The sequence below is a fragment of the Streptomyces sp. NPDC101219 genome (assembly GCF_044767675.1).
Lineage (GTDB): Bacteria > Actinomycetota > Actinomycetes > Streptomycetales > Streptomycetaceae > Streptomyces.
This window is the reverse complement of record NZ_JBIWOK010000011.1, coordinates 115344-172043: the sequence shown is the minus strand read 5'-3', so window position 1 is coordinate 172043 and position 56700 is coordinate 115344. Positions and strand designations below refer to the sequence as shown.

Genomic DNA, 56700 nt, shown 5'->3' with positions numbered 1-56700 from the left:
ACGGTCGCCACTGCGAACGCCACGCCCCGGTAGCCGCCCCCGAAGGAGCCCTGGGCGATGGCCGCTTGGAGGGCGAGGAGGACCAGCACCAGGAGGGCGAGGGTGTCGCCGACACCGCCCACGAGTTGTGCGCTCCAGAGGCGCTTCAGCTGCGGTCGGCGCAGCAGGGCACGGACGGCGCGCTCGCGGGAGTCCGCGACCAGGGCGTCGTCGGGGGCCGGTTGAGGGGCCGTGGGCTGCTCGGCTCGCGTCATGCGTTCAGCCTATCGGCCCGCACCCACAACCCGGAGGGCCCTCATGACATGCGCACGCCCCGACACCGAAGTGTTGCCGGAGCGTTCGCATTCCGAACCACGCGGAGCGGCGTCCTCCGTGGAGAAGGACGCCGGACGGGCCGCCGAAGGCGAGGGATCTCCCGCGCGGGAGGGTGCCGAGCGGGTCCCACGGACCCCGGGCTCCTGCCGCGCGGGAGGGTGCCAAGCGGGCACGGGGCCCCTGGAGCCGGGATCCTCCCGCGTGGGAGGGCCGCCCCGGCCGGGTCCCTCGCTCAGTCCTCCGTCGTCGTCTTCTCCGCCGCAGTCTTGGCGGCCGTCTTCTTCGCGGTCGTCTTCTTGGCGGCGGCGGTGGTCTTCTTCGCCGCGGTCTTCTTGGCGGCCGTCGCCTTCTTCGCCGGCGCCTTCTTGGCCGCCGTCTTCTTCGTGGTCTTCTTCGCCGCCTTCTTGGCGGGGCCCTTGGCCCGCTTCTCGGCGAGCAGTTCGTACCCGCGCTCGGGGGTGATGTCCTCGACGCTGTCGCCGGAACGGAGGGTCGCGTTGGTCTCCCCGTCGGTGACGTACGGACCGAACCGGCCGTCCTTGACCACGACCGGCTTCTCGCTGACGGGGTCGGTGCCCAGTTCCTTCAGCGGCGGCTTGGCGGCCGCCCGGCCACGCTGCTTGGGCTGGGCGTAGATCGCCAGCGCCTCCTCCAGCGTGATCGTGAACAGCTGCTCCTCGGACTGGAGCGACCGGGAGTCCGTGCCCTTCTTCAGGTAGGGCCCGTAGCGGCCGTTCTGGGCCGTGATCTCCTGGCCCTCGGGGTCCGTGCCGACCACGCGCGGCAGCGACATCAGCTTCAGGGCGTCGTCGAGGGTCACCGTGTCCAGCGACATCGACTTGAAGAGCGACGCCGTACGCGGCTTGACGGCGTTCTTGCCCGTCTTCGGGGTGCCCTCGGGGAGGACCTCCGTGACGTACGGGCCGTAGCGGCCGTCCTTGGCGACGATCGTGTGACCGGTCGCCGGGTCGGTGCCCAGCTCGAAGTCGCCGCTCGGCTTGGCGAGCAGTTCCTCGGCGAACTCGACGGTCAGCTCGTCGGGCGCCAGGTCGGCCGGGATGTCGGCACGCTGGTGCTGCTCGCTGTCCTTCTCCCCGCGCTCGATGTACGGGCCGTAGCGTCCGACCCGGAGCACGATGCCGTTGCCCACCGGGAACGACGACACCTCGCGGGCGTCGATCGCGCCCAGGTCCGTCACCAGTTCCTTGAGGCCGCCGAGGTGGTCGCCGTCACCGTTGCCGGCGTCGGCGGCACCGCCCTCGCCGCTGCCCTCACCGAAGTAGAACCGCTTCAGCCACGGCACGGCCTGCGCCTCACCGCGGGCGATGCGGTCGAGGTCGTCCTCCATGCGAGCGGTGAAGTCGTAGTCGACGAGCCGGCCGAAGTGCTTCTCCAGCAGGTTGACCACCGCGAAGGACAGGAAGGACGGCACGAGCGCCGTGCCCTTCTTGAACACGTAGCCGCGGTCGAGGATCGTGCCGATGATCGACGCGTACGTCGACGGGCGGCCGATCTCCCGCTCCTCCAGCTCCTTGACCAGCGACGCCTCGGTGTAGCGGGCCGGGGGCTTGGTGGCGTGGCCGTCGACCGTGATCTCCTCGGCGGTGAGGGCGTCGCCCTCACCCACCTGGGGCAGACGACGCTCGCGGTCGTCCAGCTCGGCGTTCGGGTCGTCCGCGCCCTCGACGTACGCCTTGAGGAAGCCGTGGAACGTGATCGTCTTGCCGGAGGCGCTGAACTCGGCGTCCCGGCCGTCGGCCGCCGTGCCGCCGATCTTCACGGTGACGGAGTTGCCCGTCGCGTCCTTCATCTGCGAGGCGACGGTCCGCTTCCAGATCAGCTCGTAGAGCCGGAACTGGTCGCCGGTCAGGCCGGTCTCGGCGGGCGTACGGAAACGGTCGCCCGATGGGCGGATCGCCTCGTGCGCCTCCTGCGCGTTCTTGACCTTGCCCGCGTAGGTACGCGGCTGCGGCGGCAGGTAGTCGGCACCGTACAGCTGCGTGACCTGGGCGCGGGCGGCGGCGACCGCCGTCTCGCTCAGCGTCGTCGAGTCCGTACGCATGTAGGTGATGTAGCCGTTCTCGTACAGCTTCTGCGCGATCTGCATGGTGGCCTTCGCGCCGAAGCCCAGCTTGCGGCTCGCCTCCTGCTGCAGCGTCGTCGTACGGAACGGGGCGTACGGCGAGCGGCGGTACGGCTTGGACTCGACGGAGCGCACGGCGAACCGCGTGTTCTCCAGGGCGGCGGCCAGCGCGCGGGCGTCCGCCTCGTCGAGGTGGAGGGTGTTGCCGCTCTTGAGCTGTCCCAGCGAGTCGAAGTCGCGGCCCTGCGCGACGCGCCTGCCGTCGACGCTCTGCAGCCGCGCGACCAGGGAGGACGGGTCGGAGGCGTCTCCCGCGCGGCCCGTCGAGAAGGTGCCCGTCAGGTCCCAGTACTCGGCGGAACGGAACGCGATGCGCTCGCGTTCCCGCTCCACCACGAGCCGGGTGGCGACGGACTGCACACGGCCGGCGGACAGCCGGGGCATGACCTTCTTCCACAGGACCGGCGAGACCTCGTAGCCGTACAGGCGGTCGAGGATGCGGCGGGTCTCCTGCGCGTCGACCAGGCGCTGGTTCAGCTGGCGCGGGTTGGCCACGGCGGCCCGGATCGCGTCCTTGGTGATCTCGTGGAACACCATGCGCTTGACCGGGATCTTCGGCTTGAGCACTTCCTGCAGATGCCAGGCGATGGCCTCGCCCTCGCGGTCCTCATCGGTGGCGAGGAAGAGCTCGTCGGACTCCTTCAGCAGGTCCTTCAGCTTCTTGACCTGCGCACGCTTGTCCGCGTTGACCACATAGATCGGCTGGAAGTCGTGTTCGACGTCCACACCGAGGCGGCGCACCTCACCGGTGTACTTCTCGGGCACCTCGGCAGCGCCGTTGGGAAGGTCGCGGATGTGCCCGACGCTCGCCTCGACGGTGTAGCCAGGGCCGAGATAGCTCTTGATCGTCTTCGCCTTGGCAGGCGACTCGACGATGACGAGTCGGCGGCCGCCGTTCGCGGTCTCGCTGGTCGGGGACAACTTCGCTCTTCTCTCCGGTCGACGCTCAGCCTCCCCAGGCGGTCTCCCGGGGTTTCTGGTCATGGTGACGCTGCGGAGTGTGACGGTACATCCCGCCCCCGTGTCAAACGGGAAAAGCCCGCAACGGCCACTCGAACGGTAACCCGACTACCACCGTTCCTGCCGCCCGGACCGTCGAGAGGCCGCCCGGCCATATGCGGAGCGCAACATACCGGTTACTCCGGGCGGCGGCTGATTCCGGCTCTCAGAGGCGGGTGAGACACCACGTGCCGAGGGCCAGGCAGACCACCGCGACCAGACCGGCGACGGGCACCGACGCGAGCGGACTCGCCCCCTCGGCCACCGGCCGGTGCTGCCGCGCGCGGGTCGCTGTCCACACCAGCAGCGCGGCTCCGAACAGGCAGAACACCAGTCCCGCGAAGATCGCCGGTCCGCTCTCCATGATTCCCCGAGTCCCTCGTCCGCGGCCGCCGATGCCGGCCCCGCGAGGAGGCTGACACGCACGGGCGGCGGGCAGGCGAACCCGGGGTGAACGACGGACCGAGGGGAGGGAACGCCGACGGGCCCGGGGCGGATTTCGATCGGTCGGCCATGAAAAAGGACAACCACTGTGCCGCGCCCCACAGCGGTCCCACGGGCCTCGCCGCCGACAGCGATCCACAGGGATCCCACGGGCCTCACCGCCCACAGCGACCCCACGCACCTCGCCGGCCCCGGGGAGCACAGAGCCCACGGGGCCCAGTCCGACGGGCCGGCCCCCGGGCCTACCCCACCGGCTCCAGGAACCCCTGCTCCACCAGCAGCCGGATCTGGGCCGGTGTGCGGTCCCTCAGGACGACCGGGTCCTCGCCCAGGAGCTGGGCGATGGCGTCCAGGATGCGGCCCGCGCTCATGCTGCCGTCGCAGACGCCGGCGAAGCCCGCGCCGATCGTGTCCACCCGGGTGGCGCGGCGCATCCCGCGGTTCTGGCGCAGCACGACATGCTCCGGGTCCTCGGCGCCGGGCAGGCCCACCTGCTCCTGCACCACCTCGTCGGCCAGCCGGAAGCGGGCCTCGAGCAGCGCCGCGTCGTCGTGCGAGCGCAGGTAACCGAGCCGGTCGAAATGGGCCCGGACCGTGTCGCCGAGCGGTTGTTCCACCGGGTGCGGCCACTCCTCCACAGTGACCGAGGGCACCGCGGAACCCGACCTGCGCAGGGTGATCCAGCCGAAGCCGACGGCCTTCGCCTTGCGCGCCTCGAACTCGTCCAGCCACGCGTCGTACCGCGCCCGGTACTCCGCCGTGTCACCCCGGTGGTCGCCCGCGTCCCGCAGCCACAGCTCCGCGTACTGGGTGACGTCCTGCACCTCGCGCTGCACGATCCAGGCGTCGCACCCGCGGGGCACCCATGACCTGAGCCGGTCCTGCCAGTCCTCCCCCTCGACGTGCTGCCAGTTGGCGAGGAACTGCGCGAACCCGCCCTCGTTCAGCCGTTCCCCCGACTGTTGAACGAGCGTGCGGCACAGATCGTCCCCGCCCATCCCGCCGTCCCGGTAGGTCAGCCGGGCGCCCGGGGAGATCACGAACGGCGGGTTGGAGACGATCAGGTCGAACGTCTCGTCGTCGCGGACCGGTGTGAACAGCGAGCCCTCCCGCAGGTCGGCGGCGGGCGCCCCGGACAGGGCCAGGGTGAGAGCGGTGATGTGCAGCGCGCGCGGATTGACGTCGGTGGCCGTCACGCGCGTGGCGTGCCGGGCCGTGTGCAGGGCCTGGATGCCCGACCCGGTGCCGATGTCCAGCGCGGAGGCGACGGGCGTACGGACGGTGATGCCGGCCAGCGTCGTCGACGCCCCGCCGACGCCGAGGACGACTCCCTCGGCGGTGCTGCCGATGCCGCCGGCGCCGCCGACCGCGCACCCCAGGTCGGACACGATGAACCAGTCCTCGCCGTCCGGTCCGCCGTACGGCCGGACGTCCACGGTGGCGGCGACCTCACCGGCGTCCGTGCGCCGTAGCCAGCCGCTCTCCAGGCACACGTCGACGGGCAGCACCGCTGCCGCGCGTGTGTGCGGCACGGTCTGCTGGAGCAGGAACAGCCGGACGAGCGTCTCCAGCGGCGTGTCCCCGCGGGTCGCCCGCAGCGCGGGCACGGTCTCGCTGCGGGCCAGCGCGGCGTACGCGGGGGCGCCGAGCAGGTCGAGCAGGCCGTCCGCGGTGAAGGAGGCGCCGAGAAGGGCGTCCCGCAGCCGCGCGGCGGCGTCGGGTCGGTCGGACGAGGGCAGGGGCGGCAGGCCGGCGTTACTCACGCCCCCATTGTGGCCGCCGCCCCCGTCATGTCACCGCCGCCCTGCCTCAGCGCGCCACGGCGGGGCGCACGGTGCGGGTCAGCTCCCGCTCGCCGGAGCGGTGGCCGTCTTGCAGCTGGCCTGGCGGGACATGGCCTCGCCGACCTCGCCCTCCTCCAGCGTCCTCAGGGCGTCGTTGCCGCTCTTGCTGAGCTTGTCCAGTTCGGTGGCGATGTCCTTCAGTCCGTCGGCGAACTTCGCCTGGTCGTCGGTGTCGAGACCGTCGACCTGCTTCTTCAGGGCGCTGTAGGACGTGGAGATGCCGTTGAGTTCCTTGACCGCGTCCTGCTGCTTCTTCTCGCCGTTCTCGACGTCGGGCGCCCCGGCCTTGTTCACTGCGGCGCCGATGGCCTTGTAGGCGTCGGACATGTCCTGGAACGCCTTGGAGTCGGTCTTCTGGACCTCTTCCGGCGTGCTGTTGTCCGAGGTCTCCTTCTGGATCGCGGCGTTGGCGGCCTCGATCTTCTTGGCCTGCGGCTGTACGGCGTCGCAGACCTCCTTCGCCCAGGCGTCCAGCTTCTCGTTGCCGTCGTCGCTGCTGCATCCCGTCAGCGCCAGTACCAGTACCGCACCGCCGGACAGTGCGGCCGCGAGCTTCTTGTTCACCGGTTTGGTCCCTTCCATGGCTCTCGGCCCCGGAACATACACGCCATATGGACGGCACCCACCCGGCGAACATCCGATACGACACTTTTGAAGCCGTTTGCACCAAGCGAGAGAAGGCTCACGAACCGGGCGCGCCGCGCACGGCACGGGCGGGCGGCGCGCCAACGCACGCCGCCCGCCCGCACCTTGAGCCGAGACCCGGCCGAGGCCCCTGCGGGACCGCGGCAGGACCGACCGACCCGGGCCCTACGAAACCACCGCGGGATCCGCCGACTTGGGCTCCGGTTCGGAGCCGTCGCCGTCGTCCACGGCGATACCGCGCCGCTTCGACACGTAGACCGCTCCGACGATCACGGCCGCCGCCAGGACCGCGATCAACACCCGTACGCCGACGCTCCGGTCGGCGCCGTAGGAGAACTTGATGACCGCGGGCGCGATGAGCAGCGCGACGAGGTTCATCACCTTCAGCAGGGGGTTGATCGCGGGACCCGCGGTGTCCTTGAAGGGGTCGCCGACGGTGTCGCCGATGACCGTGGCCTCGTGCGCCTCGCTGCCCTTGCCGCCGTGGTGGCCGTCCTCGACGAGTTTCTTCGCGTTGTCCCACGCGCCACCGGAGTTGGCGAGGAACACCGCCATCAGCGTGCCCGTGCCGATGGCGCCGGCGAGGAAGGCTCCGAGCGCCCCCACGCCGAGGGTGAATCCGACGAGGATGGGTGCCATCACGGCGAGCAGCCCGGGCGTGGCCAGTTCCCGCAGGGCGTCCTTGGTGCAGATGTCGACGACCTTGCCGTACTCCGGTTTCTCGCTGTAGTCCATGATCCCGGGCTTCTCGCGGAACTGCCGCCGCACCTCGAAGACCACCGCACCCGCCGACCGCGACACCGCGTTGATCGCCAGTCCGGAGAAGAGGAAGACGACGGCCGCGCCCACGATCAGGCCGACGAGGTTGTTGGGTTGCGAGATGTCCATCATCAGCGTCATCGGCGCGCCCTCACCGCTGAGTCTCTCGCCCACGTCGCGGGCGCCGGTGGTGATGGCGTCCCGGTACGAGCCGAACAGCGCCGCCGCCGCGAGCACGGCCGTGGCGATGGCGATGCCCTTGGTGATGGCCTTGGTGGTGTTGCCGACCGCGTCCAGGTCGGTGAGGACCTGGGCGCCGGCACCCTGGACGTCACCGGACATCTCGGCGATGCCCTGGGCGTTGTCCGAGACCGGACCGAAGGTGTCCATCGCGACGATCACACCGACCGTGGTGAGCAGGCCGGTGCCGGCCAGTGCCACCGCGAACAGCGCCAGCATGATCGACGTGCCGCCCAGCAGGAACGCCCCGTACACGCCGAGACCGATCAGCAGACCGGTGTAGACGGCGGACTCCAGGCCGAGGGAGATGCCGGCGAGCACGACGGTGGCCGGACCGGTGAGGGAGGTCTTGCCGATGTCCCGCACGGGCCGCCGGGTGGTCTCGGTGAAGTACCCGGTGAGCTGCTGGATCAGGGCGGCGAGCACGATGCCGATCGCCACCGCGACCAGGGCGAGCACCCGCGGATCGCCGTCCTTGGCCTGGATCGCGGCGTCGGTGACGCCGTCGAGGTCGGCGTACGAGGACGGGAGGTAGGTGAACACCGCCACCGCGACGAGGACGAGGGAGATCACCGCGGAGATGAAGAACCCGCGGTTGATCGCGCTCATGCCGCTGCGGTCCGAGCGCCGGGGAGCCACCGCGAACACGCCGATCATCGCGGTGAGCACGCCGATCGCCGGCACCATGAGGGGGAAGGCGAGCCCGGCGTCACCGAACGCGGCCGAGCCGAGGATCAGCGCGGCGACGAGGGTGACGGCGTAGGACTCGAAGAGGTCGGCCGCCATGCCCGCGCAGTCGCCGACGTTGTCGCCCACGTTGTCGGCGATGGTCGCGGCATTGCGCGGATCGTCCTCCGGAATGCCCTGTTCGACCTTGCCGACCAGGTCGGCGCCGACGTCGGCGGCCTTGGTGAAGATGCCACCGCCCACCCGCATGAACATGGCGATGAGGGCGGCACCGAGGCCGAATCCCTCGAGCACCTTCGGCGCGTCGGCCGCGTACACCAGCACCACGCAGGACGCGCCCAGCAGGCCGAGTCCGACGGTGAACATGCCGACGACGCCACCCGTACGGAAAGCGATCTTCATCGCTTTGTGGGAGACGGCAGTGAGATCCTTTTCCGGCTCGCCCTCCGCCGGTGTCGCCTCGCGGGCCGCCGCGGCGACCCGCACATTGCTGCGCACGGCGAGCCACATGCCGATGTATCCGGTGGCCGCCGAGAACGCCGCTCCGATCAAGAAGAACACCGATCGTCCGGCACGCTGATTCCAGTCGTCCGCGGGCAGCAGCATGAGCAGGAAGAACACGACGACGGCGAATACGCCGAGCGTGCGCAGTTGCCGGCCCAGATAGGCGTTGGCGCCCTCCTGGACCGCTGCCGCGATCTTCTTCATGCTGTCGGTGCCCTCGCCGGCCGCGAGTACCTGGCGCACCAGGACGCCCGCGACCACGAGGGCCGCCAGGGCCACGAGGCCGATGACGACCACGAGCACGCGGTTGTCGTCGGTCAGTACGGCGGCCGCGAGGGAAGTGGGTTGGCCCGACTGATGTGAGATGGAAAGCCCCGCCATTCGTCCTCCTTGACGCTTGGGCTGAGCTCAAGATGTGGACGGGATTCTAGGTACCGGAACCTGATCAAAACAGAGCGCGTTAAATGTAAATGGCCTGTGCGCACTCTTCACCAAATGATCGCCGGGCGGCCAGGGACCCGAAATCGGTAATGCCTTCGGGGCATTCTCTAGATCGCTTTTGCATTTACCCTGATCAGCCGCCGGTCGTGAAATTATTCACGCGATCAACAGCACAGGGACCACTGTAGGCGCGGCTGCCCGCACCCGCACACGCCGAAGGGCCCCACGAGGGGGCCCTTCAGGAAAACAGTCGCCCGTACGGGTGACGGGGGTCAGCCGAGGTAGGCGGTCGGCGGCGTGGTGGGCCACCTCATGCGGATCGACCCTCCGTGCTCCCCGGCGCTGACCTCGACGTCGTCGACGAGGCCGCTGATGACCGCGAGGCCCATCTGGTCCTCCTCGGCGTCCACGCCCGTATCGCCGTCTCCGGCGCCGGACGCCCGCTCACCCGGAGCGGCATGGGGGATCTCGTCGCCGACCTCGATGGAGAACTGCTTCTCCTCCTCGATCAGCAGCACCTTCACGGGGGCGGTGACGCCCCCGCTCTGGTGCAGTCCGACAGCCCGTGAGCACGCCTCACCGACGGCGAGACGCACCTCGTCGAGGACCGCCTCGTCCACTCCGGCCCTGCGCGCCACCGCCGCCGCCACGAGCCGGGCGGTCCTGACGTGCTCGGGCAGCGCGCTGAAGCGGAGCTCAACGGTGGCCATGCATCCCCCTCGCAACTGGGCGTGCGGTGGAGAGGCCGGGCCGCCGAAGAGCCCGGTCCTCCTCGAACTTCTCTCCTGCCGCCCGGGCACGGAACCCGGGACGACGGTCAGTCGGTCGCCGCCACCGCTTCCTCGACCGAGGTGTGGATGGGGAACACCTTGGTGAGGCCGGTAATGCGGAAGATCTTGAGAATGCGCTCCTGGTTGCAGACCAGGCGCAGCGAGCCCTCATGGGCACGCACACGCTTCAGGCCGCCGACCAGCACGCCGAGTCCGGTGGAGTCGAGGAAGTCCACACCTTCCATGTCGACGACAAGGTGGAAACTGCCGTCGTTCACCAGCTCGACCAGCTGCTCGCGCAGCTTTGGCGCGGTATATACGTCGATTTCGCCACCGACCCTGACGATCGTGCGATCGCCCATGGTCTCGGTCGACAGGGACAGGTCCACGGATCCTCCAGCACCTAGCTATCGAGCGGTCGCCCTTGGGGCATCTCGGCTCAGCCCCCGGGACGGTTCGCCAGCCGCGATGGCATTCAATCACTTACCGGCAGGCGTGCACGACGCCTTGGCCCCATTGTCCGTCACGCCAGTGACACACTCGGTGCCGATGGCCAAGAATCACCGATCCGATCGACCCCTTGCGGACACCGCCTCCCGGCCCGCGCCGGACGCGGTCCTGGACCGGCTCGCGTCCGGTCCGAGCCGGGCTTCGCGCATTACTCATACGGAGCACTTGCCCCCGCGTGAGGGTCGCCATGCCGTCTGGCCGGACCGGATCCGCGCGGAGGTCGTCGCCGCCGTGCAGGCGGCGGGCATCGAGCATCCCTGGTCCCACCAGGCACGGGCCGCCGAGCACGCCCTGGACGGCGAGTCGGTCGTCGTCGCCACCGGCACGGCCTCCGGCAAGTCGCTGGCCTACCTCACGCCCGTCCTGTCGACCCTGCTGGGCGGCTCGGAGGCCCCGAACGGGCGCGGCGCGACCGCCCTCTACCTGGCGCCCACGAAGGCCCTCGCCGCCGACCAGTGCCGGGCCGTGAAGGAACTTTCACATCCTCTGGGCCATTCGGTGCGTGCCGCGGTCCACGACGGCGACACGCCGTTCGAGGAACGCGAGTGGATCCGCCAGTACGCGAACTACGTCCTGACCAACCCGGACATGCTGCATCGCAGCATCCTGCCGTCCCACGCCCGCTGGGCCTCCTTCCTGAAGGCGCTGAAGTACGTCGTCATCGACGAGTGCCACACCTACCGGGGCGTCTTCGGATCACACGTGGCCCAGGTACTGCGCCGGCTGCGCCGCCTGTGCGCGCGCTACGGCGCCGCACCGGTGTTCCTGCTCGCCTCGGCGACCGCCGCCGAGCCCGCGGTCGCGGCAGGCCGCCTCACCGGCCTGCCGGTGGTCGAGGTCGCCGACGACGCTTCACCGCGCGGTGAACTGGTGTTCGCGCTCTGGGAACCCCCGCTGACCGAGCTGCACGGCGAGAAGGGCGCCCCCGTCCGCCGTACGGCCACCGCCGAGGCCGCCGACCTGCTGACCGACCTCACGGTACAGGGCATCCGCTCGGTCACCTTCGTGCGCTCCCGCCGGGGCGCCGAGCTGATCTCCGTGATCGCCCAGGAGCGCCTCGCCGAGGTCGACCGCTCCCTGACCCGGCGGGTGGCCGCCTACCGGGGCGGCTACCTCCCGGAGGAACGCCGCGCCCTGGAGCGCGCCCTGCACTCGGGCGAGCTGCTCGGTCTCGCCGCGACCAACGCCCTGGAACTCGGCGTCGACATCTCCGGCCTGGACGCCGTGGTGATCGCCGGCTATCCCGGCACCCGGGCGTCCCTGTGGCAGCAGGCGGGACGCGCGGGACGGTCCGGACAGGGGGCGCTCGCCGTCCTGGTCGCCCGCGACGACCCCCTGGACACCTTCCTCGTGCACCATCCGGAGGCCCTGTTCGACCAGCCGGTGGAGTCCACCGTCCTCGACCCGGACAACCCCTACGTGCTCGCCCCGCACCTGTGCGCGGCGGCCGAGGAACTGCCCCTGACCGATGAGGACGTCGAGCTGTTCGGTCCGGCCACGGCGGAACTACTGCCGCAGCTGGAGGCCGCGAAACTGCTCCGCCGCCGGACCCGGGCCTGGCACTGGACCCGACGGGAGCGGGCAGCCGACCTGACCGACATCCGGGGAGCGGGCGGCCGGCCGGTCCAGGTCGTCGAGGCGGGCACGGGCCGCCTGCTCGGCACGGTCGACGCGGGCGCCGCACACACCACCGTGCACGAGGGCGCGGTCCACCTGCACCAGGGCCGGACGTATCTGGTGCGTTCCCTGGACCTGGAGGACTCCGTCGCCCTGGTGGAGCAGGCGAGCCCGCCGTACACGACGGTCGCGCGGGACACGACGTCCATCTCCGTCCTGGAGACCGACACCGAGATCCCGTGGGGCGACGGCCGCCTCTGCTTCGGCTCGGTCGAGGTCACCAACCAAGTGGTCTCCTTCCTGCGTCGGCGTGTCATGACCGGGGAGGTGCTGGGCGAGACGAAGCTGGACCTTCCTCCCCGCACGCTGCGCACCCGCGCCGTGTGGTGGACGGTCACCGAGGACCAGCTGGACCGGGCCCGGATCAATCCGGAGATCCTCGGCGGCGCCCTGCACGCCGCCGAGCACGCCTCGATCGGCATGCTGCCGCTGTTCGCGACGTGCGACCGCTGGGACATCGGCGGTGTCTCGGTGCCGCTCCACCCGGACACGCTGCTGCCCACCGTCTTCGTCTACGACGGTCACCCGGGCGGCGCCGGCTTCGCCGAGCGAGCCTTCCACACCGCCCACTCCTGGCTCACGGCCACCCGTCAGGCCATCGCGTCCTGCGAATGCGACGCCGGGTGCCCCTCCTGCATCCAGTCCCCCAAGTGCGGCAACGGCAACGACCCCCTGCACAAGCGCGGTGCGGTACGGCTGCTCACGGTCCTCCTGGCGGAGGCGCCGCAGACGGCGGGGAAAGCACCGCAGACGGCGGAGGAGGCGCCGCAGACGGAGGAGAGGGCGCCGCAGGGATCACCGCAGACCGCGGAGGAGGCGCCGCAGACGGCGGGAGAAGCACCGCAGACGGAGGAGAGGGCGCCGCAGGGATCACCGCAGACCGCGGGGAGGGGGCCGTCGGAGGAAGCGGAGGGGGAGCGGGCCGATGCGCACGGCGTACCGGAGGGGCAGATGCCGCCGGGTCCCGGGGCGGCCCCGCCCGCGCCCTGACCTCCGCCGTGAAGGGACCGCGCTCCGAAGCCACCGAGACGTCGGCGATCTCGCCGTCGAGGACGCAGCGCACCAGCCGGGTGCCCTGGGCGCGCGCCACGTGGTCCGCGCGGGCGCAGGCCCGGGCACGGCCGTCCGTCCAGTGGTCGGCGGCGGCGAGGGCAGCGAGGTCGGCCCCGGCTGCCGCACGGTGCCGCACCGTGACGGCCTGCCCGAGGCCGAGGACGACACCGGCCACCACGCACAGCACGGCGATCCCTCCCATGCTCCACACGGTCGCGGAGCCCCGGTCCGACCACCGGCGCCCGTCCCGCGCGGCTGCCCTTCCGCTCCCTCCCCCACGCTCCGACGGCCGCCCTTCGTCCCGCGCCCACGATCCGCCGGGCTCGTCCCGCCGGCCGAGCCGCCGGGGCTCACCCCGCAGGCGTTCCCGCACGGCTCCTCCCCACCGTTTCCTCCACGGCCGCCACGGCCTCCTCCCTGATGTCGAAGGGCAGCCCGTGGAGCAGCGGCGGCCTGGCCACCACGACCACCCGGACCTGGCCCGTCCCCCGGCTGACCGCGACCTTCGCGCCGGAGGGTGCCGCCGCGCGGGCCACCTCGACGACCTTCCCGGGCGGATCCTCACGTGCGGCCGCCCGGGCACCCGTCCGGGCCGCGTCGACGCACTGGATCTGCGCCGCGACCACCAGCAGCGCCCACACCAGCGCCGTCACGAACAGCACCAGCACCGGCAGCACCACGGCCGCCTCGGCGGTCACGAAGCCCCGGTCCCTTCCCCGCTCACATGCGGCCATCGAGGGCCTGCTTCACGATCTTCGACAACGCCGCGGCGACCGGGCCACTCGTGACCACCTTGTAGAGCACCACGGCGAACGCCACCGCCGCCACGATGCCCATCGCGTATTCGGACGTCACCATTCCGGCGTCCTTGCGCGCCGCGCGGATCCTGCTCATCAGGGCGCGCAGCCGCGCCCTCACCACCTGATACATGTCAACCCCCGTAAGGAATCCGGCTCTTGGCCGTGTCTCGCTTTTCGGATGCCTTGCTCTGCTGATGTCTTGCTCTGCGGATGTCTTGCTCTGCTGATGTCGTGCTCTGCAGACGTCGTGCTCTGCTGATGTCGTGCTGTTCGGATGTCGTGCTGCTGTCGGTATGCGGTGTGCCGCGCCGCTACTCGCCACCTCCTCCCAGCACTCCGCCCGCGAGTCCGATGACCACGGGCAGGACCCCCACGGCCACGAACGCGGGCAGAAAGCACAGGCCGACCGGTGCCGTGACCAGGACGGCTGCCCGGCGCGCACGAGCCGTGCCGGCACGGACCCACTCCGCACGGGTCCCGGCGGCGATGCGGGCGACCGGCGCCGCCATCGGCAGTCCCGAGACGTCGGCGCGTTCCAGGAGCCGGGCCAGCGCTCCGGCGCCGGGCAGTGCGGCCAGCCGGTGCCAGGCCGCACCCGGTTCGCCGCCCAGCCGCAGCTCCGCAGCCCCGCGTGCCAGAGCGATCCCGACCGGCCCGCCCAAGGTCTCCCCGACCGCCTGCGCGGCCGTCACCGGTCCGGCGCCCGCCTCGATGCAGGCCGCCAGCAGGTCGGCGGCAAGGGGGAGTTGCCTGGCGGCGCCCGCTGCTTCACGCTCCTTCACGGGGTCCCGCGCGGCGGCCTGGCGCCGGTGCCACCACCAGAGGGCGCAGCCACCCGCCAGCCCGACGACCGCACCGGCGGGACCGCCCACCAGCACCCAGCCGACGGCCACGGCAGCCACGCAGAGCAGCCAGTCCGGCGCCGGCTCCGGCACCGTGAGCCGCCCGCGCCTCGGCGCCGGTTCCGCGGCCAGAACCCCGGGGAGGCGCCTGCGCACTTGGCGTTCGTTCCGGGCGTGCCCCAGCCACCGCGCCCAGCAGCCGACGACCGCCAGCACCCCCAGCGTCATCCCCAGCCTGTGGACGACGTCGCCGCTCACGCCGCCGCCTCCTCGGCTCCGCGCATGATCCGCAGCACCCACCACAGGCCGGCGCCCTCGAGAACCGCGCCCGCCGCCAGGCAGCCCAGCCCCGACGGGGTGTGCAGCAGGATGTGCAGCGGGTCGGCTCCGAGCGCGGCTCCCAGGCCCAGGCCGAGCACCGGAAGCCCGGCCAGCATCACGGCCGTGGCGCGGGCGCCTGCCAGCTGCGCCCGCAGGTCGGCACGCTGGTCCCGCTCGGTGCGCAAGGCCGCCTCCAGCCGGTCGAGGCCGGCCGCGAGCCCTGCTCCCTGGTCGACGGCCACCCGCCAGCACGCGGCCAGCCCGCCCAGCCCCTCGGCACCGGGACGGCCGGCGGCCACGGCGAGTGCGGCCGGCACGTCACCGCCGAAGCGGGCAGCCGCCAGTACCGCCGCGTGCGCCTCACCGAGCCCGCCCGAGTCCCGCGCCGCCCACAGCAGGGCCTCACCCGGTTGTCGCCCGGCGCGCACCTCCCCGGCGAGCGCCCCGCACAGCGCGATCACCGCGTCCCCCCGCCGTTCGCACTCCCGGCGCTCGGCCGCGGCCAGCCGCGCCCGGCGCAGCAGTGGCACCCCGACCGCCCCCGCAGCCACCGGGAGCACCGACGCACCCAGCACGGCCACCACCGCCCCGGCGGCCAGCGCCCACCACTCCGGCCGCAGTCGCCCGCGGATCCGCCGCCACTCGCGGACGGCGCGGGGCCAGCCCTCCGGGCCGCTGTCCACCGGTACCGCTCCGGCGGGCAGCAACCGCGCCCGCCCGGCCCGGCCCCGGCCCCGGCCCAGCAGCCACACCGCGGCACCCAGGCAGGCCGTGACCGCTCCCGCCGCCACTCCGGTCGTGCCGTACATTCCAGATCCTCCTCTCACCCGCCCGTGCTGCGCACAGGGGTTCTCGTGCACTACGTGGACTTCATGGGTTGCGTGGCCTTCGCGGTCTTCGTGGCCTTCGCCCTCGTGGACTCACCACTCCGCGGCTTCCGCTCCCTCGGGGCGCGACCCGCCCGGTGCCCCCGAACGGTTCGCAGGGGCGGGCGTCCGCCGCCGCACCGGCCTCACAGACCGACGTCGGCGTACGGGTTCCGGAGCAGCGCCCGCAGCCGCTCCCATCCCCGTTCCGGGATGAACGCCTCCGGTCCCCACCGCAGCGCCGGCACGGTCCGGACGAGCCCCGACGGGTCCCGCTCCAGCACGTGCACCTCCGCGATCCGCCGCCGTCCGGAGCGGTCACGCGCCAGGTGGAGCACCACGGACAGCGCGGCGGCGACCTGACTGTGCAGTGCGAGCCGGTCGAGCCCCGCCGCCGTGCCGAGGGCTTCCAGCCGGGCGGGCACGTCTGCCGCCGCGTTGGCGTGCACGGTGCCCGAGCCGTCGTGACCGGTGTTCAGGGCGGCCAGCAGATGGACCACTTCCGAGCCGCGGACCTCGCCCACGACCAGCCGGTCCGGCCGCATCCGCAGCGCCTGCCGCACCAGGTCCTCCAGAGTGACGAGGCCCGCCCCCTCCTGGTTGGCGGGCCGGGTCTCCAGACGGACGACGTGCGGATGGTCGGGCCGCAGTTCGGCCGAGTCCTCGGCCAGGACGAGCCGTTCGTCCGGCCCGGCCAACCCGAGCAGGGCGCTGAGCAGCGTCGTCTTTCCCGACCCCGTGCCGCCGCTGACCAGGAACGACAACCGCGCCTCCAGCAGCGCCCGCAGGATCCGGTCACCGCCGGGAGGGACCGTCCCGGCCGCCACCAGCTCGTCGAGCGTGAACGCACGGGGCCGCACCACCCGCAGGGACAGGCAGGCACAGCCGACCGCGACCGGCGGAAGAACGGCGTGCAGCCGCGTGCCGTCGGGCAGCCGGGCGTCAGTCCAGGGGCGGGCGTCGTCCAGGCGGCGGCCGGCCACGGCGGCGAGCCGTTGCGCCAGACGCCGTACGGCCGACGCGTCGGGGAAGCGGACGCCCGTGAGCTCCAGTCCCGCGCCGCGGTCCACCCAGACCCGGTCCGGTGCCGACACCAGCACGTCGGTCACGGACGGATCGGCGAGCAGCGGCTCCAGCGGGCCGCTTCCGATCAGCTCGGACCGCAACTGCTGTGCGGCCCAGAGCACTTCGGCATCCCCCAGCACCCGCCCCTGGTCCCTCAGTGCCTGTGCGACCCGCGCGGGGGTCGGTTCGGCACCGCTCTCGGCCAGCCGCCGCCGGACCCCGTCGAGCAGCCCGGGAGCCACCACGGTGTCACCGCCCTGCCCCTCGCCCGCCCCGCGTCCCGGCCTCTGCCCGCCATCGGACGGCCCGGAAGGCAGCGACGGCGCCACCGAGAACGGCGCCTTGGACAGCGGCAGAGGCCCGGACACCGGCGGACGCGGACGCGGGGACGAGGACGGGGACGAGGACGGGGACGGGGACGGGGATGGGGACGGGGATGGTGCCCGGGGCTGCGGTGGCCGCCCAGACCCGGACCACGCGGACCATGCGGACCAGAGCACTGCGGGCGCCTCTCCCCGCGTCTCGACGCCGAGTTCGCCGTCCTCCCTGGCCCCGCCGACCGGACCGGCCCCCGCCACGACGCCCCTTGTTCCGGCGTGCCTCGCCCCCACGCCCCTCACGTCGTCGTTCCGCGCCCCGCCGACCGGACCGGCCCCCACCACAGCGCTCCCTCCTCCGGCGCCCTCCTCCTCGACGTTCCGCACCCCGCCGGCCGGCCTCCCCACCGATGCCGCCCCGGCCCCCGGCCGCGCCCCCGCCCGCACCAGCACCCGAGCGCCACGCCCCACCACCACACCCGCCGGCCGTTCCCGGCTCGACACGGACGGCGGCCCGCTCGCAACCCCACCCTGGGCACGCGCTCCCCGCTCACCCACCTTCCGGCGGCCGCCCGCGCAGGCGTCCGGCCGCCCCATCCCGCTGTCCCCGGCCCCGGGCACCCCCTGATCCCCCGCCCTCATGCCGCCCTCGCCTCCACCAGCACGCGCTCCCAGAACTCCTTGCAGAAGCGGGCCAGCGGGCCTCGGGGCGACGCCCCGGGCGGCCGGCCCACGTCGAGACCACGCCGCAGGTCGGGGTCGACGGGCACGTCACCCGCGAGGGGCAGCCCGAGCAGCCGGGCCACTTCGCGGTCGTCGAGGCCGGGCGCGTACGGCCCCCGCACCGCCACGCGCAGGTCGCGCACCACCATGCCCACGGCGGAGGCGACCCGTCCGGCCGCGGCGACGGCGCGCAGCTCGCCGGGGACGACGAGAAGCCCGAGATCGATCTGGGCGAGGGCCTCGGCGACGCCGTCGTCGACACGGCGCGGCAGGTCGACGACCACCGTGCCCCCGCCGCGGCGGGCGGCGGCGAGCACCGCGCGGACGGCCTGCGGCGGTACGGCCACGCAGTCGCCGCGGTCCCAGCTGAGCACCCGCAGGGAGTGCATCTCCGGCAGCGACTCCTCCAGGGCGCCGCCACCGACCCGCCCGCGTGAGGCGGCGAACGCGGGCCAGCGCAGCCCCGCGGCCGACTCGCCGCCCAGGACGACGTCGAGCCCGCCGCCCAGCGGATCCGCGTCCACGAGCAGGGTGCGCAGCCCTTCCCGTGCGGACGTGACGGCGAGGGCGCACGCGAGGGTGGACGCCCCGGCCCCGCCCCGGCCGCCGATGACGCCCACGGTGAGTGCGGGCCGGCCGACGCCCTCGGCGACGTCGGCGATGCGGTCGACCAGCCACTGCTCCCCGTCGGGAAGCATCAGGACGTGGTCGGCGCCGATCTCGACGGCGCGTCGCCAGACGCCGGAGTCATCCTGGTCGCGGCCGACCAGCACCACCCCGCGGCGTCGTGCGGCACCGCGCACCCGTCGGGCGGCGTCGTCCCCGACGATGACCAGCGGAGCCGCTTCCCAGCTCCCCCTGCGTGCCGGCAGGCCGTGGTGGACCTCCGGTGTGGCGCCGGCAGCCGCGCACAGGCGCAGCAGGTCGTCCAGGAGGCCGGCGTCCTCGGTGACGATCAGCGGGCTGCCCTGCCGGTCTCCTCCGGCCTCGGGCGGCGGCGGGTCGTGTGCGACGGTTCCAGCCATGGTCTTCCCCCTTGCTCGACGGATCGCGCGGCGCTTCCGGCTGCGCGAAGTCCCAGTGTGTGAAGTGCCGGAAAGCGCCCTCTCATACGGAGATCCGACGGAAACCGGCCAAACGCGGCTCGACATACACATCCGGCCGTGAACTCGCCCGGGACGGCCGCGTCGGAATCACGATGCAGCGCTCCGGAAAATCGAGTGGATCTTGGTCGGAAACTGTGGACAAATCGGGGGCTGTGAATACAGCCGTCACCCATACCGGTGAGTTGGGCACACCTGCTGTGCGACTTCCGGAGAGCAGTCCGAGAACTACACAGCGTGATGGATCATAGGCATGACAAAGCGCCCCCGTGCCGCACGGCAGGCAGGAGCGCCGAGGTGCGGGGAGGGGGCGGAAAAGTATCCGGACATGCGACGACCCCCGCCGGGGGGGAGAGCGGGGGTCGTCCCCACGGCCGACTCGGGGGGGGGAGGAGTCGGGCCGGGTTAGCACGGTCGCGAACGATCCGTGACTTCCATGGTGTACCCGAGAGCCTTCTCAGGCAAACCCACGCGCCACACCTTACGCCGAATGGGCTGCGCCTATGCTCGGGGCGTGGAAAACCACTCCTTGCCCCGCACAGCGGCCTTCTTTGATCTGGACAAGACGGTCATTGCGAAGTCGAGCACGCTCACGTTCAGCAAGTCCTTCTACCAAGGCGGTCTGATCAACCGCAGGGCGGTCTTGCGTACCGCATATGCCCAGTTCGTCTTCCTGGCCGGCGGCGCCGATCACGACCAGATGGAACGCATGCGCAAGTACCTGTCCGCGCTGTGCCGCGGCTGGAACGTGCAGCAGGTCAAGGAGATCGTCGCGGAGACGCTGCACGATCTCATCGACCCCATCATCTACGACGAGGCCGCCACCCTCATCGAGGAGCACCACTCGGCGGGCCGGGACGTGGTCATCGTCTCCACCTCCGGTGCCGAGGTGGTCGAGCCGATCGGCGAACTGCTCGGCGCGGACCGGGTCGTGGCCACCCGCATGGTGGTGGGCGACGACGGCTGCTTCACCGGGGAGGTGGAGTACTACGCGTACGGCCCGACGAAGGCCGAGGCCGTGCGGGAGCTGGCCGAGTCCGAGGGGTACGACCTCGACCGCTGCTACGCCTACAGCGACTCGGTGACCGACGTGCCGATGCTGGAGGCCGTGGGGCATCCGCACGCGGTGAATCCGGACCGGGCGCTGCGCCGTGAGGCCCTCACGCGTGAGTGGCCGATCCTGGACTTCCACCGTCCGGTGCGCCTCAAGCAGCGCCTGCCCGCCCTGTCCGTGCCGCCGCGCCCCGCGCTCGTGGCCGCCGCCGCCATAGGCGCGGCCGCCGCCACCGCGGGACTGGTCTGGTACGCCAGCCGGCGACGGGCGACCGTGGCCTGAGCGCGCGTCACCGGCGGGAATTGCGCGTGCCGCCCGGCGCTTCGGAGCCCGCGAGCGACCCGGGCGCGAACTCGGAACGCACTGCGGAATTACGCGCCCGATTGACACGCATTTGAACCCAAAAGTAAAGAAGTGCGGCCAGGACTTCCGCTTCCTTCGGACCTGGAGTACAAAGGATTTACGGCCCGCGAGACCAGGGACATCCGAGAGGATCACCCACACCACGCATCAGGCCCCACGGACCGAGCATGGCCACCAGGCACCCACGCGACGTCGACCCGTCGATTACGGGCCAGCCGCACCAGGTGACGGGCAAAGTACCCGACCTGATGGGCACATAACGAGGACGCTTGGTAACCCGGTGGACATGCCAGCGGCGGTACGAGTATTCGTACCGCCGCATCTCTGTGCCACCACCCCCGGACACCCGCGCGTCCGGGCCGCCCGCGCGCGAGGGCCGGCGCGCGGCCGCTCCGGCGTCAGGCCGCTCCGCGCTGCAGGGCCTCGCACACCGCCGTCGACTCGCGCGCCCCCAGTTCGATCGCGCGCCCGCAATGGGCGATCCAGGCGGCCATGCCCTCGGGGGTGCCCGACACGTAGCCCTCCAGGGCCGTCAGATACGCCTCGCGGCCCAGCTCGGCATGGCCCACCTCTGCCGGGCACACCGACTTCGGGTCCAGCCCGCTGCCGACCAGGACGATCCGCTCGGCGGTGCGGGCGACCAGGCCGTTGTGCGAGACGAAGGGACGCAGCGCGAGGAGTTCGCCGTGCACCACGGCGGCCGTCACCAGCGCGGGGGCGGACCCGCCCGCGATGATCAGGTCCGACAGGCCCTCCAGCCGCCCGTGCGCCTCCGCCGCGCCGGGCACGGGCAGCCCGATCCCCGGCTCCTCGACCTGCTCCCCCTCCCTGCGGGGACGGCCGACGAACTCCGCCTTGTCGGCGGCGGCCACCAGGTGGAGCCGGGCCAGCACCCGCAGGGGCGACTGCCGCCAGATGGACAGCAACTGCCCCGCCTCGGCGGTCAGCCGCAGCGCCGCACCCACCGTGCGCGCCTCGTCGTCGCCGCTGAAGTCGGTGCGTCGCCTCACCTCCTCCAGGGCCCAGTCCGCGCCCCCGAGCGCGGCCGAGCCGCGGGCGCCGCGCAGCGCCGCCTCGGACGTGATCTCGTTGCTGCGCCGCCGCATGACCCGGTGCCCGTAGACCCGGTCGACGGCCTTGCGCACGGACTCCACCGAGTCGGCCACACCGGGCAGGGAGCCCAGGGCCGCCAAGGGATCTGCGCCGCCCGCGCTCTGGCGGGAGCCGGACGGAGGACCAGCGGACGCACCTGTCGTACTCATGGGTACGACCCTACGCACCCCGAGCGTCCGGCCCACCTTGGAGTGGTCTTCTTCACGCCGGTTTGCCACATGCAGCTATCACGCCACTACGCTTGGTGAACATGAAAATTGGTTTCGTTGGGAAGGGCGGCAGCGGGAAGACCACGCTGTCGTCCCTGTTCATCCGCCATCTCGTGGCCGAGGGAGCCTCGGTCCTGGCGGTCGACGCGGACATCAACCAGCATCTGGGGGCCGCCCTCGGCCTGACCGAGGAGGAGGCCGCCGCGCTGCCCGCGATGGGTGAGCACCTGCCGCTGATCAAGGAGTACCTGCGGGGCACCAACCCACGCATCGCGTCGGCGGCGACGATGATCAAGACGACGCCGCCCGGTGAGGGTTCCCGGCTGCTGCGGGTGTGCGAGGACAACCCCGTCTACGACGCCTGCGTCCGCCCCGTGGAACTCGACGGCGGTGCCGCCCGTTTGTTGGTCACCGGCCCCTTCACCGACGCCGACCTGGGGGTGGCCTGCTACCACTCCAAGACCGGGGCGGTGGAGCTGTGCCTGAACCACCTGGTGGACGGCCCCGGCGACTACGTCGTGGTGGACATGACGGCGGGTTCGGACTCCTTCGCCTCCGGCATGTTCACCCGCTTCGACCTCACGTTCCTCGTGGCCGAGCCGACCCGGAAGGGCATCTCCGTCTACCGCCAGTACAAGGAGTACGCCCGCGACTTCGGCATCGCCCTGAAGGTCGTCGGCAACAAGGTGCAGGGGCCGGACGACCTCGACTTCCTGCGGTCCGAGGCCGGGGACGACCTGCTGGTGACGGTGGGGCACTCCGACTGGGTGCGTGCGCTGGAGAAGGGCAGCCCGCCCCGGTTCGACCTCCTGGAGGAACCCAACCGCCGGGCCCTGTGCGTGCTGCGCGAGGCCGTCGACGCGACCTACGCACGGCGCGACCCGGAGCGCTACATGCGCCAGATGGTGCACTTCCATCTCAAGAACGCCCAGTCGTGGGGCAACGAGCGCACCGGGGCCGACCTGGCGGCGCAGGTCGACCCCTCCTTCGTGCTCGGTGAGAGCGTCACCGCCACCGCGTGAACGGCCCGCCCCGGGAGGCGTCCCGGGGCAGCCGCACCTGCCGGCACCGCATCGGCCGGCGCCGCGTATGCCGGCGCCGCGTCTGCCGGCACCATTCCGGCCGGAACGGTCCGGCCGGAACGGTCCGGCCGGTGATCAGCCGGTCAGTCCTTCGCCGCCGGGGCCCCGGGAACGCCCTTCGGGGCCGGGGCGGGGGCCGCAGCCAGGAAGGTCTTCCAGTCCTTCTTCGGGGCCTCGCCCACGCCCAGACCGCGCAGCTTGTCGAGGGTCTTCGGGTCCTGGGCGTCCAGCCAGTCGACGAGCTGGCGGAAGGAGACGCAGCGCACCTCGGACTTGGTGCAGACCGTCTCGACGACCTCCTCCACGGCCCGCATGTAGGTGCCGCCGTTCCAGGACTCGAAGTGGTTGCCGATGATCAGGGGCGCCCGGTTGCCGTTGTAGGCCCGGTCGAAGCCACGCAGCAGGGAGTCCCGCATCTCGTCACCCCACTGGTCGTGCTTGGCGGGGTCGCCCTGGGTGGTCGTGCCGGACTGGTTGACCATGTAGTTGTAGTCCATGGACAGCGTCTCGAAGGACCGCCCGGGGAAGGGCACCAGTTGGAGCGAGAGGTCCCACAGGCCGTCCTTCTTCTTCGGCCAGACCTGGTTGTTCACGCCGCTGGTGTCGTAGCGCATCCCCAGGTCGCGGGCGGCCTTCATGAAGTTCTTCTGGCCCTCCAGGCAGGGGGTCCGGGCGCCGATGAGCTCCTTGTCGTAGTCGAAGGGCAGCGGGGCTGCGTTCTTCACGCCGGTGTTGGTCTTCCAGGTCTTCACGAACCACTTGGCCTGGGAGATCTCGTCCTTCCAGTCCGCCACCGACCACTCGCCGACGCCACCGCCGCTGCCGCAGAAGTGGCCGTTGAAGTGGGTGCCGATCTCGTTGCCCTCGAGCCACGCGAGGCGAAGCTGCTTCACCGTGTCGGCGATGCCCTGCGCGTCGTTGAAGCCGATGTCGGAGCGGCCGGGGGAGTGCTGCGGCGGGCGGTAGAGGTCGCGCTTCTCCTCCGGCAGCATGTACACGCCGCTCAGGAAGTACGTCATGGTCGCGTTGTTCTCCTTGGCGACCTTGCGGAAGTGCGAGAAGAGCTTCTGGCTGTCCTCGCCCGCCCCGTCCCACGAGAAGACGACGAACTGCGGCGGCTTCTCGCCCGGTTTCAGCCGCTCGGGCTCGGTCAGGTGCGGCTGGGCGCCGGTGTAGGCGGTGGATCCGTCGCCGATCAGCCGGACCACGTTCTTCGGTGCCGGGGCCGGCTTGGCCTTCTCCCGTTCCTTTCCGGTGTTCTCGGTGTCGGTCCCGCAACCGGCGAGTGAGGCGGCGCAGACCGCGACGATCACGGCGCCCGCTGCGATCCTGTGGGTGGCGGCCATCTTCCGCCCACCTTCTTCCTTCTCTCGGACCAACCCTGGTGAGGGCGATGTCTGGTGCTGCCACGGCCACTCCGGCAGCGCCGCCAACGTCGCACGCGAGCGAGAAGGAATTAGTACGACAAGCCGATGAAATGGGCACTTCACCCCCGTGAGTGATTCCTTGGGCTGTATGCCGGGAAAGTCACTATCTGCCTTTTACTCCGAATTACGATCCGTTTACCGCTAGTTGGGAGTGTGTGCGCACCCGCCCGCCGTTGCGCCGCTGTGCCCACGGCCGTGATCAGCCCCGCCGCAGCGCGGAGCACCCCGTTCCGCGACCGCGCAGACCCGAGGAGACGGGAACATGTCAGCCTGCGTCCCCGCCCGCGCCGCCGACCTGAACCGGACCGAGCGCGCCCACCCGCCCCACAGCCCGCCGCCGACCGGACCGCGCCGCCTGCGCATCGCGGGCGCCGACGTGTCGGCCTCGGTCGCGGTCTTCCTCATCGCCCTCCCCCTGTCCCTCGGCATCGCCCTCGCCACCGGCGCGCCGCTCCAGGCCGGCCTGGTCGCCGCCGCCGTGGGCGGTCTCGTCGCCGGACTGCTCGGCGGTTCGCCCCTCCAGGTCAGCGGCCCGGCCGCCGGGCTCACCGTCGTCACCGCCGACCTCATCCAGCGCTACGGCTGGCGCACCACCTGCGCCATCACCGTCCTCGCCGGCCTCGCCCAGCTCGGCCTGGGCTGTCTGCGGGTGGCCCGCGGCGCGCTCGCCGTCAGCCCCGCGATCGTGCACGGCATGCTCGCCGGCATCGGCGTCACCATCGCCGTCGCCCAGGTGCACATCGTCCTCGGCGGCACCCCGCAGAGCTCCGTGCCCGACAACCTCCGCGCGCTGCCCGCCCAGTTGGCGGACTTCGACCCGGCCGCGGTCTCGGCGAGCCTGCTCACCCTGACGCTCCTGATGTTCTGGCCACGGCTCCCGGGCCGGATCGGCCGCTTCCTGCGCAGGATCCCGGCCGCGCTCGTCGCCGTCACCGGGGCCACCGCCGTCGCGTCCGCCGCGGGCCTCGCCCTGACCCAGGTCGACCTGCCGTCCTGGCGCAGCCACGCCCTGGCCGGTCTGCCCGAGGGGCCCGTACTCGGCCTCGTCGCCGCCGTCCTCACCACCACGCTCGTGTGCAGTGTGCAGTCCCTGCTCGGCGCGGTCGCCGTCGACAAACTGGCCTCGGCGCGCCCCGGCCCGCAGCACGTCAAGCGCTCCGACCTGGACCGCGAACTCCTCGGTCAGGGCGCCGCCAACATCGTCTCCGGGTCCCTCGGCGGCCTGCCCGTGGCGGGGGTCGCCGTGCGCAGTTCCGCGAATGTGCGCGCCGGTGCCGTGAGCCGGAACTCCACGATGCTGCACGGCGTTCTCGTAGTGATCGCCGCGCTGCTGATGGTCCCTCTCCTGGAGCTCATCCCGCTCGCCTCGCTCGCCGCCCTGGTGATGGCCGTCGGCATCCAGATGGTGTCCCTACACCACATCCGCACGGTGACCCGCCACCGCGAGGTCCTCGTCTACGCCGTCACCACCCTCGGCGTGGTGTCCCTGGGCGTCCTGGAGGGCGTCGTCCTGGGCATCGCCGTGGCCGTCGCCGTGGCACTGCACCGTCTCACCCGTACCCGCATCACGCACGAGGAGAAGGGAGGCACCCATCACGTCCACGTCCGCGGGCAGTTGACGTTCCTCGCCGTACCGCGTCTGAGCCGGGCCCTGCACCTCGTCCCGCCGGGGGCCGACACCGTCGTGGCGCTGGACGGGTCGTTCATGGACCACGCCGCGTACGAGGCGCTGCACGACTGGCAGAGCACCCACCGCGCGCGGGGCGGCACCGTGGAGATCACCGGCCGCCGTGCCGGCTTGCGGATCGCCGAGCCGGGGGAGCTCGCCGGGCACCCCACACCCGGCGGGCGGCAGACCGGCAGCACCCCGGACGGCGGCTGCCGCTGCCGGCCCTGGACGGCCTGGCGCAACCACCAGTGCGAGCGGCCGACGACCGAGCCCCTTCCCGACACCGCGCCGCAGCCGGCCGACGGGAACCGGCCGGAGCCGGAAGGAGGCCACGCGCGCGAGCTGGTGCGAGGCATCAGCGCGTTCCAGCGGGACACCGCTCCCCTGGTGCGCGAGGAGCTCGCCCGGCTGGCACGCGAGGGGCAGCGGCCCGCGCAGCTGTTCCTGACCTGCGCCGACTCCCGGCTGGTCACCTCGATGATCACCGCCAGCGGTCCGGGTGACCTCTTCGTGGTGCGCAACGTGGGCAACTTCGTGCCGCCGCCCGGCGAGGAGAGCGGCGACGATTCGGTGGCGGCCGCCATCGAGTACGCCGTGGAGAAGCTGGCGGTCCGGTCCATCACCGTGTGCGGGCACTCCGGCTGCGGGGCGATGCAGGCGCTGCTCGACTCCCGGCCGCAGGGCGCGTGCACCCCGCTGGGCCGGTGGCTGCGGCACGGCCGGCCCAGCCTGGAGCGTCTGGGCGGCACGCACGGACCGGGCGAGCGGCTGGCCGGGAGCACACCCGCCGACGCGGTCGAGCGGCTCTGCCTGAGCAACGTGGTCCAGCAACTGGACCACCTGGGCGCCCACCCGTCGGTCGCCCGTGCCGTGAAGGACGGACGGCTGGAGGTGCACGGGATGTACTTCGACGTGGCCGAGGCCCAGGCGTACCTGCTCACGGACGCCGACGGCACACGGGTCTTCGACCGGGTCCGGGCGGCCGATCTGCCAGGTGAGGGGTCCCTTCCGGTGTGAGGGGCGTTACACACCCTGAACCTCCGAGCCCCGGCGTCCGTGGGTACCGGTGACCCCCTGGCCGCGGAAGCATCCGATCACCGCAATAGGTCTAAACCATTTTGCCGTCGACCCTTGTCATGACACCCCCGGTTCTGATGAGCTGTGGCCTGGGACACAACGGACACCCCCGGGAAAGGCAGATGCCGTGAGCAACGAAAGCCTGGCCAACCTTTTGAAGGAGGAGCGTCGCTTCGCGCCGCCCGCTGACCTGGCCGCCAACGCCAACGTCACGGCCGAGGCGTACGAAAGTGCCAAGGCTGACAGGCTCGGCTTCTGGGCCGAGCAGGCCCGCCGGCTGACCTGGGCCAAGGAGCCCACCGAGACGCTCGACTGGTCGAACCCGCCGTTCGCCAAGTGGTTCCAGGACGGCGAACTCAACGTCGCCTACAACTGCGTCGACCGCCACGTCGAGGCCGGCAACGGTGACCGGGTCGCCATCCACTTCGAGGGAGAGCCGGGCGACAGCCGCACCCTCACCTACGCCCAGCTCAAGGACGAGGTGTCCCGGGCGGCCAACGCCCTGCGGGAGCTGGGTGTCGAGAAGGGCGACCGGGTCGCCGTCTACCTGCCGATGATCCCCGAGGCCGTCGTGGCGATGCTGGCCTGCGCCCGCATCGGCGCCGCCCACTCCGTGGTCTTCGGTGGCTTCTCGGCCGACGCCCTCGCCACCCGCATCCAGGACGCGAACGCCAGGGTCGTCATCACCGCCGACGGCGGCTACCGCCGCGGCAAGCCCTCCGCGCTGAAGCCGGCCGTGGACGAGGCGGCCGGCCGGGCCGACATCGTCGAGCACGTCCTCGTCGTCCGCCGCACCGGCCAGGACGTCGCCTGGACCGAGGGCCGCGACGTCTGGTGGCACGACCTGGTCGGCAGGCAGAGCAGCGAGCACACGCCGGAGGCGTTCGGCGCCGAGCACCCGCTGTTCATCCTCTACACGTCCGGCACCACCGGGAAGCCGAAGGGCATCCTGCACACCTCCGGCGGCTTCCTCACCCAGACGGCGTACACCCACTGGTCCGTCTTCGACCTCAAGCCCGAGAAGGACGTGTTCTGGTGCACGGCCGACATCGGCTGGGTGACCGGTCACTCGTACATCGTCTACGGCCCGCTGGCCAACGGCGCGACCCAGGTCATGTACGAGGGCACGCCCGACACCCCGCATCAGGGGCGCTTCTGGGAGATCGTCCAGAAGTACGGCGTGACCATCCTCTACACCGCGCCCACCGCGATCCGGACGTTCATGAAGTGGGGCGACGACATCCCCGCCAAGTTCGACCTGTCGTCGCTGCGGATCCTCGGGTCCGTGGGTGAGCCGATCAACCCCGAGGCGTGGATCTGGTACCGCAAGAACATCGGCGGGGACCGCACCCCGGTGGTGGACACCTGGTGGCAGACGGAGACCGGCGGCATCATGATCTCGCCACTGCCCGGGGTGACCGACGCCAAGCCCGGCTCCGCCCAGACCGCGCTGCCCGGCATCGCGGCGACCGTCGTCGACGACGAGGGCAACGAGGTGCCCAGCGGCGGCGGTGGCTACCTCGTCGTCACCGAGCCGTGGCCGTCGATGCTGCGCACCATCTGGGGCGACGACCAGCGGTACATCGACACCTACTGGTCCCGCTTCGAGGGCAAGTACTTCGCGGGCGACGGTGCCAAGCGGGACGACGACGGCGACATCTGGCTGCTCGGCCGGGTCGACGACGTGATGCTGGTGTCGGGGCACAACATCTCCACCACGGAGGTCGAGTCGGCGCTCGTCTCCCACCCGTCGGTCGCCGAGGCGGCCGTGGTCGGTGCGGCCGACGAGACGACCGGGCAGGCGATCGTCGCCTTCGTCATCCTGCGCGGCACAGCGGCGGAGACCGAGGACCTGGTCGCCGAGCTGCGCAACCACGTCGGTGCCACCCTCGGCCCGATCGCCAAGCCCAAGCGGATCCTGCCGGTGGCCGAGCTGCCGAAGACCCGCTCGGGCAAGATCATGCGCCGTCTGCTGCGGGACGTCGCGGAGAACCGCCAGCTCGGTGACGTCACCACGCTGACCGACTCCACGGTCATGGACCTCATCCAGGCGAAGCTGCCGCAGTCGCCCAGCGAGGACTGAGCAGACCCGGCAGCATGACCGGCAGCACTGTCGACGGAGGGCACCCGGCTTCACCACCGGGTGCCCTCCGCCGTTCCGGGGTGCCCGCGGGCGGACCTTGGTGCGCTGCGGCACATCCTGGCCCTCCGGCGGACCGCCGGACATGGCGGCCACGCTCCGGGACACCCGGACGGCGCAGTGCTTCGCCGTCCGCGGGCGGCGGCCCATGACCGCCGCCCGCCACCGAGGCCGGCCGCAGGCCCCCGCCCCGGGCCCCTTGTGTGCGCTCGCCGAGCCGGTCGCTAAACTGGCCGAAAAGACGAGCTGCAGGCTCTTTCATGGAGCGCCGGGAAGTCTGGTCGGCACACGATTCGTGCTGCCCACCGATCAGAGGAACCACCCGTGACCCCGCCCCGCACCCCCAGCCCCCGCAAGGCTTTCGGCCGCCTCTCGCTGCCCGAGCGCACCTACATCACGGACGCGCTGCGCACCGAGACCGTCGGCGGTGTGCTGCTGCTCCTCGCCGCCGTCGCCGCCCTGGTCTGGGCGAACATCCCCGCACTGGGCGACAGCTACACGAGCGTGAGCGACTTCCACTTCGGCCCCGAGGCACTCGGCCTCAACCTCTCCGTGGCGCACTGGGCCGCCGACGGCATGCTCGCGATCTTCTTCTTCGTCGCCGGTGTCGAACTCAAGCGCGAACTCGTCGCAGGCGACCTCCGCGACCCCAAGGCCGCCGCGCTCCCGGTCGTCGCCGCGCTGTGCGGCATGGCCGTACCCGCCATCGTCTACACGATCACCAGCTCGGCCGGCGGCGGCTCGCTGGCCGGGTGGGCCGTGCCCACCGCCACCGACATCGCCTTCGCGCTCGCCGTGCTCGCCGTGATCGGCACTTCGCTGCCGAGCGCCCTGCGCGCCTTCCTGCTCACGCTGGCCGTCGTCGACGACCTCTTCGCGATCCTCATCATCGCGGTCTTCTTCACCGAGAGCCTGAACTTCGCCGCGCTCGGCGGCGCCGCCCTGGGCCTGGGCCTCTTCTGGTTCCTGCTCCGCAAGGGCGTGCGCGGGTGGTACGTCTATGTGCCCCTCGCGCTGGTCATCTGGGGACTGATGTACAACAGCGGCATCCACGCCACCATCGCGGGTGTCGCCATGGGCCTGATGCTGCGCTGCCACCGCCGCGAGGGCGAGGAGACCTCCCCGGGCGAACGGGTCGAGCACCTGGTCCGGCCGCTGTCGGCGGGCCTGGCGGTGCCGCTGTTCGCCCTGTTCAGCGCCGGTGTGGCGGTGTCCGGCGGCGCGCTCGCCGAGGTGTTCACCAGTCCGGAGACCCTGGGTGTCGTCCTCGGTCTCGTCGTCGGCAAGACGATCGGCATCTTCGGCGGGACGTGGCTGACCGCCCGTTTCACCCGGGCCTCGCTCAGCGACGAGCTCGCCTGGGCGGACGTCTTGGCCGTGTCGGCCCTCGCCGGCATCGGCTTCACCGTCTCGCTGCTCATCGGTGAACTCGCCTTCGACGGCGACGCGTCGATGACCGACAGCACCAAGGCCGCCGTCCTGACCGGTTCGCTGATCGCCACCGCCCTGGCCACCGTGCTGCTGAAGCTGCGCAACGCCAAGTACCGCAGGATGGCCGAGGTGGAGGAGCGCGACGAGGACTTCAGCGGCGTACCGGACGTCTACGAGGAGGACGATCCGGCGTACCACCTGCGCATGGCGGAGATCCACGAGCGGAAGGCCGAGGAGCACCGGCGACTGGCCGAAGAGAAGGCCGCCGCCCGCCACGGGCTTGCCGAAGTGCCGGGCGGGGCAGGCGAGGAGCACGACCGTCCGGCATGATCTGACGAGACGGTACAAAAGTCGGGAGCACACCGTCCGGCAGCAAGCGGTCGGCCCTCGGGCCCGGGCGCTCGCAGTCGGACACGAACGGTCGGAGTGCGACAGCCGGACCGGTCGGACCGGATCGGCCACCGCACAGGCCGGGACGGACCCACCGGCCTGGGCGGACGCCGCACCGGGCCCGTCGGACGGTACGGCCAACGGTCCATCGGGCCGCAACGGCCGACGGCCGGAGGGGCCGGCACGACCGCCGGTGCCGGCCGGTGCACGCACGACCGGCCCGGCACCACCCGACTCGGACCGTCGGACGGCAGACTGCACCGTGGCCACGGCACGCAGTACGTACGCAGAAGAGGGAGACCGCGATGAGCGCACCCGACGGCAGCCCGGTCGGAGCCGAACGCAGCGTCGGACAGCTGTTCGCCTCGGCGACGGCGGACATGTCGGCCCTGGTGCACGACGAGATCGCGCTGGCGAAGGCCCAGCTCAAGCAGGATGTCAAGCGGGGAGCGGCGAGCGGCGGGGCCCTGTCCCTGGCCGGGCTGATCCTGGTGTTCTCCCTGCCGATGCTGAACTTCGCGCTGGCGTACGGCATCCGCACCTGGAGCAACTGGAACCTCGCGCTCTGCTTCCTGCTGTCCTTCGCGGCGAACGTGCTCGTCGCGCTGGTCCTCGCACTGATCGGCATCGTCTTCGCGAAGAAGGCCAAGAAGGGCCGCGGCCCGCAGAAGGTCGCCGCCTCGGTGAAGGAGACGGCGGGCGTGCTGCAGAAGGCCAAGCCGCACCCGCGGCCCGCCCTGCCGCAGGACCGGGGCCCCGAAGCCATCGAGGCTGTGGCACGCTCGTCCTCATGACGGGCTCCTCCACGCCTCCGGCGCAGTCCCCCTCGGCGCAACCCGCCTCGGTCGTCCGCATCGACGTCCCCGGCGGCGCCGAGGTGACCCACCGGGACGTCGCCGCCAACGGCGCCCGCTTCCACATCGCGGAAGTCGGTGACGGCCCGCTGGTGTTGCTGCTGCACGGCTTCCCCCAGTTCTGGTGGACCTGGCGGCACCAGATGACGGCGCTCGCCGACGCGGGCTTCCGTGCCGTCGCCATGGACCTGCGGGGCGTCGGCGGCAGCGACCGCACCCCGCGCGGCTACGACCCGGCCAACCTCGCGCTGGACATCACCGGGGTGGTCCGCTCCCTCGGCGAGCCGGACGCCGCCCTGGTCGGTCACGACCTGGGCGGATACCTGGCGTGGACGGCCGCCGCGATGCGGCCCAAGCTGGTCCGGCGGCTGGCGGTCGCGTCCATGCCCCACCCCCGGAGGTGGCGCTCCGCCCTGCTGGGCGACGTCCGCCAGTCGGCCGCGCTGTCCCACATCTGGGGGTTCCAGCGACCCTGGGTGCCCGAGCGGCAGCTCACGGCCGACGACGGGGAACTCGTCGCCCGGCTCATCCGGGAGTGGTCCGGGCCGCGCCCGGCCGACGAAGAGGCGCTGGACGTCTACCGCCGCGCCATGTGCATCCCCTCCACGGCACACTGCTCGGTCGAGCCGTACCGCTGGATGGTGCGCTCCCTGGCCCGCCCGGACGGCATCCAGTTCAACCGCCGGATGAAGCGGCCGGTGCGGGTGCCCACCCTGCATCTGCACGGCTCCCTCGACCCGGTGGTGCGCACCCGGAGCGCCGCCGGCTCCGGGCAGTACGTCGAAGCCCCCTACCGCTGGCGGCTGTTCGACGGACTCGGGCACTTCCCGCACGAGGAAGACCCGGTCGCCTTCTCCACCGAACTGATCAATTGGCTGAAGGATCCGGAACCCGATCGGTAACCGGAACGACACGGCTCGCACGTTCGCGTGAACACTCGCTCCACGAACGGCCACTTGCCCGGCGCATAGGCCAATTGGAGGCGCGTGGGGCGGTTATCGACCATGTGTCAGGGGCAGACGTCGGGGTATGGGCTGGACGCACGACTACAGTGACGCAGGCCGCAATCGCCGTTCGGCGAGCGGTGTGGGCTCTCACCAGCGAGGCGGTGCACCGCAGATGGCAGCAGAGAGGGATCCCCGGGTGGGCATTCCGCGCATCCTGCGCCGCCGGGCGCGCTGGGTCTCCGTCCGCCTGCGTCATCCACGGGGCTGACCGCCCGGACGCCCGCACCGGCGTTCCGATCCCCTCTGGGCCTCTGCTCCCCCCGGAGCGCACAGGTACCGCTCCGCGCAACCGGAACGCGCGGCCGTCCCTCCGGGCCGGCTACAGCGCGCAGTTGTCGCTGTCGACCTGCTGGTTCGCGGTGCGCCCCTTGGCGATGTCCTCCTGGATCTCGTCCGCGGTGAGCGCGTACCCCGTCTCCGCGTCGTCCAGCGACTTCGCGAAGACCACGCCGTAGACCTCGCCCTCGGGCGTCAGCAGGGGGCCGCCGGAGTTGCCCTGACGCACCGTCGCGTAGAGGGAGTACACGTCGCGGCGGACCGTGCCCCGGTGGTAGATGTCCGGGCCGTTGGCCGTGATCCGGCCGCGGACCCGGGCCGAACGGACGTCGTACGCACCGTTCTCGGGGAAGCCGGCGACGATCGCGCTGTCCCCGCTGCTCGCGTCCTCGTCCGCGAACCGCAGTACGGGCGCCTTCAGGTCGGGCACGTCGAGGACGGCGATGTCGCGCTCCCAGTCGTAGAGGACGACGGTCGCGTCGTACTTCCTGCCCTCGCCGCCTATCTGCACGGTGGGTTCGTCGACGCCCCCCACGACGTGTGCGTTGGTCATGACCCGGCGTTTGTCGAAGACGAAGCCGGTGCCCTCCAGGACCTTGCCGCAGCGCACCGCGGTGCCCATGACCTTGACGATGGAGCGCTGCGCGCGGGCGGCCACCGGGCTGCCCGCCAGTGCCGGGTCGGGAGGCCGGACGTTCTTGATCGGCTCGTTGGCGAACGGGCTGAAGACCTGCGGGAAGCCGTTCTGCGCGAGGACGGACGAGAAGTCGGCGAACCAGGTGTCGGCCTGGTCGGGCAGCGCCCGCGAGACGCCGAGCAGCACCTTGGAGCCGCGGACCTCCTTGCCGAGCGTCGGCAGCGTCGTCCCGGCGAGGGCCGAGCCGATCAGCCAGGCCACCAGCAGCATCGCGACCACGTTGACCAGGGCGCCGCCGGTGGCGTCGAGCGCACGGGCCGGGGACCAGGTGATGTAACGGCGCAGCTTGTTGCCGAGGTGCGTGGTCAGGGCCTGCCCGATGGACGCGCAGACTATGACGACGACGATCGCGACGACAGCGGCGGTGGTGCTGACCTCGGCCTTGTCCGTCATCGCGTCCCAGATGACGGGCAGCACGTAGACGGCGACGAGACCGCCGCCCAGGAACCCGATCACCGACAGGATGCCGACGACGAACCCCTGGCGGTAGCCGACGACCGCGAACCACACGGCGGCGACCAGCAACAGGATGTCCAGCACGTTCACCGATTCAAGCCTCGCCTCGTCATTCCGGTCGGTCCCGCACGGCCGGAATCCGGGAGCGAGGGCAGGGTGGGCACACCGCCGCCGTCGCAGGCCCCCGAAGAGCACGGCACGGCGACCAGCCTGTCATGACCGCGAGTCCAGCGGGACCTGCTTGTCCCGGTTCCACGGACGCTCCCACCCCGCGAAATGCAGCAGCCGGTCGATGATCCCGGCCGTGAACCCCCACACGACGGCGGATTCGACGAGGAACGCGGGGCCGCGGTGGCCGCTGGGGTGGACCGTGGTGGCACGGTTGGCCGGATCGGTGAGATCCGCCACGGGAACCTTGAAGACGCGCGCCGTCTCGTTCGGATCGACCACCCCGACCGGGCTCGGAGCGCGCCACCAGCCCAGCACCGGGGTCACGACGAAGCCGCTGACCGGGATGTACAGCTTCGGCAGCGCGCCGAACACCTGCACACCGGCCGGATCGAGTCCGGTCTCCTCCTCGGCCTCGCGGAGCGCGGCCCGCAGCGGCCCGTCGGCCTGCGGATCGCCGTCCTCGGGGTCGAGGGCGCCGCCGGGGAAGGCAGGCTGGCCCGCGTGCGAACGAAGGGAACCGGCCCGCTCCATCAGCAGCAGCTCCGGGCCACGGTGCCCCTCGCCGAACAGCACGAGGACGGCGGACTGGCGTCCCGCGCCGTCCTCCGGGGGCAGGAAGCGGCTCAGCTGTCTGGGCGCGACCGTCTCCGCCGCCCGTGCCACCGGGTCCAGCCAGGGAGGCAGCCCGTCCTTCCGGAACGCAACCCGGTCGTCCCGGGCCCCGCTCACATGCATCTGCGCCACCCCCGGCGTCCGAGCCCGCCCCGGGCCGCGCCCTCCAGCCGGGCCGGGTGTGCCGACGGGTCCGCGTGTGCCGGCCGGGGCGCGTCTGCCTGCCAGTCCGCGTGTGCCGACCGGGCTGCGTGTGCAGGCCGGAGCACAGCGCCCGGGCGCCGCGCGGTCTCCCGGTGGAGCACGGTGCGCTCGGCGCCGCAGCCGGGCACGGTGCCCCGCCGCCGTCGGTCCCGCCGCTCAGCGACCCCGGGTCTCTGCCCGGAGGGATGTTCGTACACGCCCACCCCCACGCTCACGTCCACCTCCACACCGATGTCCGCATCCAGGTCAGCGGCCGAGGCCGCGTTCCCTGGGGTCAACGCCCGACGGCCCCGAGTTCGTTCCTCGGACCGCCGCCGCGCGTGGCACGTCATCCGGCGCCCAGGGGCGGAGCGGGCCGTCCACCCGCGTCCAGGTAGGCCTGCGGTGGGTTCAGACGCTGGCCCGGCAGGCCGGCCTTCTCGTACTTCAGCAGCTTCTTCGCCTTCTCCGGCTCCGTCTCGCCCTCGCCGTACGCCGGGCACAGCGGTGCGATCGGGCAGGCCCCGCAGGCGGGCTTGCGGGCATGGCAGATCCGGCGGCCGTGCCAGATCACGTGGTGCGACAGGTCGGTCCAGTCGCTCTTGGGGAAGAGCGCGCCGACGGCCGCCTCGATCTTGTCCGGGTCCGTCTCCTCGGTCCAGCGCCAGCGGCGCACCAGGCGCTGGAAGTGCGTGTCGACGGTGATGCCGGGACGGCCGAAGGCGTTGCCGAGCACGACGAAGGCGGTCTTGCGGCCCACGCCGGGCAGCTTGACGAGATCCTCCAGCCGGCCCGGCACCTCACCGCCGAAGTCCTCCACCAGCGCCTTCGACAGCCCTATGACCGACTTGGTCTTGGCCCGGAAGAAGCCGGTGGGGCGCAGGATCTCCTCCACCTCCTCCGGGTTGGCCGCGGCCAGGTCCTCGGGGGTGGGGTACTTGGCGAACAGCGCCGGGGTCGTCTGGTTGACGCGCAGGTCGGTGGTCTGGGCCGACAGCACCGTGGCGACGACGAGTTGGAAGGGGTTCTCGAAGTCCAGCTCCGGGTGGGCGTACGGGTAGACCTCGGCGAGCTCGCGGTTGATCCGCCGGGCACGGCGCACCAGCGCGGTGCGGGACTCGCCCTTGGCCGGGGTGACGACCGTCCTGGTCTGCGCGCCCTTGACGGCAGCCGCCGCCTTCTTGGGCGCGACGACCACCTTCCTCGCCGACGGTGCCTTCTTCACGGGCGGTGCCTTCTCGGCGGTGGAGGCACTCTTGGCAGCGGCGGTCTTCTTAGCGGTGGGGGCCTTGGGGGCCTTCTTGGCAGCGGCGGCCTTCTCGGCGGTGGGGGCCTTCTTGGCGGCGGGAGTCTTCTTGGCGGCGGGAGTGTTCTTCGCAGCCGACGGCTTCTTCGCGGCCGGTGACTTCTCCGCTCCGGTCCCGTCGGACTTCGGGCGGCTGGCGGCGCCCTTCTTCACCGGCGCATTCGTGGCCGCTTCGGCCGATTCCGCGGATTCCCTACCGCCATCGGGACCCTGTTCGCCCACAGCGGAATCACGACGTACCTCCACCCGCGCAGCCCCCTCGGCCTGTGCTCTCACCGGCTATTTGGACACCCGGCCAGCCTACGGCCCGGCACCGACATCCGCCCCGGACCCTGAAGATCGGCGCCCAATTGGACCCCTGCCGCGTACCCCGGCAGGACGGTGCGGCATCCTTGTGACAGATCACACTGTTTGGACTGTCCGGCAAAATGGGCACCACGGTCCCCTGGTAAGTGGGGGAACAAGATCCCCTGAGCAGGTCGACAAGGAGAGAACTCGTGGACGACGTTCTGCGGCGGAACCCGCTCTTCGCGGCGCTCGATGACGAGCAGGCCGCGGAGCTTCGCGCCTCCATGAGTGAGGTGACCCTGGCGAGGGGCGACTCACTCTTCCACGAGGGCGACCCGGGTGACCGGCTCTACGTGGTCACCGAGGGCAAGGTCAAGCTCCACCGCACGTCGCCCGACGGCCGCGAGAACATGCTCGCCGTCGTCGGCCCCGGGGAACTGATCGGCGAGCTGTCGCTCTTCGACCCCGGGCCGCGCACCGCCACGGCGACGGCGCTGACCGAGGTCAAGCTGCTCGGTCTCGGCCACAACGACCTGACTCCGTGGCTGAGCGCCCGCCCCGAGGTCGCCACGGCCCTGCTGCGGGCCGTCGCCCGCCGGCTGCGCAAGACCAACGACGCGATGTCGGACCTGGTCTTCTCCGACGTGCCGGGCCGTGTCGCGCGGGCCCTGCTGGACCTCTCGCGCCGCTTCGGCGTGCAGTCCGAGGAGGGCATCCACGTCGTCCACGACCTGACGCAGGAGGAGCTGGCCCAGCTGGTCGGCGCCTCGCGCGAGACGGTCAACAAGGCCCTGGCGGACTTCGCCCAGCGTGGCTGGCTGCGCCTCGAAGCCCGCGCGGTGATCCTCCTGGACGTCGAGCGCCTCGCCAAGCGCTCGCGCTGACGCCCGGCGCCCCCGCGCGCTGACGCCCGGCGCCCGGGCCGGCCGGGCCGGGACACACCGGGCCGGGCCCGGTCGCACCGCCCCGCTAGATCAGACCGTGCTCCTGGAGGTACTCCAGTTGCGCCCGTACGGACAGTTCCGCGGCGGGCCACAGGGAGCGGTCGACGTCGGCGTACACGTGGGCGACGACCTCGGAGGGCGTGCGGTGGCCGTTCTCGACGGCCGTCTCCACCTGCGCCAGCCGGTTGGCGCGGTGGGCCAGGTAGAACTCCACGGCTCCCTGCGCGTCCTCCAGCACCGGCCCGTGCCCGGGCAGGACCGTGTGGACGCCGTCGTCGACGGTCAGCGAGCGCAGACGGCGCAGCGAGTCCAGGTAGTCGCCGAGACGGCCGTCCGGGTGGGCCACGACAGTCGTGCCGCGGCCGAGGACGGTGTCGCCGGTCAGCACGGCCCGGTCGGCCGGCAGGTGGAAGCACAGGGAGTCCGAGGTGTGCCCGGGCGTGGGCACCACGCGCAGTTCCAGGCCGCCCACCGTGACGACGTCCCCTGCGGCCAGGCCCTCGTCGCCGAGGCGCAGCGCCGGATCCAGCGCGCGGACGTGCGTGCCGGTCAGCTCGGCGAAGCGGGCGGCGCCCTCCGCGTGGTCGGGGTGGCCATGGGTCAGCAGGGTGAGCGCCACGCGCTTGCCGGCCTGCTCGGCCGTCTCCACGACGTGCCGCAGGTGCCCCTCGTCCAGGGGGCCCGGGTCGACCACGACCGCCAGGTCGGAGTCGGGTTCCGCCAGGATCCAGGTGTTGGTGCCGTCAAGCGTCATGGCCGAGGCGTTGGGTGCCAGGACGTTGACCGCGCGGGCGGTGGCGGGCCCGGAGAGGACCCCGCCGCGCGGCTGGCCGGGCAGTGCTGCGGCGTCCGTCATGCGGGGCCCCCACCGTTCGGGATGTGCTTGGTGAACTCGTCGTGTCCCGGCCAGGCGAGCACGATCCGCCCCTCCTCCAGGCGCGCGGTGGCCAGCACCGGCGTGAGATCCCGCTCGGGCGCCACGGTGAGCGCCTCCGCCACCGTGTCGTACGCCGTGAGCTGGCGCAGGGTCGCGATCGTCGGCGGCATCATCAGCAGCTCACCCCGGTCGTAGCCGGCGGCCGCCTCGCGCGGGGTGATCCACACCGTGCGGTCGGCCTCCGTCGAGGCGTTCCGGGTGCGCTGGCCCTCGGGGAGCGCGGCGACGAAGAACCAGGTGTCGTAGCGGCGCGACTCGAACTCGGGGGTGACCCAGCGCGTCCAGGCGCCCAGCAGGTCCGAGCGGAGCACCAGCCCGCGGCGGTCCAGGAACTCGGCGAAGGACGTCTCCCGCGCGACCAGCGCCGCCCGGTCCGCCTCCCAGTCCTCGCCGGTCGTGTCGCCGACGACCGAGTCCGGGGTGGGCCCGGCGAGCAGCACACCGGCTTCCTCGTAGGTCTCCCGCACGGCCGCGCACACGATCGCCTGGGCCCCGGTCTCGTCGACGCCGAGCCGATCGGCCCACCACGCGCGCGAGGGCCCCGCCCAGCGCACGTGCCGGTCGTCGTCCCGCGGGTCGACGCCGCCGCCGGGGTAGGCGTAGGCGCCGCCGGCGAACGCCATGGAGGCGCGTCGGCGCAGCATGTGGACGACCGGGCCCGAGCCGGTGTCCTTCAGGAGCATGACGGTGGCCGCGCGCTTGGGCACGACCGGCGTGAGACTGCCGTCCGTGAGCGCACGGATCCGGTCCGGCCACTCAGGGGGGTACCACTGCCCATCGGCCTGCACATTCGCCATGGCCGGAGGCTATCCCGTGGCGGGCGGATGTTCGAGTGCCTCTTGGGCGGCGGGCGGCAGCCCGAGGGGACGACGGGCAGCAGCCGGACAGGACGGCAGGCGGTAACCGGCCCCGGAGAGGAGGGGCGGGCGGCAGCGGGGAGGACGACGGGCGGCAACCGGCCCCGGAGAGGAGGGGCAGGCGGCAGCGGGAGAGCACGGGCGCGGCCTGCGCGCCCGCTGTCCTCCGCGCCACCGCGCACGTCGGGGACCACGGCGACGCCCCAGGCCCAGCCCCGGCCCCGGCCCCGGCCCCGGGCCCAGCCTCAGGCCCACGGCCTCTCGAGGCTCTGTGGGCCTTCGGCGGGCCGTGGGGAAGGCGGGGAGGGCCTACGCCTCGGTCAGCTCCACCTGGATCTCGACCTCGACCGGCGCGTCCAGCGGCAGGACCGCGACGCCCACCGCGCTGCGCGCGTGGACGCCCTTGTCGCCGAGGACCTCGGCCAGCAGCTCACTGGCACCGTTGATGACGCCGGGCTGGCCCGTGAAGTCCGGGGCGGACGCCACGAAGCCGACCACCTTGACCACGCGTGCGACGCGGTCCAGGTCACCGGCGACGGACTTGACGGCAGCGAGGGCGTTCAGCGCACACGTGCGCGCCAGGTCCTTCGCCTCCTCCGCCGTCACCTCCCCGCCGACCTTGCCGGTGATCGGCAGCTTGCCGTCCACGATGGGCAGCTGGCCGGACGTATAGACGTACCGGCCCGACACCACAGCCGGCTTGTACGCGGCGAGCGGAGGGGTGACCTCCGGCAGGCTCAGACCGAGCTCGGACAGCTTCGCCTCGACCGCGCTCATGCCTGCTTCTCCCGCTTCAGGTAGGCCACCAGCTGCTCGGGGTTGTTCGGCCCGGGCACGACCTGGACGAGCTCCCAGCCGTCCTCGCCCCAGGTGTCCAGGATCTGCTTCGTGGCGTGGACGAGCAGAGGCACAGTCGCGTATTCCCACTTGGTCATGGCGCCGACTCTAACCCCTGCCGCGACCGCCCTCGCCGCCACGGGACGGCAGCGGCCGGCCACCGGGCGGCAGCGACCCGTGACAGCCCCTGACGACCCGCGCGCGGACGCGGGGAACGGCGGCCGGAGAAGTCGCTCAGGACGACGGCCGGAAGGACTGGCTGGGAGGGCACGCGCGACGGCGTCGGGGGGCGCTCGCGACGACGCGCGTGACAGCGGCGGAAGGGCACCCGCGACGACGCGCGCGAGGGGTGGCAGGGAGGACGCGCGTGAGGGCGGCAGGACGGCGGCTCGGGGGACGCGGGGTGGTGCAACTGTCACCCGGAGCCGCCGGGGCGCGCGGAGAACAATTAGGCTCGAAGGCGTGAGCAGGCTCCAGGTCGTCAGTGGCAAGGGCGGTACCGGCAAGACCACGGTGGCCGCGGCCCTCGCGCTGGCCCTGGCCACGGAGGGGAAGCGGACGCTTCTCGTCGAGGTCGAGGGCCGCCAGGGCATCGCACAACTCTTCGAGACGGAGGCGTTGCCGTACGAGGAGCGGAAGATCGCCGTCGCGCCCGGGGGCGGGGAGGTGTACGCCCTCGCCATCGATGCCGAACGCGCCCTTCTGGACTACCTCCAGATGTTCTACAAGATGGGCAGCGCAGGGCGCGCCCTGAAGAAGCTCGGTGCGATCGACTTCGCCACCACCATCGCGCCGGGCGTGCGGGACGTCCTGCTGACCGGCAAGGCGTGCGAGGCGGTGCGGCGCAAGGACCGCGGCGGGCGGTTCGTCTACGACTACGTCGTGATGGACGCCCCGCCGACCGGGCGCATCACCCGCTTCCTCAACGTCAACGACGAGGTCGCCGGGCTCGCCAAGATCGGGCCGATACACAATCAGGCGCAGGCCGTGATGCGCGTGCTGAAGTCCCCGGAGACGGCCGTGCACCTGGTGACACTGCTGGAGGAGATGCCGGTCCAGGAGACGGCGGACGGCATCGCCGAGCTGCGCGCGGCCCGGCTGCCCGTGGGGCGGATCATCGTGAACATGGTCCGGCCGGCGGTGCTGGAGGAGGCGGACCTGGAACTCGTGGAGAGGGTCCCGCGTTCTTCCCTTGCGCGGTCACTGTCGTCCGCCGGCCTCGGCGGGGCGCGGCGCGGTGGGCATGCCGAGCGGCTGGTGGACCCCCTGCTCGCCCAGGCGGAGGAGTACGCCGAGCGGTTCGCGCTGGAGACGGAACAGCGCGCCGTCCTGGCGGACCTCGGCCTGCCCCTGCACGAACTCCCGCTGTTCGCGGAGGGCATGGACCTGGCCGGCCTGTACCAACTGGCGCGGAATCTGCGCGGGCAGGGCGTGTCATGAGCGCTGCCCTCGGGTACGCGGGCACGGCCCGTGCCGTAACCCCGGGCTGGGGCGGCCTCGGCCCGTCGGCTTCGGCACGGGGCACCCGGCCCGCCGCCCCGGCCGTGCCGGGGTCCGAGCCGGTGCGGGTGCCAGTGCCCGTGCCCGTGCTCGTAGTCAGCCGTACGTACCGGAAGCAGGGGATGTCATGAGCCGTAGTCCGGAGCCGTCGCCCGGTCGCGCGGACGCGCAGGCGCCCGACGCGGTCCGTCAGCACCTCTCCCCCACGCGGACGCTCGACGTCGACCCCCTGCTCGAGGACCCCGGCACCCGGATCGTGGTCTGCTGCGGCTCGGGCGGCGTCGGCAAGACCACCACGGCCGCGGCGCTCGGCCTGCGCGCGGCGGAGCGGGGACGCAAGGTCGTGGTCCTCACGATCGACCCGGCCCGTCGCCTCGCCCAGTCCATGGGCATCGATTCGCTCGACAACACCCCCCGCCGGGTCAAGGGCATCGACGACTCCGCTGGCGGCGAACTGCACGCGATGATGCTCGACATGAAGCGCACCTTCGACGAGATCGTCGAGGCGCACGCGGACCCGGAGCGGGCCGCCGCGATCCTGAGCAACCCCTTCTACCAGTCGCTCTCCGCGGGCTTCGCCGGCACGCAGGAGTACATGGCGATGGAGAAGCTGGGCCAGTTGCGTTCGCGCGACGAGTGGGACCTGATCATCGTCGACACCCCGCCCTCCCGCTCCGCGCTGGACTTCCTGGACGCGCCCAAGCGGCTCGGTTCTTTCCTCGACGGCAGGCTGATCAGGGTGTTGCTGGCGCCGGCGAAGGTCGGTGGCCGGGCGGGCATGAAGTTCCTGAACGTCGGCATGTCGATGATGACCGGTGTCCTGGGCAAGCTGCTCGGCGGTCAGCTGCTGAAGGACGTCCAGACGTTCATCGCGGCCATGGACTCCATGTTCGGCGGATTCCGGACGCGCGCGGACGCCACGTACAAGCTGTTGCAGGCGCCGGGCACGGCTTTCCTCGTGGTGGCTGCGCCGGAGCGGGACGCGCTGCGGGAGGCCGCGTACTTCGTCGAGCGGCTCGCCGCGGAGGACATGCCGCTCGCCGGCCTGGTCCTCAACCGGGTGCACGGCAGCGGCGCCGACACGCTGTCGGCCGAGCGGGCGCTGGCCGCCGCGGAAAATCTTGAGGACTCCGGCATTGTGGATCAGGAGGACGGGAAAGCCTCTCTTCGTAACTCCCCCGACCCGTACGACAGTTCAGGAAATCCAGACCGTCCGGCCAGTCCAGCGGCTCCGGAGCCCTCTCCCGCTTCCGGAGCAGCAGTACCCGCCGACCGCGACTCAGGCTCCCCCGCCGCCGCGGACGACACCACGCACGACCCCACGGACGCGGCTACGGGCGACATCGCCGACGACGCGGAGCGGTCCGTCGACCGGATCACCGCCGGGCTGCTCAGGCTGCATGCCGAGCGCATGCAGTTGCTCTCGCGTGAGCAGCGGACGCGGGACCGCTTCACCGCGCTGCATCCGGAGGTGGCTGTGACGGAGGTGGCCGCGCTGCCCGGCGATGTGCACGACCTCGCCGGCCTGCGGGACATCGGTGACCGGCTCGCCGGCAACAGCCCGGAGCTGCCCGAGACAGAGCCGGAGGCGACCGCCTGACACCCCGGCGGACAGCACGGCGAACCCGGACGAGCCGCCGGCGGCTGACGGCGCCCTGAACACCCCTGGGCGGCCCGACAGTCCGGGACGCCCACCGGCACACCTCCGCACACCCGGGCGACCAGCGACCAGACCGGCCGAACGGCAGAGCACATCACTCGAACCGGTGCAATTCCGCACAATCCCGACATCGCTCGACCGTGCCCGACCGCCGACGGACGGGCGCAGGGCCGTGATCTGCGGCCGCACCGGACGGCCTTGCCTGACGGCCTGCCGGGCGACCGCGCCCGTCAACCGCGTCGACCGGCCGCTGCACCGCCTGCACGGCGTTCATCGCCGGCACCGTCTGCGCCGTTCGGGCGCCATCCTCGCCATCGACCGCAGTCCACGGCCACGCCCATGACCGCGACCGCGGCCGGGGCGGAAGGCCGGGACGGAGGCCCCCCGAGGGCCCTCGTCCGTCAGCCCACAGCCGCGTAGTTCTCGTACACCTCGTCCTCACCGAGCGTCACGACGCCCGCCCCGCGCTCGTACTCCGTGCGCGCGGTCTCCAGCAGCCGACGCCAGGAGGTCACGGTCGGCCGGCGGCGCAGCAGTGCGCGGCGCTCACGTTCCGTCATGCCTCCCCACACGCCGAACTCGACGCGGTTGTCCAGTGCGTCGGCGAGACATTCCGTGCGTACCGGGCATCCGGTGCACACCGCCTTGGCCCTGTTCTGCGCTGCTCCCTGAACAAACAGTTCATCCGGATCGGTAGTGCGGCAGGCAGCCTGCGCACTCCAGTCGGTAACCCAGCCCATACCGGCGCCGTCCTCTCCCGAATCGAGGCTCCCCCACGGCGGCAGCGGCATATTCACCGCCGCCAGTTGAGGACGTTACGGAAGGCGGGCACAGCGCAACACCCCCAGCGGGCCCAATCTTGAATGGTCCGAACGGACTATGGGTAAGCGGCAGATCACCCGGGGGAGTGAGCTGGCGACATGCGCGGCAATCCAGGCATTTCAGGGCGGTTGTGTGACGTCACAACGGGCACCAAGTGACACACAAGGCGGTTCCGGACACACGCCCAACACGCCTCGACAAGAAAGTCGAGCAGATCCGGAACGATTCGGGGTCGCCGGACGTATTGATACGTGGCCTCACTGCTGTGACAGTTGAGAGCAGCTTAGGCCAACGCCTGTACGGTTGTCCGGCGAATGAGAACGTAGGCTGCTCCCATGCCAAAGAAGCGCTCGGGCGGTGGTCTGTCGCCAACGCAGCAGGCCGCCAAGTTCCTCGGTGTCAGTGTCCTCGCGGGAGCGGTCCTGGCCGGCCTCGCGCTGCCCGCCGTCGGCGCGCTGGGGCTCGCCGCCAAGGGATCGGTCGAGAGCTTCGACGAGCTCCCGGCCAACCTCAAGACGCCGCCGCTCAGCCAGCGCACCACGATCCTCGACGCCAAGGGCGGCCAGATCGCGACGGTCTACGAGCGCGACCGCACGGTGGTCGACCTCAAGGACATCTCGCCGTACATGCAGAAGGCGATCGTCGCGATCGAGGACTCCCGCTTCTACCAGCACGGAGCGGTCGACCTGAAGGGCGTGCTGCGCGCCCTCAACCGCAACGCGCAGACCGGCGGGGTCGCCGAGGGCGCGTCCACGCTGACCCAGCAGTACGTGAAGAACGTGTTCGTCGAGGAGGCCGGCGACGACCCGACGAAGGTCGCGCAGGCCACCCAGCAGACCCTCGGCCGCAAGATCCGCGAGCTGAAGTTCGCGATCCAGGTCGAGGAGGAACTGGGCAAGAAGAAGATCCTCGAGAACTACCTGAACATCACGTTCTTCGGCCAGCAGGCCTACGGCGTGGAGGCCGCCAGCCAGCGCTACTTCTCGAAGTCCGCCAAGGACCTCGAGGTGCAGGAGGCCGCGCTGCTGGCCGGCATCGTCCAGTCACCGAGCCGCTACGACCCGGTCAACGACGAGGCGGAGGCCAAGAAGCGGCGCAACATCGTCCTGCAGCGGATGGCCGAGGTCGGCGACATCTCGCAGGAGGAGGCCGACAAGGCGGCCAAGACCCCGCTGGGTCTGCAGGTCAGCAAGCCGAAGAACGGCTGCATCACGGCGACCAAGGGCGCGGGTTTCTTCTGCGACTACGTGCGCGAGGTGTTCCTCAACGACCCGGTCTTCGGCAAGACCAAGGAGGCCCGGGCCAAGATCTGGAACCGTGGCGGCCTGACGATCCGCACGACGATGGACCCGCAGGCGCAGGAGTCGGTCCAGGCGTCGGTCAAGGACCACGTCAACCAGAAGGACGAGGTGGCGACCGCCGCCACCATCGTCGAGCCCGGCACCGGCAAGATCCTCGCGATGGGCCAGTCCCGGCCGTACGGCATCAACGTCAAGAAGAACGAGACGTCGATCAACCTGTCCGTCGACGACGCCATGGGCGGCGGCGCGGGCTACCAGCCCGGTTCGACGTTCAAGCCGATCGTGGCCGCCGCCGCGCTCGAGGGCGGGATGCCCCCGACGAAGTCGTACGCCTCGCCGTACAAGATGGACTACCCCACTCCGGTCTCGGCCTGTGAGGGCCGGACGTGGAACGAGAAGGGCGTCCCGGTCGAGAACGAGAACGAGTCGGAGGTCGGCCCGTACAGCATGCGGGAGGCCACCGCCAAGTCGGTGAACACGTACTACATCGAGCTGATCAGCGAGATCGGCATCTGCCCGGTGACGGAGATGGCCGCGAAGATGGGCGTCGAGCGCGCCGACGGCAAGGACATGCAGCAGGCCCCGTCGATCGCCCTCGGCACCCAGGAGATGTCGCCGCTGACCATGGCGAACGGTTACGCCACCTTCGCCGCCCGGGGCATGCACTGCACGCCGATCGCCATCGAGTCGATCAGCCAGCGGGTCGGTGAGAAGAACAAGTCGCTGCCGGTGCCGAAGTCGACCTGCTCGCGCGCGATGTCGGAGAAGACGGCCGACACCATCAACACGCTGCTGCGCGGCGTCGTCGAGGACGGCACGGGCACGCAGGCCGGACTGGGCAGCGGCCGTCCCAGCGCGGGCAAGACCGGTACGACCGACTTCCGCTACGCGGCCTGGTTCGTGGGCTACACCCCGAACATGGCCGGCGCGGTCTGGGTCGGCGACCCGGCCCACAAGCGCAAGATGGTCAACATCTCCATCGGCGGCCAGTGGCACAGCAAGGTCTTCGGTGGCCAGGTCCCCGGCCCGATCTGGCGCGACATGATGAACGGCGCGCTGGAGGGCAGGGAGGCCCCCGACTTCAACCGGGTGCACATCCCGGAGGACCGCAAGGACGACCGCGACCGTGACCGCGACGAGGACGACGACCGCGAGGACGGCAACAACGGTGACAACGGCGGCTTCATCGGCGGCCTGATCGGCGGCGGCAACGGCGACAACGGTGGAAACGGCGGCGGCAACGGTGGCCCCGGCGGCCGTGAGCCGGACCCCACCTTCTCCCTCCCCGGGGGCTTCGTCCAGGGTCCGGGCCAGGGCCCGGGAGGCCGACGCTGACCGGACATCGCTGACCGGGCGCGCAAGGGCCCGGCCGGACATGACGGCGACGGCCCCTTCCTTCGGGAAGGGGCCGTCGGCGTAGGCGGGGGACTGCGGCGTGGGCAGGGCGCTGGGCGTGGGCAGGGCGCCGCGGCGTAGGCGGCGACTGCGGCGTAGGCAGGGCGCTGCGGCGAGCGCGGCACCGCACCCGGGGCAGGCCCGGGCGACCCGGAGGTCGGTCGGCCGGCGGCTCAGCCGGCCAGCAGCTTCTTCACCGCCGCCGCGACACGCCCGCCCTCGGCCTGGCCGGCCACCTTGGGGTTTACGATCTTCATGACGGCGCCCATGGCCCGCGGCCCCTCGGCACCGGCCGCCCTGGCCTCCTCGACGGCCTGGGCGACGATCGCGTTCAGCTCGTCGTCGGACAGCTGCTTCGGCAGGTACTGGGCCAGCACCTCGCCCTCCGCCCGCTCCCGCTCGGCCTGCTCGGCGCGGCCACCCTGCGCGAAGGCCTCGGCCGCCTCGCGGCGCTTCTTCGCCTCACGGGTGATCACCTTCTGCACCTCGTCGTCGGAGAGCTCCCGCTTCTCCTTGCCCGCGACCTCTTCCTTGGTGATCGCGGCGAGCGTCAGCCGGAGCGTGGAGGAGCGCAGCTCGTCGCGCCCCCTGATCGCGGCGTTGAGGTCTTCCTGCAGCTTCGACTTGAGCGTGGTCATGGCTCGATTCTCGCAGGTGCGGGAGCAAGGCCGCTCCCTGATTTCCCGACGCCGCCGTTCCCGCCCGCCGACGGAGCCCGCACCGCCCGCGCCGTTCCCGATCCGGAGCCCCGGCGGACGCGCCCCCGTCCGCCGTTGCGAAACACCGGAGTTGGCGGGGCCGTCAGGAGCAACGCCGGGCGTGACGGCCCGCCGGCGTCTGACACGATGGAGGCATGCGCGCGCGATACGGAATCCCCCTGGGAATCACGGCGGCCGGTGCCGCCGGGCTGCTGTACGCGGCGGGCTTCGAGGCCCGCTCGTTCCGCCTGCGGCGGGTGACGGTCCCCGTCCTGCCCCCCGGGATGCGCCCGCTGCGCGTACTGCAGGTCTCCGACATCCACCTGGTCAGCGGCCAGCGCAAGAAGCAGCGGTGGCTGCGCTCCCTGGCGGGCCTGCGCCCCGACTTCGTGATCAACACGGGCGACAACCTCTCCGACACGGAAGCCGTCCCGGAGGTCCTGGACTGCCTCGGCCCCCTGATGGAGTTCCCGGGCGCCTACGTCTTCGGCTCCAACGACTACTACGGCCCCAAGCTGCGCAACCCCGCCCGCTACCTCATCGAGAGGGTCCAGGGCCGCCACGGTCTGAACGGCAACGAACCCACCGTCGGCGCCATCCACAACCCCTGGGAGGACCTGCGGGACGGCTTCGACGCCGCGGGCTGGCTCAACCTGACGAACACGAGGGGCACGCTGAAGGTCGACGGCATGTCGATCGAGCTGACCGGCCTGGACGACCCCCACATCAAGCGGGACCGTTACGCCGACGTGGCGGGCGGCCCGTCGGACGGCGCGGACTTCTCGATGGGCGTCGTCCACGCCCCCTACCTGCGCGTCCTGGACTCCTTCGCGGCCGACGGCTACCCCCTGGTCCTGGCCGGCCACACCCACGGCGGCCAGCTCTGCATCCCCTTCTACGGCGCCCTGGTCACCAACTGCGACCTGGACACCGACCGCGTGAAAGGCCTCTCCACGCACACCTCCGGCGGCCGGACCTCCTACCTCCACGTCTCCGCGGGCTGCGGCACCAACCGCTACACGCCGGTCCGCGTCGCCTGCCCCCCGGAGGCGACGCTGATGACACTGGTGGCGCGCTGAGGCTACCCACGCCCTGAACAGCCAGGAACCGCCCACGGGCGGCTAATCCCCTTAACCCGACCGGACCACCCCACATCGCCCCAGTCGGACGATCCGCCCACGCTGAGGGCATGACCGCTCCGATACCCAGGGAGATACCGGGCCTCCCCCATCTCCCCGTCAAGAGGCCCGGACTCCTCCCCTCCCCGGTCCCGGCCCGGGCCGTCATGGCTCCGGTACGCCGCCCGTACGCGGCGGCGTACCGCCTGGCCCTGGCGCTCACGGCCACCGGAGCGGTGACCGTCGAGATCGTTCTCGGCAGCCCCATCCGGATCCTCAGCCACTTCGCCGTCCAGAGCACGGCCCTCCTGGCCGCTGTCACCTTCGCCGCGGCCCGCCGTTCCTGGACCGGCCGCCAGCCCCTCCCCGGCAAGCTGACCGGCGCGGTCCTCCTCTACGTCATGATCACGGGCCTGGTCCATCACGTGCTCCTGGCGGACGCGCCCCCCGCCTACGCCCTGTCCGACGACACGTCGGTGCCGGCCACGATCGCCGCCCACATCCTGCACACCGCTGTCCCCGTCGCGGCCCTGCTGGACTGGCTGATCCTCACCCCACCGGCCCGCACCCACCTCCGCCACACGGCGACCTGGATGCTCTACCCCCTGGCCTACCTGGCCTTCTCCCTGACCCGGGGCGAACTCCTCCCCGGCGACCCGGCGCGCTACCTCTACCCCTTCCTCGACGTCACCCAGCACGGCTACAAGGGCGTCCTCGGCAACGCCCTCCTCCTCGGCCTCACCTTCTACGCCCTGGCCGTCCTCCTGGTCACCGTGGACCACACCCGCCCGAACCCGGTCCGCCGCCGCCCCAAAACCGGATTTCGTCTCCGGGCACCGGTGGGCTAAAGTAAACGTCGTCGCCGCGACAGCAGCGACACTCGGGGTGTGGCGCAGCTTGGCAGCGCGCTTCGTTCGGGACGAAGAGGTCGTGGGTTCAAATCCCGCCACCCCGACACAGGTCAGAGGCCCATTCGCGTGATCGCGAATGGGCCTCTGAGTTTCAGTACAGCAGCGGTGCACAGACACCGTCATGGCTGGCCGTCGTCGTCCGGCCGCGCTTCCCGCTTGTGCTTGGACCTGCATGGCCATCCGGCGATGCACGTCAAGCCCTGCTGCGCTCTGCTCCGCCGGGCGCGTTTCCCCGCTCCGCTCCGGGCTCTGGCCTCTGTGCGTTTTCGCAGATGCGTGTCACATGCTGTGGATCAGTTGCTTCGTGCCAGAACCGCGCCGGATCGCTTGGGAACCAGTGGGACAGAGGGCTCCCTCAGCGCTCACAACCTGTCCCTATGTGGTGCGTGGTTGCACCTACGGGCGGCGCCGGACGTACCAGCCCACGACCAACACGACCACAACCGACATCACGAAGGCCCAGCGCCCGAGCCGCCCGCGGGTGATCGCAGCTTGCCCAGCTGATGGCTCCGAGTCCGTCTCTAGTTTACCGGAGCGCCGGGGTGCCGCCGCCCTTCGCATCAGGCCCGAGTTCTTACGGTGCGTGATTCTGCGAGACCGGCAGGTTGTGCCAGTCGTGGCCGCACCCATCGGCACAGTGCAGCATCCGCCTGCGGGTGTCCGCGATGCTGAAGAGGGCCATGAGCAGGCGGAACGACTTGGTGAGCTCATAGGCCGGGAGTGCTTCCATCCCGAAGCGCCACTTCGTGAGCATCACCGCCGGCGTGTGAGTGGGGCGAAGACCAGACCGCGCAATGCTCTCGGGCACGTCGTCCTCGCAGGCTTGGGCCTGCCCGCAGAACAGCACCAGTGCATGCAGGACCCTGCGTTGGTCCTCCTCCACAAGGCTCTCGAACCACTCGACACCCTCGGCCGTCGGTTTGAGCCCCTGCGCAAGCTCATTCAGGAATACCTCGTGTGCGTACAACGTCGGTCACGCCCTTGTGTCTTCACGCTCACCAAAGCCCCGATGATTCCCCGAGCCGTTCAGTGCGAGGGCATGAAATCCGCGGACTGGTCGAGTTGGAACGCGGAACCCGGAGCCGTCGGGGTCCACCCCTGACCCAGGGCAAGCCGAACAGCCGCGGCAACGCTGGACGGCCGTACGGGCTCAGCATCACGCCCCAGCCAGTTGCTCGGGTGCGGCTGGTCGGTGGTCACCACGAGCGTCGCTCCCCGGGTGTCAGCATGCTCGACCGCGAACGTGCACGGCGACCGGACCAAGCCCTGGAGGTAAGTCGGCCTGCCTCGAAGCCGCCAGCGGTAGGCCGTGCCGTCGACCACGATCCGCCGTGACCCCTTGCGCACCAGCGCCATGGATCCCCCTTCAACAGCGAAGATGGTAGCGAGCCCGGTGCAGTCGTCCGGCCCCGGACGCGGCACCAGCACAGTTGGGACGCGTGCACGGAAACGAAGAGTGTCAGCGCTTGACCTTACGGTCCAGGCAATCGGGGAACTGTTGCTGCCGGGGGCAACGTCGTGCCACAGGCGCCGTCGGAGTCATACCGGGATGAAGTCCGGCCACCAGGGTGGGACGTTGCCCGGGCATGACGGGGCGGGGTAGGAGTCCGGCATGCCGAGCCATGTGACAAGGAACCAGGTGAACCACAGGGTGAAGATGAGGCCTGAGGACAGGGCTGTCCTGCGATGACGTCTTCCGAGGGTGCCGTGCAGGATCACCCACGGAACCGCAGCGGCGATCCATATGAGGGGCGCAAGAAACAACAAGGTGATGCCATTGGTCACGCCGTTTCCGATGTCACAAGCAGCCCATGCGCTCCCTATGGCAGGAGTGGATACCGCGGCGGCCAGCCCACCGAAGAGGGCACCAAGGCCAGCTCCTCTGCACCAGCGGCTCGGAGAAGTCGACGGTACGGCTTCTATGATCGTCTCCCCCACCTCGCCGTAGATGCGGAGAGTACCAACGTCCTGAAGCAGACCACGGGGCCCTGGGCTGTCCCGACGCCGATCAGCCGATCAGACGCAGCTCTGCCGCAACACAGCGTGTGCATCATGAGGCATGGGGCTAGACCTGCAGCTGCACTCATCACGGCCCGCTCGCACCAACTGGCGCAAGTCCCGAGCGACTCGGAGTACAGGGGAGGCTCACTGCCGTTGATCCGTACGGGGATACGTTGATGAACGAGCAGGAGACCGCAGCTGCCCTCCTGGGGATCCGCGGTCTGGCAGTTACCTGTGGTTTGCGGGGGCCTGAAGCGCGCCCAGCGCTTGCTGGGTGAGTGGCTCTCCTCAAGCACGCGGCGGCTGCTCGTTGACGTCCACGTCGTCGAAGAGGGCGAGCATGGCGGCGAGTACGCGCAGGCAGGCGTCGACGTCGGCGGTGGTGAGGTTGCCGTCGATGGTGCGGAGCAGGGCGTGTTCGCGGGCGTGTACGGCTTCGATGGTGGTCGTGCCGGCGGCGGTGAGCCTGATCAGGCGGGATCTGCGGTGGGCGGGGTTGGGGGCGGTTTCGACGAGGCCCTGGGCTGCGGCGTCGTTGACCATGCGCTGGACGAACTGGCGGCTGAGGTCCTGGGCACGGCCCATCTGGGGGACCGTCAGGGGGCCCTGCTTGTGGAGCAGGTCGAGCACCGCGCGCACCCCTACGGACAGCCCTTCGAGCGGTGCGGTCAGTTCCACCTTGCGGTGCACCCGGCGGTACAGCGGGCCCACCAGGTCGAACACCTCGGTCAGCCGGTCGGCCAGGTGGTCGGGGGGCAGGGGGGTGGTGGTGGGATCGGGGTTCGTCACCGTTCCAGGGTGACACCCTGGTTGTCGTACGGGCTAGAAAATGACACCTTGGTTGTCATGTTGGAATCCATCGAACCACCGACGCTGTCGTTCGAGACGTCCGACGGCTGGCTCGCGTACGTCGACGAGGGGAGCGGGCCGCCCCTCGTGTTCCTGCACGGCGGCTTCGTCGACCACACCATGTGGGACCAGCAGATTCCCTTCTTCGCGCGCCGGAACCGGGTGATCGCGCCCGACGCCCGCGGGCACGGGGCGTCCTCCAACGCCACGCGGCCGTACCGGTCCGCCGACGATCTTGCCGCGCTGCTGCGCCACCTGGACGCCGCCCCCGCGGTCCTGGTGGGGGTGTCGATGGGCGGTGCGATCGCCGTCGACACGGTGCTGGAGCATCCCGGGCTGGTCCGGGCCGTGGTGGTCAGCGGTGCGGGGACCAGTGAGCCGGTGTTCGAGGATCCGTGGAGCCTGGAGGTGTTCGGCGCGCAGCAGCGGGCGCTGGCCGCCGGTGATGTCGAGGGCTGGGTCGAGGCGTTCAACCGGTTCACGGTGGGGCCCCGGCGGACGCTCGACGACGTGCCGCCGGAGGTGGTGCTGCGCGTGCGCCGGATGGCGCTGCGGACCCTCGCCAAGCACACCGCCGACGAGCCGGACCACCGGATTCCGGTCCCGGACACCTGGGAGCGTGCCAAGGGCATCCGGGTGCCGGTCCTCGCCATCAACGGTGCGGAGGACTCCCCCGACCACCACGGGATGGCCGAACGCCTGGTGAGCGGCGTGCCGGGGGGCCGGGTCACGACGGTCGGCGGAGGCCACTACCCCAACATGGAGGATCCGGAGGGGTTCAATGCCGCGCTGGCCGGGTTTCTGGATTCCCTCGGAGCGTAAGGGTGGCGGCCGTGTGATTCCGGGCGGCGCCGGTCGGCGGCCTCTCCTCCCACTCAGCGGGTGGGCTCTCCCCGCTCAGTCGGCGGTCTCGCCGCGGTCGGCGACCAGATCCTCCTGGGGAGTGGTGGCGGGAGCACCGGCCGCCGACCCGTGGTCCGCGAGCGCGGCCAAGAGGCGAGGCAGGTCCGCCGGGGCCGCCGTCAGGTGGACCGGGGTGCCGGCGTCGTCGAGTTCGGCGACGTGCCAGTTCTTGGGGACGGACTCGCCGTCGCCGCCCCGGGCCCTGCGGACGGTCTTCAGGGTGAGGCGGTGGACCGGGATCGGGCGGGCCGCGTAGCGGCCGGGGCCCGGGTGCGGGGTGACGGCCGGCGGCTCGTCCCCGCCGACGACGACGTGGGTGCCGAAGTGGTGGGGGTTGTAGTCGGTGGCCTCCAGGAAGCGGGCCGGGACGAACGTCTCCTCGGCGGTGTCCGGCGCGGTGGGGGCGCCGGGGGTGCCGGCCCGGGTGGCCCGCCAGGCCCAGGTGAGGAGGGCCAGGGAGACGAGGCTGCCCGCGCCCGCCCAGCCGAGCGCGGCCCGGGTGCCGAGCGGGGCCGCCGAGTGGAGGTAGCTGAGGGGGAGCAGCCACAGGCCGGTGCCCAGCAGGGCGGCGACGAACGGCGCGGCCGACGGGAGGACCTCGTCGTCGGGCCGGCGCCGGGCACGCAGGCGGAGGACGATCCGGGCGGCGGGGTAGCCCGCGCCGAGGGCGAGGGCGGCGGCGAGGACGGCAACCTCCCCGCCTCCGGTGACGTGGCTCTGCCACACGTGGCGCTCGCCCTCGACCTTCATCACCGAGCCCCGCCACAGCGTCAGCCGGACCCGGTCCCCGGCGCGGAACTCCCGGGCGGCCGTCTCCGACACGGCGACCCGGTCCACCGGCCGGTCGTCGGTGAGGTGCAGCCAGCTGCCCTTCCTGGGGCGGTTGGGTTCGGTGCGCTCAATGGTCGCCGGGAGCGTGCGCAGGCACTCCGCGTCGCCGTCGGCGGAGGTGCCCGCAGGTCCGCACGGTGCGGCCGACTGCCAGTCCCGCTCGTGGGACTGGGCCTGCGGTACGGCCCATGCCGCCAGTACGGCACCGGCGAGCAGCAGGACGCAGAAGAGGAGCGAGACGGTCCAGCCGCGGCCCGCGGTGCGGTGGGAGACGACGGGCAGGTGGTCCGAGCGGGGGCTGCCGTGGCGGCGGTGCAGCGCGCGGAGGGCGTCCAGTGTCGCGTCGAAGTACGGGTCGTGTGCCGTCACGCCGATCGGGAGGGGCAGGACGCGCTTGCGGCCGTCGGTCAGGACGAGGACGGTGCGGCGTACGTCCTGGGTGCGGGGCGTGTTGGCGTACTTGAGGTGGACGCGCAGGTCGGCGATGTCGGCCCACGGCACGCTGCGGGCGCGGACCAGGCTGCCGACGTGCAGGCCGTGGGCGTCGGCACGGACGCGGCCCGTGGCCCGGTGCAGCGCGGCGACGCCCGCGGACGCGCACAGCAGGGCCGGTATCAGCCACGGCACCGCGCCGGTGGCGACCGCGAGGGCGACGGCCGCCGACGTGCCGGCCGCGCACAGCCCGGTCAGGAACCACAACGTGCCCGCCCAGCGCGGACGGCAGATCACTTCCCCGGGCTCGCTCATGGTCCGGATTTTGTCAGGGTCCTGCCGACCGGCGCGGGGGTGCGGCACGGCAGTTTCGGGTCCCGCGACATTGCCGACGGCCGACCGGGAACACGGGGAGTGCGACCGCCCGGCCGCACCGCACGCGGCCGGGGAATGTCCGGGCGGCGGACACGGTGCCTGCGGCAGTGGCAGCATCAGCGCGTACGGCCCGGAGCGGACGAGGGAGTGAACGCATGATCATTTTCGGCACCAAGGGGTACCTGTACCAACTCGCGATACTGACCCTGGTGTGCGCGCAGTGCGGCAACCCCTCCGCGCACACGCTCAGGAAGCGGCTCACGAAGTTCACCCTGTTCTTCGTGCCGCTGTTCCCCGTGTCGACGAAGTACGCGACCCAGTGCACGTTCTGCGGGGCGGAGCAGCGGGTGACCGCCGAGCAGGCGGAGCAGCTGCAGGCGCAGGCGCTCGGGCACGGCGGCCCCGGGGGTCCGGGCGGGCAGGGCCACGGGCAGCCTCAGCAGCAGCCTTACCAGGGCTGACGGCGACGCGGGCGGCTCATCACAGCGGGGTCGCGGCGCGGAGCAGGGAGAAGAGGATCAGGGCGGCGTTCGCGGAGGACATCGCCGACAGCGCGGTCCCGGCGGCCGCTCCCCAGGCGGCCAGACCCGCGGAGGTGAACACCGCGGGCCAGCGGGCCGGGGCCGGGGGCGGCGCCAGCAGGGCGGCCACCCGGCGGGGCACCGGGCCCGGGGCCGCGAACGCCGGCAGCGGCGGCGCGGACCGGGAGGCCAGGGCCGCCTTGCCGATGGCGGTGGCGACGGTGCGGCGGCTGCCGACCGACTGGGCGGCCACCTCGTCGGCCCAGCGTTCCGTCGTGTAGGCCACCGCGGTCTGCAGCGGGCGCAGGAACGGGTTCGCCTGCGCGGCCAGCCGCACGGTGAGCAGGAACCGGTGGTGGCCGTCGGACAGGTGGGCCCGCTCGTGGGCGAAGAGGGCCCGGCGTTCGGCCGGGGCCAGGCGCTCCAACAGGTCGGTGGTGACGACCACCCGCCCGCGGCGCCGCCCGGTGCCCGGCAGCGCGTACGCGTACGGGGTGCCGTCGGGGAGCACCGCCACCTCGGTGTCCGGTAGCCCGGCCAGGGCGCGGTGGGCCTGGCGGCGGGTGCGGACGTGGCGCCACAGGGACCGGGTGCAGACCAGCAGCACCGCGCACAGGGCGGGGATGGCCGCCTTGCCCACCACCTCGTCGTAGGGAACCGCCGCCCGCACCTCCGGGTCCGACCAGCCGTCGGGCAGCGGGTTGCCGGGGAGCTGCGCGGTGCCGACCACCATCACCAGGGCGAGGCAGACCGTGCTGCACACCGCCATCACCGCCGCGACGCCGGTCAGCATCCGGGTCGCGGTGCGCGGATGCAGATGCTGTTCGGCGAGGCGCGCGATCGGCCACGCGGTCAGCGGCAGCACCAGCGGCAGGAAGACGAACACCCCCATGAGGCTTCAGTCTTCCCCGTCGCTCCGCGGCTGATCCAGGAGT

General features: G+C 71.9%; 48 protein-coding genes, 1 tRNA gene and 1 pseudogene (2 of these 50 running past the window's edge). 18 read left to right on the top strand and 32 right to left on the bottom strand.

Translation table 11 applies throughout. The features are described 5' to 3' along the window. From tmk to bldG, 8 genes are all read right to left on the bottom strand, one after another. A protein-coding gene (gene tmk, locus ACIRPP_RS22540; protein ID WP_403645675.1) for a dTMP kinase crosses the window boundary here: on the bottom strand, window positions 1-254 show its 5' end (the start). It extends 3016 nt beyond the left edge of the window; 254 of the gene's 3270 nt are visible here — the first part of the coding sequence; it begins with the start codon at window positions 252-254; the stop codon falls past the left edge of the window. Window positions 255-547: 293 nt separating this feature from the next. Continuing rightward, complete coding sequence (topA, locus tag ACIRPP_RS22535) at window positions 548-3379, bottom strand: type I DNA topoisomerase (RefSeq protein ID WP_403645672.1); 2832 nt, start codon at window positions 3377-3379, stop codon at window positions 548-550. Window positions 3380-3623: 244 nt separating this feature from the next. Then, window positions 3624-3821, bottom strand: coding sequence for a hypothetical protein (locus ACIRPP_RS22530; RefSeq protein ID WP_164333969.1), 198 nt, complete (start codon window positions 3819-3821; stop codon window positions 3624-3626). A gap of 322 nt (window positions 3822-4143) precedes the next feature. Next, window positions 4144-5664 carry a methyltransferase gene (locus ACIRPP_RS22525; RefSeq protein ID WP_403645669.1) on the bottom strand — a complete coding sequence of 507 codons (1521 nt, stop codon included), beginning with the start codon at window positions 5662-5664 and terminating at the stop codon, window positions 4144-4146. 78 nt (window positions 5665-5742) lie between these two features. Continuing rightward, a complete protein-coding gene (locus tag ACIRPP_RS22520) occupies window positions 5743-6327 on the bottom strand; it encodes a small secreted protein (RefSeq protein WP_403645666.1) in 585 nt (194 codons plus the stop codon). 228 nt (window positions 6328-6555) lie between these two features. After that, window positions 6556-8961, bottom strand: coding sequence for a sodium-translocating pyrophosphatase (locus tag ACIRPP_RS22515; protein WP_403645663.1), 2406 nt, complete (start codon window positions 8959-8961; stop codon window positions 6556-6558). Window positions 8962-9293: 332 nt separating this feature from the next. After that, complete coding sequence (locus tag ACIRPP_RS22510) at window positions 9294-9731, bottom strand: ATP-binding protein (protein ID WP_403645660.1); 438 nt, start codon at window positions 9729-9731, stop codon at window positions 9294-9296. A gap of 107 nt (window positions 9732-9838) precedes the next feature. Continuing rightward, window positions 9839-10180 carry an anti-sigma factor antagonist BldG gene (gene bldG, locus ACIRPP_RS22505; protein WP_003991900.1) on the bottom strand — a complete coding sequence of 114 codons (342 nt, stop codon included), beginning with the start codon at window positions 10178-10180 and terminating at the stop codon, window positions 9839-9841. A 79-nt stretch (window positions 10181-10259) separates the two neighbouring features. Here bldG and ACIRPP_RS22500 point away from each other — a divergent pair, with 79 nt between their 5' ends. Continuing rightward, complete coding sequence (locus tag ACIRPP_RS22500) at window positions 10260-12968, top strand: DEAD/DEAH box helicase (protein WP_403645657.1); 2709 nt, start codon at window positions 10260-10262, stop codon at window positions 12966-12968. A gap of 40 nt (window positions 12969-13008) precedes the next feature. Here ACIRPP_RS22500 and ACIRPP_RS22495 read toward each other — a convergent pair. The 7 genes and pseudogenes from ACIRPP_RS22495 to ssd form a co-directional block, all read right to left on the bottom strand. Continuing rightward, window positions 13009-13233: pseudogene (locus tag ACIRPP_RS22495) on the bottom strand (Rv3654c family TadE-like protein); the annotation flags it as partial. Between the two features lie 148 nt (window positions 13234-13381). Continuing rightward, a complete protein-coding gene (locus tag ACIRPP_RS22490) occupies window positions 13382-13765 on the bottom strand; it encodes a TadE family type IV pilus minor pilin (protein WP_403645654.1) in 384 nt (127 codons plus the stop codon). After that, window positions 13752-13961 (bottom strand): DUF4244 domain-containing protein, encoded by a 210-nt coding sequence (locus ACIRPP_RS22485; protein WP_403645651.1) that lies wholly within the window; start codon window positions 13959-13961, stop codon window positions 13752-13754. The genes ACIRPP_RS22490 and ACIRPP_RS22485 overlap by 14 nt, the downstream gene beginning before the upstream one ends. A 181-nt stretch (window positions 13962-14142) precedes the next feature. Beyond that, a complete protein-coding gene (locus ACIRPP_RS22480; RefSeq protein ID WP_403645648.1) occupies window positions 14143-14931 on the bottom strand; it encodes a type II secretion system F family protein in 789 nt (262 codons plus the stop codon). Further along, window positions 14928-15803 carry a type II secretion system F family protein gene (locus ACIRPP_RS22475; RefSeq protein ID WP_403645645.1) on the bottom strand — a complete coding sequence of 292 codons (876 nt, stop codon included), beginning with the start codon at window positions 15801-15803 and terminating at the stop codon, window positions 14928-14930. The genes ACIRPP_RS22480 and ACIRPP_RS22475 overlap by 4 nt, the downstream gene beginning before the upstream one ends. Before the next feature lie 203 nt (window positions 15804-16006). Beyond that, window positions 16007-17170, bottom strand: a complete 1164-nt coding sequence (locus ACIRPP_RS22470; RefSeq protein WP_403645642.1) for a TadA family conjugal transfer-associated ATPase — start codon at window positions 17168-17170, stop codon at window positions 16007-16009. Between the two features lie 710 nt (window positions 17171-17880). Beyond that, window positions 17881-18990, bottom strand: a complete 1110-nt coding sequence (gene ssd, locus ACIRPP_RS22465; RefSeq protein ID WP_403645639.1) for a septum site-determining protein Ssd — start codon at window positions 18988-18990, stop codon at window positions 17881-17883. A 568-nt stretch (window positions 18991-19558) separates the two neighbouring features. Here ssd and ACIRPP_RS22460 point away from each other — a divergent pair. Continuing rightward, window positions 19559-20404 carry an HAD family hydrolase gene (locus tag ACIRPP_RS22460; RefSeq protein ID WP_403645636.1) on the top strand — a complete coding sequence of 282 codons (846 nt, stop codon included), beginning with the start codon at window positions 19559-19561 and terminating at the stop codon, window positions 20402-20404. Window positions 20405-20883: 479 nt separating this feature from the next. On the opposite strand, the gene ACIRPP_RS22455 is transcribed toward ACIRPP_RS22460, so the two are convergent. Continuing rightward, window positions 20884-21747 carry an oxidoreductase gene (locus tag ACIRPP_RS22455; protein WP_403645633.1) on the bottom strand — a complete coding sequence of 288 codons (864 nt, stop codon included), beginning with the start codon at window positions 21745-21747 and terminating at the stop codon, window positions 20884-20886. A gap of 101 nt (window positions 21748-21848) precedes the next feature. On the opposite strand from ACIRPP_RS22455, the gene ACIRPP_RS22450 reads away from it, so the two are divergent. Further along, window positions 21849-22829, top strand: a complete 981-nt coding sequence (locus tag ACIRPP_RS22450) for an ATP-binding protein (RefSeq protein ID WP_403645630.1) — start codon at window positions 21849-21851, stop codon at window positions 22827-22829. Window positions 22830-22972: 143 nt separating this feature from the next. On the opposite strand, the gene ACIRPP_RS22445 is transcribed toward ACIRPP_RS22450, so the two are convergent. Next, on the bottom strand, window positions 22973-24235 hold the full coding sequence (locus tag ACIRPP_RS22445; RefSeq protein ID WP_403645627.1) for a hypothetical protein: 1263 nt from the start codon (window positions 24233-24235) through the stop codon (window positions 22973-22975). Between the two features lie 343 nt (window positions 24236-24578). On the opposite strand from ACIRPP_RS22445, the gene ACIRPP_RS22440 reads away from it, so the two are divergent. The 6 genes from ACIRPP_RS22440 (at window position 24579) to ACIRPP_RS22415 (ending at window position 33092) form a co-directional block, all read left to right on the top strand. After that, window positions 24579-27002 carry a SulP family inorganic anion transporter gene (locus ACIRPP_RS22440; protein WP_403645624.1) on the top strand — a complete coding sequence of 808 codons (2424 nt, stop codon included), beginning with the start codon at window positions 24579-24581 and terminating at the stop codon, window positions 27000-27002. Between the two features lie 187 nt (window positions 27003-27189). Continuing rightward, on the top strand, window positions 27190-29145 hold the full coding sequence (gene acs / locus ACIRPP_RS22435) for an acetate--CoA ligase (protein WP_403645621.1): 1956 nt from the start codon (window positions 27190-27192) through the stop codon (window positions 29143-29145). 381 nt (window positions 29146-29526) lie between these two features. Further along, complete coding sequence (nhaA, locus tag ACIRPP_RS22430; RefSeq protein ID WP_403645618.1) at window positions 29527-30963, top strand: Na+/H+ antiporter NhaA; 1437 nt, start codon at window positions 29527-29529, stop codon at window positions 30961-30963. Window positions 30964-31328: 365 nt separating this feature from the next. Next, window positions 31329-31817: a phage holin family protein gene (locus ACIRPP_RS22425; protein ID WP_403645615.1), complete on the top strand. Its 489-nt coding sequence runs from the start codon at window positions 31329-31331 to the stop codon at window positions 31815-31817. Then, a complete protein-coding gene (locus ACIRPP_RS22420) occupies window positions 31814-32779 on the top strand; it encodes an alpha/beta fold hydrolase (protein WP_164338524.1) in 966 nt (321 codons plus the stop codon). The genes ACIRPP_RS22425 and ACIRPP_RS22420 overlap by 4 nt, the downstream gene beginning before the upstream one ends. A 127-nt stretch (window positions 32780-32906) precedes the next feature. Then, window positions 32907-33092, top strand: a complete 186-nt coding sequence (locus tag ACIRPP_RS22415) for a hypothetical protein (protein ID WP_164338525.1) — start codon at window positions 32907-32909, stop codon at window positions 33090-33092. 111 nt (window positions 33093-33203) lie between these two features. On the opposite strand, the gene ACIRPP_RS22410 is transcribed toward ACIRPP_RS22415, so the two are convergent. The 3 genes from ACIRPP_RS22410 to nth form a co-directional block, all read right to left on the bottom strand. Beyond that, window positions 33204-34403 (bottom strand): MarP family serine protease, encoded by a 1200-nt coding sequence (locus ACIRPP_RS22410; protein WP_403645611.1) that lies wholly within the window; start codon window positions 34401-34403, stop codon window positions 33204-33206. A 123-nt stretch (window positions 34404-34526) separates the two neighbouring features. After that, window positions 34527-35219, bottom strand: a complete 693-nt coding sequence (locus ACIRPP_RS22405; protein ID WP_403645608.1) for an NUDIX hydrolase — start codon at window positions 35217-35219, stop codon at window positions 34527-34529. A 409-nt stretch (window positions 35220-35628) separates the two neighbouring features. Further along, the gene (nth, locus tag ACIRPP_RS22400) at window positions 35629-36738 is read right to left on the bottom strand and encodes an endonuclease III (RefSeq protein WP_403645605.1); all 1110 of its coding nucleotides are present in this window, start codon (window positions 36736-36738) and stop codon (window positions 35629-35631) included. Window positions 36739-37082: 344 nt separating this feature from the next. Here nth and ACIRPP_RS22395 point away from each other — a divergent pair, with 344 nt between their 5' ends. Then, the gene (locus tag ACIRPP_RS22395; RefSeq protein ID WP_164334673.1) at window positions 37083-37757 is read left to right on the top strand and encodes a Crp/Fnr family transcriptional regulator; all 675 of its coding nucleotides are present in this window, start codon (window positions 37083-37085) and stop codon (window positions 37755-37757) included. Window positions 37758-37842: 85 nt separating this feature from the next. Here ACIRPP_RS22395 and ACIRPP_RS22390 read toward each other — a convergent pair whose 3' ends face one another. The 4 genes from ACIRPP_RS22390 to ACIRPP_RS22375 form a co-directional block, all read right to left on the bottom strand. After that, window positions 37843-38673, bottom strand: coding sequence for an MBL fold metallo-hydrolase (locus tag ACIRPP_RS22390; protein WP_403645602.1), 831 nt, complete (start codon window positions 38671-38673; stop codon window positions 37843-37845). Continuing rightward, window positions 38670-39551, bottom strand: coding sequence for an NUDIX hydrolase (locus ACIRPP_RS22385; protein WP_403645599.1), 882 nt, complete (start codon window positions 39549-39551; stop codon window positions 38670-38672). The genes ACIRPP_RS22390 and ACIRPP_RS22385 overlap by 4 nt, the downstream gene beginning before the upstream one ends. A 369-nt stretch (window positions 39552-39920) precedes the next feature. Further along, entirely contained in the window at window positions 39921-40388 is a 468-nt protein-coding gene (locus tag ACIRPP_RS22380; protein WP_403645596.1) for a RidA family protein, read from the bottom strand. Further along, a complete protein-coding gene (locus tag ACIRPP_RS22375) occupies window positions 40385-40546 on the bottom strand; it encodes a DUF4177 domain-containing protein (protein WP_003975360.1) in 162 nt (53 codons plus the stop codon). The genes ACIRPP_RS22380 and ACIRPP_RS22375 overlap by 4 nt, the downstream gene beginning before the upstream one ends. Window positions 40547-40910: 364 nt before the next feature. Here ACIRPP_RS22375 and ACIRPP_RS22370 point away from each other — a divergent pair, with 364 nt between their 5' ends. After that, entirely contained in the window at window positions 40911-41888 is a 978-nt protein-coding gene (locus tag ACIRPP_RS22370; RefSeq protein WP_403645593.1) for an ArsA family ATPase, read from the top strand. A 187-nt stretch (window positions 41889-42075) separates the two neighbouring features. Then, the gene (locus ACIRPP_RS22365) at window positions 42076-43548 is read left to right on the top strand and encodes an ArsA family ATPase (protein WP_403645590.1); all 1473 of its coding nucleotides are present in this window, start codon (window positions 42076-42078) and stop codon (window positions 43546-43548) included. 461 nt (window positions 43549-44009) lie between these two features. Here the strand turns inward: ACIRPP_RS22365 and wblA are convergent, their stop codons facing one another. Then, the gene (gene wblA, locus ACIRPP_RS22360; RefSeq protein ID WP_403645905.1) at window positions 44010-44348 is read right to left on the bottom strand and encodes a transcriptional regulator WblA; all 339 of its coding nucleotides are present in this window, start codon (window positions 44346-44348) and stop codon (window positions 44010-44012) included. Window positions 44349-44765: 417 nt separating this feature from the next. On the opposite strand from wblA, the gene ACIRPP_RS22355 reads away from it, so the two are divergent. Next, window positions 44766-47066, top strand: coding sequence for a transglycosylase domain-containing protein (locus ACIRPP_RS22355; RefSeq protein ID WP_403645587.1), 2301 nt, complete (start codon window positions 44766-44768; stop codon window positions 47064-47066). Window positions 47067-47299: 233 nt separating this feature from the next. Here ACIRPP_RS22355 and ACIRPP_RS22350 read toward each other — a convergent pair whose 3' ends face one another. After that, window positions 47300-47764 carry a GatB/YqeY domain-containing protein gene (locus ACIRPP_RS22350; RefSeq protein ID WP_403645584.1) on the bottom strand — a complete coding sequence of 155 codons (465 nt, stop codon included), beginning with the start codon at window positions 47762-47764 and terminating at the stop codon, window positions 47300-47302. A 215-nt stretch (window positions 47765-47979) separates the two neighbouring features. Between ACIRPP_RS22350 and ACIRPP_RS22345 the strand changes: the two genes are divergently transcribed. The 3 genes from ACIRPP_RS22345 to ACIRPP_RS22335 all read left to right on the top strand — a co-directional run bounded on the left by ACIRPP_RS22345 (window position 47980) and on the right by ACIRPP_RS22335 (window position 49897). Beyond that, window positions 47980-48903, top strand: coding sequence for a metallophosphoesterase (locus ACIRPP_RS22345; protein WP_403645582.1), 924 nt, complete (start codon window positions 47980-47982; stop codon window positions 48901-48903). Window positions 48904-49013: 110 nt separating this feature from the next. Next, window positions 49014-49790 carry a Pr6Pr family membrane protein gene (locus ACIRPP_RS22340; RefSeq protein ID WP_403645579.1) on the top strand — a complete coding sequence of 259 codons (777 nt, stop codon included), beginning with the start codon at window positions 49014-49016 and terminating at the stop codon, window positions 49788-49790. A gap of 33 nt (window positions 49791-49823) precedes the next feature. Continuing rightward, a tRNA-Pro gene (locus ACIRPP_RS22335) sits at window positions 49824-49897 on the top strand. Window positions 49898-50427: 530 nt separating this feature from the next. Here the strand turns inward: ACIRPP_RS22335 and ACIRPP_RS22330 are convergent. From ACIRPP_RS22330 to ACIRPP_RS22320, 3 genes are all read right to left on the bottom strand, one after another. Continuing rightward, the gene (locus ACIRPP_RS22330; protein WP_403645576.1) at window positions 50428-50820 is read right to left on the bottom strand and encodes a DUF5958 family protein; all 393 of its coding nucleotides are present in this window, start codon (window positions 50818-50820) and stop codon (window positions 50428-50430) included. 59 nt (window positions 50821-50879) lie between these two features. After that, complete coding sequence (locus ACIRPP_RS22325; RefSeq protein ID WP_403645573.1) at window positions 50880-51209, bottom strand: hypothetical protein; 330 nt, start codon at window positions 51207-51209, stop codon at window positions 50880-50882. Window positions 51210-52142: 933 nt separating this feature from the next. Continuing rightward, window positions 52143-52643: a MarR family winged helix-turn-helix transcriptional regulator gene (locus tag ACIRPP_RS22320; protein WP_403645570.1), complete on the bottom strand. Its 501-nt coding sequence runs from the start codon at window positions 52641-52643 to the stop codon at window positions 52143-52145. A 57-nt stretch (window positions 52644-52700) separates the two neighbouring features. On the opposite strand from ACIRPP_RS22320, the gene ACIRPP_RS22315 reads away from it, so the two are divergent. Continuing rightward, entirely contained in the window at window positions 52701-53525 is an 825-nt protein-coding gene (locus ACIRPP_RS22315; RefSeq protein WP_403645568.1) for an alpha/beta fold hydrolase, read from the top strand. Between the two features lie 75 nt (window positions 53526-53600). Here ACIRPP_RS22315 and ACIRPP_RS22310 read toward each other — a convergent pair whose 3' ends face one another. Then, window positions 53601-55184 carry a PH domain-containing protein gene (locus ACIRPP_RS22310; protein ID WP_403645565.1) on the bottom strand — a complete coding sequence of 528 codons (1584 nt, stop codon included), beginning with the start codon at window positions 55182-55184 and terminating at the stop codon, window positions 53601-53603. Window positions 55185-55399: 215 nt separating this feature from the next. Here ACIRPP_RS22310 and ACIRPP_RS22305 point away from each other — a divergent pair, with 215 nt between their 5' ends. Further along, entirely contained in the window at window positions 55400-55705 is a 306-nt protein-coding gene (locus ACIRPP_RS22305) for a zinc-ribbon domain-containing protein (RefSeq protein ID WP_403645562.1), read from the top strand. Between the two features lie 19 nt (window positions 55706-55724). Here ACIRPP_RS22305 and ACIRPP_RS22300 read toward each other — a convergent pair whose 3' ends face one another. Continuing rightward, window positions 55725-56657 carry a M56 family metallopeptidase gene (locus ACIRPP_RS22300; protein ID WP_403645559.1) on the bottom strand — a complete coding sequence of 311 codons (933 nt, stop codon included), beginning with the start codon at window positions 56655-56657 and terminating at the stop codon, window positions 55725-55727. Window positions 56658-56663: 6 nt separating this feature from the next. Beyond that, window positions 56664-56700, bottom strand: the 3' end of a protein-coding gene (locus tag ACIRPP_RS22295) for a BlaI/MecI/CopY family transcriptional regulator (RefSeq protein ID WP_164339234.1). It continues 353 nt past the right edge of the window; the window shows 37 of its 390 coding nt (coding positions 354-390); the start codon falls outside the window, past its right edge; the stop codon is at window positions 56664-56666.

What these genes read in the sequence shown, in the direction of transcription:
- ACIRPP_RS22530 (WP_164333969.1), bottom strand. Translation starts at nt 3,821, where the DNA reads ATGGAGAGCGGACCGGCGATCTTCGCGGGACTGGTGTTCTGCCTGTTC.
- ACIRPP_RS22520 (WP_403645666.1), bottom strand. Translation starts at nt 6,327, where the DNA reads ATGGAAGGGACCAAACCGGTGAACAAGAAGCTCGCGGCCGCACTGTCC.
- ACIRPP_RS22515 (WP_403645663.1), bottom strand. Translation starts at nt 8,961, where the DNA reads ATGGCGGGGCTTTCCATCTCACATCAGTCGGGCCAACCCACTTCCCTC.
- ACIRPP_RS22510 (WP_403645660.1), bottom strand. Translation starts at nt 9,731, where the DNA reads ATGGCCACCGTTGAGCTCCGCTTCAGCGCGCTGCCCGAGCACGTCAGG.
- ACIRPP_RS22500 (WP_403645657.1), top strand. Translation starts at nt 10,260, where the DNA reads ATGGCATTCAATCACTTACCGGCAGGCGTGCACGACGCCTTGGCCCCA.
- ACIRPP_RS22490 (WP_403645654.1), bottom strand. Translation starts at nt 13,765, where the DNA reads ATGGCCGCATGTGAGCGGGGAAGGGACCGGGGCTTCGTGACCGCCGAG.
- ACIRPP_RS22485 (WP_403645651.1), bottom strand. Translation starts at nt 13,961, where the DNA reads ATGTATCAGGTGGTGAGGGCGCGGCTGCGCGCCCTGATGAGCAGGATC.
- ACIRPP_RS22475 (WP_403645645.1), bottom strand. Translation starts at nt 15,803, where the DNA reads ATGTACGGCACGACCGGAGTGGCGGCGGGAGCGGTCACGGCCTGCCTG.
- ssd (WP_403645639.1), bottom strand. Translation starts at nt 18,990, where the DNA reads ATGGCTGGAACCGTCGCACACGACCCGCCGCCGCCCGAGGCCGGAGGA.
- ACIRPP_RS22460 (WP_403645636.1), top strand. Translation starts at nt 19,559, where the DNA reads ATGGGCTGCGCCTATGCTCGGGGCGTGGAAAACCACTCCTTGCCCCGC.
- ACIRPP_RS22455 (WP_403645633.1), bottom strand. Translation starts at nt 21,747, where the DNA reads ATGAGTACGACAGGTGCGTCCGCTGGTCCTCCGTCCGGCTCCCGCCAG.
- ACIRPP_RS22450 (WP_403645630.1), top strand. Translation starts at nt 21,849, where the DNA reads ATGAAAATTGGTTTCGTTGGGAAGGGCGGCAGCGGGAAGACCACGCTG.
- ACIRPP_RS22445 (WP_403645627.1), bottom strand. Translation starts at nt 24,235, where the DNA reads ATGGCCGCCACCCACAGGATCGCAGCGGGCGCCGTGATCGTCGCGGTC.
- ACIRPP_RS22440 (WP_403645624.1), top strand. Translation starts at nt 24,579, where the DNA reads ATGTCAGCCTGCGTCCCCGCCCGCGCCGCCGACCTGAACCGGACCGAG.
- ACIRPP_RS22425 (WP_403645615.1), top strand. Translation starts at nt 31,329, where the DNA reads ATGAGCGCACCCGACGGCAGCCCGGTCGGAGCCGAACGCAGCGTCGGA.
- ACIRPP_RS22420 (WP_164338524.1), top strand. Translation starts at nt 31,814, where the DNA reads ATGACGGGCTCCTCCACGCCTCCGGCGCAGTCCCCCTCGGCGCAACCC.
- ACIRPP_RS22415 (WP_164338525.1), top strand. Translation starts at nt 32,907, where the DNA reads ATGGGCTGGACGCACGACTACAGTGACGCAGGCCGCAATCGCCGTTCG.
- ACIRPP_RS22405 (WP_403645608.1), bottom strand. Translation starts at nt 35,219, where the DNA reads ATGCATGTGAGCGGGGCCCGGGACGACCGGGTTGCGTTCCGGAAGGAC.
- ACIRPP_RS22390 (WP_403645602.1), bottom strand. Translation starts at nt 38,673, where the DNA reads ATGACGGACGCCGCAGCACTGCCCGGCCAGCCGCGCGGCGGGGTCCTC.
- ACIRPP_RS22385 (WP_403645599.1), bottom strand. Translation starts at nt 39,551, where the DNA reads ATGGCGAATGTGCAGGCCGATGGGCAGTGGTACCCCCCTGAGTGGCCG.
- ACIRPP_RS22380 (WP_403645596.1), bottom strand. Translation starts at nt 40,388, where the DNA reads ATGAGCGCGGTCGAGGCGAAGCTGTCCGAGCTCGGTCTGAGCCTGCCG.
- ACIRPP_RS22375 (WP_003975360.1), bottom strand. Translation starts at nt 40,546, where the DNA reads ATGACCAAGTGGGAATACGCGACTGTGCCTCTGCTCGTCCACGCCACG.
- ACIRPP_RS22365 (WP_403645590.1), top strand. Translation starts at nt 42,076, where the DNA reads ATGAGCCGTAGTCCGGAGCCGTCGCCCGGTCGCGCGGACGCGCAGGCG.
- wblA (WP_403645905.1), bottom strand. Translation starts at nt 44,348, where the DNA reads ATGGGCTGGGTTACCGACTGGAGTGCGCAGGCTGCCTGCCGCACTACC.
- ACIRPP_RS22355 (WP_403645587.1), top strand. Translation starts at nt 44,766, where the DNA reads ATGCCAAAGAAGCGCTCGGGCGGTGGTCTGTCGCCAACGCAGCAGGCC.
- ACIRPP_RS22350 (WP_403645584.1), bottom strand. Translation starts at nt 47,764, where the DNA reads ATGACCACGCTCAAGTCGAAGCTGCAGGAAGACCTCAACGCCGCGATC.
- ACIRPP_RS22345 (WP_403645582.1), top strand. Translation starts at nt 47,980, where the DNA reads ATGCGCGCGCGATACGGAATCCCCCTGGGAATCACGGCGGCCGGTGCC.
- ACIRPP_RS22340 (WP_403645579.1), top strand. Translation starts at nt 49,014, where the DNA reads ATGACCGCTCCGATACCCAGGGAGATACCGGGCCTCCCCCATCTCCCC.
- ACIRPP_RS22325 (WP_403645573.1), bottom strand. Translation starts at nt 51,209, where the DNA reads ATGGCGCTGGTGCGCAAGGGGTCACGGCGGATCGTGGTCGACGGCACG.
- ACIRPP_RS22315 (WP_403645568.1), top strand. Translation starts at nt 52,701, where the DNA reads ATGTTGGAATCCATCGAACCACCGACGCTGTCGTTCGAGACGTCCGAC.
- ACIRPP_RS22310 (WP_403645565.1), bottom strand. Translation starts at nt 55,184, where the DNA reads ATGAGCGAGCCCGGGGAAGTGATCTGCCGTCCGCGCTGGGCGGGCACG.
- ACIRPP_RS22305 (WP_403645562.1), top strand. Translation starts at nt 55,400, where the DNA reads ATGATCATTTTCGGCACCAAGGGGTACCTGTACCAACTCGCGATACTG.
- ACIRPP_RS22300 (WP_403645559.1), bottom strand. Translation starts at nt 56,657, where the DNA reads ATGGGGGTGTTCGTCTTCCTGCCGCTGGTGCTGCCGCTGACCGCGTGG.